Raw genomic sequence first — 55,736 nt, forward strand, 5'->3', positions numbered from 1 at the left:
AAATCACGCAGCTTACTGTCCATCCGGACTAGTAAGTGCGAAGTGATGTTTCGCGGACGACGGTATGAGTAGTCGGTGATCAAACCATCTGGTGGAGCCAGACGGGATCGAACCGACGACCTCATGCTTGCAAAGCACGCGCTCTCCCAGCTGAGCTATGGCCCCGTAACCAGAAGACGAATGCTCACTCGATGAGTGTGGTGGGCCTGGGAAGACTTGAACTTCCGACCTCACGCTTATCAAGCGCGCGCTCTAACCAACTGAGCTACAAGCCCCTAACGCATATCCAGTCAAGGACCAGGGATTCTGCAAGGTTGCAGCCCCAGCGCGTGTTCGTCCGCGAAGAAAGAGAAACGAAGACGGCGAAATCCCGCCAATGCAGCTCAACGATCCTGACGACCGTTGGCCACTGATGTTTCTAAAACGGTTCGATAGAAGCAAGCTTCTGAAGAACCATCCTTAGAAAGGAGGTGATCCAGCCGCAGGTTCCCCTACGGCTACCTTGTTACGACTTCACCCCAGTCGCTGACCCTACCGTGGCCGGCTGCCTCCCTTGCGGGTTAGCGCACCGTCTTCAGGTAAAACCAACTCCCATGGTGTGACGGGCGGTGTGTACAAGGCCCGGGAACGTATTCACCGTGGCGTGCTGATCCACGATTACTAGCGATTCCAACTTCATGGGCTCGAGTTGCAGAGCCCAATCCGAACTGAGACGGCTTTTTGAGATTTGCGAAGGGTTGCCCCTTAGCGTCCCATTGTCACCGCCATTGTAGCACGTGTGTAGCCCAGCCCGTAAGGGCCATGAGGACTTGACGTCATCCCCACCTTCCTCGCGGCTTATCACCGGCAGTCTCCTTAGAGTGCTCAACTAAATGGTAGCAACTAAGGACGGGGGTTGCGCTCGTTGCGGGACTTAACCCAACATCTCACGACACGAGCTGACGACAGCCATGCAGCACCTGTGTTCCAGGCTCCGAAGAGAAGGTCACATCTCTGCGACCGGTCCTGGACATGTCAAGGGCTGGTAAGGTTCTGCGCGTTGCGTCGAATTAAACCACATGCTCCACCGCTTGTGCGGGCCCCCGTCAATTCCTTTGAGTTTTAATCTTGCGACCGTACTCCCCAGGCGGAATGCTTAAAGCGTTAGCTGCGCCACTAGTGAGTAAACCCACTAACGGCTGGCATTCATCGTTTACGGCGTGGACTACCAGGGTATCTAATCCTGTTTGCTCCCCACGCTTTCGTGCCTCAGCGTCAGTATCGGGCCAGTGAGCCGCCTTCGCCACTGGTGTTCTTGCGAATATCTACGAATTTCACCTCTACACTCGCAGTTCCACTCACCTCTCCCGAACTCAAGATCCTCAGTATCAAAGGCAGTTCTGGAGTTGAGCTCCAGGATTTCACCCCTGACTTAAAGACCCGCCTACGCACCCTTTACGCCCAGTGATTCCGAGCAACGCTAGCCCCCTTCGTATTACCGCGGCTGCTGGCACGAAGTTAGCCGGGGCTTATTCTTGCGGTACCGTCATTATCTTCCCGCACAAAAGAGCTTTACAACCCTAGGGCCTTCATCACTCACGCGGCATGGCTGGATCAGGCTTGCGCCCATTGTCCAATATTCCCCACTGCTGCCTCCCGTAGGAGTTTGGGCCGTGTCTCAGTCCCAATGTGGCTGATCATCCTCTCAGACCAGCTACTGATCGTCGCCTTGGTGAGCCATTACCTCACCAACTAGCTAATCAGACGCGGGCCAATCTTTCGGCGATAAATCTTTCCCCGTAAGGGCTTATCCGGTATTAGCACAAGTTTCCCTGTGTTGTTCCGAACCAAAAGGTATGTTCCCACGCGTTACTCACCCGTCTGCCGCTGACGTATTGCTACGCCCGCTCGACTTGCATGTGTTAAGCCTGCCGCCAGCGTTCGCTCTGAGCCAGGATCAAACTCTCAAGTTGGACTTGAACTTTGAACCGGCTGATCACAACGTTTTGACGAGGTCCCACCATTTTTCATCGACCGAAGTCGATGAGCTGCCCGCGATTCACATCGCTGGCAACGATGGTGTAACCTTAAAACGTGTACCGCCGAAGTCTTTCGTCCCCTCTCAGAACTCAAAAGCCGAAGCTCTTCAGTATCCGAGAGGCGCAAGGACTCCGCCGTCCACGTTTCTCTTTCTTCATCTTCACTTGTCAAACAGCCCGGGACCAGGAGGCCCCAACCTTCCAGAGAGGAAGGGTTCCGACACCCTTACCGACGATGGATGAACTCCAATCGACTTACGTCGACTGTTGTGTCACTCAACAAGGTGAGGAGCATCAGTGGCGCGTTCGCTCGCCTTGGTCAGTGACCCGGCGGCGCCGCGCTCAGTGGTCGGGTTATAGGCCCCACCCATCGGGGTTGTCAACGACCATTGTCAGAAAATCGTCGCACGGTGGATTGTTCGAAAAATCCACGCAATTACAGCAGGTTAGAAAGTCGCCGAGCGGCTGGATCGGGCCGGCGCGGAGAAAAAACCCAAAAAAAGTTTGGGCCCCAGGGGGCTCCGGAGGCGGCGCGGAGGCGCCTTGAACGCGGCTTGGACGTGACTTGGAGCGCCCGCCCCTGGAAGGCCCCTGGCGCCCAGCCGTTTCCGGAAACTTTTCCATATTAGGCGCCGTACTTGAGCCACAATCCCCCGGCGTTCTGGTACAGACAAAGCTAGAATCGCAGGGATGCCAGTGGGGGCTGCCGGCGGTTTGTGTGGGGTCAGAGGAAGGCGATCATCCGATGAAGCGGCCTTCTTCAGACATTCGAGACACATCGAGAGATCTTTTTCCGCTTAGCTGTTCGTAATTTCGGCCGGTCCGTCATATGGGCCTTCTGACCGCGGACGCCTATGCGGCTTGCCTTTTCCAGAGACGCCCCGAAGGGGGCGGCGTAAGGAGGGGCTCAAAACAGGGTTGCTCGGAACGGGACTGCTCGACATCGGGCTCTCGGGTCGTTGATTGGGGGACTTGGGTTGAACCACAGGACGTCACGCGGCGCTTACGGGCGTGAGACCGGGATCATCGATCTCGGCCACGAGCCGCCGCTGTCCGTCGATGGTTCCGAAGCCGCCGTCATCGATCGCCGCCGTGTCTCGGTGCAATGGTTCAGCGGGACGATTCTAACCGGACTTTGCGGCGCAGCCCTGATCGGCGGCGCCGTTTTCGCTTCGCTCGACGGTGAGATGACTTTCGCCAAGGTGCCGGAGCGCGTCGAAGGCGCGCTGCGCGGCGCATTCGGCGCAGCCGACCGCGCCGCCACGCTGCACAAGAGCGACCGCCTGCCGCCGCCGAACGAATCCACGGCCTCGCGTAACATCGTGCGCGTATCGACCGTCGCCCGCGTCGGCAACCGCGACGTGATGCGGGTGCGTCCCTTCATCCGGATTGCCGGCAATCTGTCGATGACGACGAGCGACCTGTCGGCGAAGATCCCGCCATTCAACGCCCAGCGCCTTCTCACCGATGTCGGGTCCGATCCGAAGGCGGCATCCGAGGATCCCAACAATCCGGAAGCCGTCGAACCCGACGCCGAGGTCTCCTTCGTCACCAAGGACCTCTCCCAGGTGCTGCCGAAAGCCAAGATTTCCGCAGTGGTGGCGCTCGACGACATCCTGATGCGGGTCCGCGATGCCGCCAACTGGCGCGGCAATGGCGGGGTGCGCTACGCCGCGCTCTCCAATGCTGCGGCCGACGTCTCCGGCGCGACCGGCCCGTCCGACATCAGAAGCGCCTACGCCACCGAAGTGTCGCCGTCCGACCCCTATGCCGGCTTCGAGACGCGCGTGGTGCCGGAAAACGTCACGCTGCTGCCGAAGACCAAGGAACAGATCACCGGCGGCAATCCCAACGGCGAACGCGTTCACGTGGTCAAGAAGGGCGACAGCGTCGCCGGCGTGCTGCGCGATCTCGGCGCCACGGCCGAGGAGATCAAGGCGATCACCGCGACGCTCGGGCCGCGCGGCCGCGACGGCGGCCTGAAGGAAGGCGAGAAGCTGCGCATCCTGATGGCGCCCGCAAGCCCCGGCGCCCGTCTGCAGCCCTACCGCGTCGTCATCGCCAACGAGACCATGGTCGAGGCAATCGCGGCGCTGTCCGATCTCGGCAAATACGTCGCGGTCGACGTCTCCAGCATGAATACCGTCGCCGACGCGGCGGCGAACGCCAACAGCGACGACGATGACGACGATGACGGCACCGGCGTGCGGCTCTACCAGAGCATTTACGAGACCGCGATGCGCAACAAAGTGCCGATGCCCGTCATCGACGACATGATCAAGATCTACTCCTATGACGTCGATTTCCAGCGCAAGGTCGCGCCGGGCGATTCATTCGACGTGTTCTATGCCGGTGAGGACGAAGGCGTGACGGCGAGCGAAAAGAACGACGTGCTGTTCGCTTCGCTCACGCTCGGCGGCGAGACCAAGAAATACTACCGCTACCAGAGCCCCGACGACGGCGTCGTCGACTACTATGACGAGACCGGCAAGAGCGCGAAGAAGTTCCTGGTGCGCAAGCCCGTCAACAACGCCATCATGCGCTCCGGCTTCGGCGGCCGCCGTCACCCCATCCTCGGCTTTGTGAAGATGCATACCGGGGTCGACTGGGCCACCTCCTACGGCACGCCGATCTTCGCCTCCGGCAACGGCGTGATCGAGAAGGCCGGCCCCGAGGGCGGCTACGGCAAATACATCCGCATCAAGCACAACAACGGCTACGAGACCGCCTATGGCCATATGTCGGCCTTCGCCAAGGGCATGGAGCCCGGCAAGAAGGTGCGGCAGGGCCAGGTGATCGGCTTCGTCGGTTCGACCGGCGCGTCGACCGGCCCGCACGTCCACTACGAAATCCTGGTCAACGGCCGCTTCGTCGATCCGCTCCGTGTGAAACTGCCGCGCGGCCGCTCGCTGGAAGGCCCGATGCTGGCCGGCTTCGAGAAGGAGCGCGACCGGCTCGACGGCATGATGAGCGGCCGCGCCGGCGCCATCGCCCGGATGTCGGACGCAACCGGCGGTCCGTTGCAGGTCACCAACAGGTAAAAGCCGGCGACCGGCCGAGATCGGCCGATCATCTTCAAACACGATCCGGGTTTGACGTCGTCGCACGAGGCCGCTTGGCCGCATCACAACGTCAAGTTTCGTTTGCCAAAGCGGCATGAGGAGCGAATACTTTCCAAAAAACGGGAGGTCTCGCCATGAAGAACAGGCTCGCCTGCGCAGCCTTCGTTGCTGCGGTCGTCTCCGCCACCAGCGTTTCGGCCGAAAACTGGGAGGTCACCAAGCTTGTCCCGGGCTCGGCGTTCCACGGCGTGCACGGCCTTGCGATCGACAAGGCCGACCATCTGTTTGCCGGCAGCGTCGCGGGCGCGGCGCTCTACGAGGTCGACATCGCCGGCGGAACCGCCAAGGTTGCAATCCCCGCTCCGGTCGGAATGGCCGACGACATCGCATTCGCCCCCGACGGCACCATGGCCTGGACCGGATTCCTGGCCGGCGATCTCTATTCGCGCAAGGGCGACGGCCCGATCAAGAAGCTCGCCAGCGGCCTTCCCGGCATCAACTCGCTCGCTTACCGCAAGGACGGCAGACTCTACGCCACCACCGTCTTCCTCGGCGACGCGCTCTATGAGATCGATGTCGAGGGCGTCAAACCGCCGCGCCAGATCATGGAGAAGATGGGCGGCCTCAACGGCTTCGAGTTCGGCCCTGACGACAAGCTCTACGGTCCGCTCTGGTTCAAGGGACAGGTCGCAAAGGTCGACATCGACAAGGCCGAGCTGACCGTCGTCGCGGACGGCTTCAAGGTCCCGGCCGCGGTGAACTTCGATTCCAGGGGCAATCTCTGGGTGGTCGACACCGCGCTCGGGCAACTCGTTAGCGTTGATCCCAAATCGGGCGCCAAGACCATGGTCGCGCAATTGAAGCCGTCGCTGGACAATCTCGCGATCGACGACAAGGACCGCATCTACGTCTCCAACATGGCCGACAACGGCATCCAGGAGGTCGATCCGGCGACCGGCCAGGCGCGGCAGGTCATCATCGGCAAGCTCGCTTTGCCCGGCGGCATCGGCGTCACATCAGAGAACGGCAAGGATACGATCCACGTCGCCGACGTGTTCGCCTATCGCACGGTGGACGGCGCGACCGGCGAGGTCACCGAGAAGGCCCGCATGCACGCCGCCGGCGTCACGCTCGAATATCCGATGAGCGCGACGGCGAAGGGCAACGACGTGGTCCTGTCGAGCTGGTTCACCGGCACGGTGCAGGTGATCGATGGCAAGACCGGCGCCACCCGCGACATGCTGCACGGCTTCAAGGCGCCGCACGACGCGCTCGTGCTCGCGGACGGCAGCATTCTGGTCGCCGAGCTCGGCACCAAATCGCTGGTCCGCATCAGCGGCGAGCACGGCAAGGACCGCACGGCGATGATCGGCGGCCTCGAGGGCCCGGTCGGGCTGGTCGCCGGACCGCGTGGCGAGGTCTATCTGACCGAAGCCTTTGCCGGCGTCGTCTCGATGATCGAGAGCAACGGTGAAAAGACGGTCATCGCCAAGGACCTGAAAATGCCCGAAGGCATCGCACGCGCCAGCGACGGCAAGCTGATCGTGGCGGAGGTGGGCGCCAAACGGTTGATCGAGATCGCGCCGGAGAATGGCACGATCACCGAGATCGCGGCCAATCTCCCGATCGGCCTCGTGGGTGCGCCCGGAGGGCTGCCCAGCAATATCCCGACGGGTGTGGGGGTTGGCGCGAGCGGCGTGATCTATTTCAGTTCAGACATCGAGAACGCGATCTACAAGGTGGTGAGGAAGTAGCGGCGGCCAGCGGAATCTGGCTGCGAGGGAGCCGGTCCGCCGGCTCCCGATCAGAGGCTAACGGGACCGACCACCACGAGGATCGCTCCATGACGCGCCTCTCACGCGACGATGGCGACGGGTGCGCGAGCTGGTGGATATTCCTTCGGAGCTTGAGGCGGCGGAGGACGAAGATGAGGCTACGAGCGTTCCTCCCGTCGAGTAGGTCGACCATCGCCAATTCAGTGCCAAGCACAGACTTTCGCACGGCGATTGGACCAGCAGGCCCCTTTTCGTCTCAATGGGCCCAGGTCCGAATGCGCATGACTTTCAGCAGCGACCCCATTCCAATAACCATGCGCCGTCAAGGGCGTGCCCTCAAGGCTCACATACGCAAAATATTTCGAGCTTGATTGATCGGCCACGCCGACGGTGAAGCTGCCGCCAGGATGAATCTCGATATTGCATCGCCCCTTGAGGAAGGTCCGACCGTCCATCACGATCAGGCATCTTCCTTCAACCGCCTGGCTCGACACAGTTGATTCGGCAAGGGCTACACCCAGGCAAACGATTGTAAGTGCCATTGTGCTCCAGCGCCGAGCCGGCATTGCGACTATCCTTCGAGCCGTTAGTGGACCTCTCCGCTAGAAGCGAGCGCTGTGAACATGCCACAAGATCTCGAAAGATTGCTACGCTGTGACCGCAAAATGAATGTGATTACCGTGGTCACTTATTGTCCCCGGCGAGAACGGATGCGGGTGCCCTTCATTGAAATTGAACTTGTTCGGATCATTGTGCGGGTTGATAATGCGGGCGTCGAAGATCAGCTCGTCAATTCGGAGCTCGGTGACCATCTGTTGTGTCGCAATCTGCGGCAACAGCGCGCCGGCAATTTCCTGGTTCCCGATATCGACAGCTCGACCGATGTTGTGAAAACTTCCTCCCCCTGATCGCACCAGAGAACTGATTTGGATGTGCGGAGTCAAATCGCACAATCGCAGGACCAACGCCTGCAGCTTTGGGGTCACTTTCGTTCCAGTATTGAGCCCGAGTAGTTGCTCCCTCAGAATCGGCGAGTCGAAAGTAATCCGTCCATCGCTGATCAACTGTTGCAGGCTATTGGCCTGCGTTCCGGGAGTTCCTGCCCCCCTGAACGCGCCCAGCGCGCGGCGCGCCCACATGATCCGATCATCCATCGCGACGACGCCGGCGACTTCGAACTCCAGCTCGAAGATCTCGGTCGCCTTTTCCAGAGTCGCCGTTGATTTCAGGTGAGGCACGACGCTCTTCTTAGACGTCTCCAGCTCAAGCTTCAGAAATCCGTAGTTGGCTTTGTCGCTCTCTCGAACGAGGTTGTTGTCGCTGCAGAACTTCTCAAAGAGCACGCGGCGATCACCCGTCCATTGACACCAACCAAATCCGCCCGGAGGCACTCTCGGGTGACGTTCCTGGAATAGCGTGAAACCTCCGGTTTCGCGGCCCATATTCCCGAGAATTCCGGCGGCCTGAAAATCGGTGAACTCGAAATCCCTGATCAGGTCGCGCATGATGCCCGGGGCCTTTTCGGTGAATGTCGTACCGCCACCACTGGATTCGGGCACGCTGACGAGCGGAACGGCCTCGGGAATGAATTCCTTGATGTCGTCGAACGCCTGATTCAGCGTCTTGTCGAGAAGACTTTCTATCTCGGTGACGACATCATTCAGAGATTTCTGCCCTTTGGTTTTATCGGCCTCGGGGCTCGCGCCATCCGACTTCGGGGCTTCCTTGCCGAAAAACTTGTCGCCACGGGCCTGGTGCAAAGCCGTGACCTCGGCGTCGGACAGGGTATCGCGCAGGAATTTGGTGAACGGCAGATTGTGATTGGCGCTGGTCGCATGCGCGTCCCGGATCGCGAGCGCGGCGGCGGGACTGTCGGTCAGGTAGGCGAAAAGAATGTCGAGGAGCTGCGGCACAAAGGGATCGGTCGAACCGGGCGGCGTACGCAATTGGCTCAACGCCTTTCGGTCCGAATGCATCCGGAATGCCGCCGCTGGGATTTGAAAGATCGGGTGATCGCGATCCGAATCTTCGGCATCTACCGCGAGTGCGCCCCCGTTCTGCGTAAAGCTCTTCCATTCCTTGGTTGAGACCTGCATCGGGCCAACGCCGTCGGACCCAGGAACTAGCAGGCCGGCGTTAGTAACGTCAGTCTCAATAATCGCGCGCGCCAGGAGAAAATCCGCAAGGACGAAAAACGGTCTGATCGTCACGGAATCATTGAACGTCACTTCCGCAAAAACGCATTTTTGCACCACGCCTGCACGCTCGACCGGCGGTCTATCGCCATCAACGCTCTCCACGCATGATGCCTTGAGCACAAACCCCTTATCCGCTTGCAGCGGACCAACATCGACCGTGAGCCACTTCCCGTCTTCGCTAACCGGACACTCGCCAAGGTCCTGGCGTGGCTCGAGTGATCTCTTCGCCTTCGACGTCTCCGATTGCTTTGCCCGCAAGATGGCAAAATCGTCACCAACTCTGAATTTCATCAGCAGCTCCCAACTCGCCCAAGTGACGACAAGCTCATAACCCCTGCAACACGTCGGCAATATCCCTGGTCCATTGCCTGGCCATCGAAAACGGACGATCCTTCAATTTGCCGGCATTGGCCTGCTTTCCGGCGAGCGACTGCCGCACCAGCGCGATCCTGTCGCGCGCGTCGTTGAGTGACGTCGTCAGCGGAAGGTCGTTAAGCCCCGGCAATTTCTCCGTGTTCAAGAGTTTGATGATGGCGCTGACGTCGGTGAGCGTGCCGTTCTTCGTCAGCCGCCGCTCGAAATAATTCTGCGCCGCGCTCTTGTTGCAAGGCGCTTCACCGATCAGGAGATCCCGTTCCTTTGTATCGATCTTTCCGTCTGCGGTTATCTTCTTCGCGTCCGCCACCCGTTCGGTACTGGTTTCCTCGAATATCGCGATATGAGACGACGTGGTCGATTGGACCCCGGGCGGCTGGCCAACCTCTTCCTTGGGCACGCACATCACGTTCTGAAGCAGCGTGATGGTGCTGATCGGAAATTGTGCGGGGACGTAGTCCTTGAACCACACCGCGAATTCTGGATGCGGGACTTTCAGGCCACCACGATCTGGAGGGGTTGTCGGCGCAGGATCGCGAGCCCTAAACGGCGTCAGCGTGGGGAGCACGGGACCGGCACCTGGAGCTGTCCCGGTTTGCTTGAACACGGTCACCGTTGAATTAATGTTTGCCGAGATCGTCATCGGCATGCAGATCGACAGATAGGTTCGCAGCGTGTGGACGGCGAACGGCTTGTTGTCGATCGACGACGAGACCTTGAGCAGATCCTCCCGAAAGACCTGGCGGTTTCCGACAACAACAGTCTGCACCGTGGTGTGGTCGACCTGTAGCAGCAACGAATTGAAATTGCCGACCGTGTTGGTGGCCAATCCGAAGGCTGCCGAAACCGCAGCCAACCCGACCGCACTGACACCCGTCACGTTGGGGTTCGTGAGCGCGTCAACCGCGAAGCGCACCGCACTGATTTCGGTCAGTATCGCGGCATTCTCCCGCCTTTTTTGATCGAGCCACGCCAAATAGGAATCGCAACGCGCATCGATGTCGTTCAGGCCTGCCTGAACAATCAAGGGCCAAACGTTGGACGGCACGACGTGATCAGCGCAGCTAGGCACGTTAGGGCCGATTCGGGATTCGGATTGCCGACAGAGATAGTCCAGATAGACATTCAGAAACTCGGTGGCCGCCGCGGTATCCGCCGTGTAGAGCTCCGTACCGATGCCCTGGCGGAAATACTCCCTTTCGTTCGGGTTACACGCCGCCACGGTCAGTGCGATCCCCAAGCACGCAACGATCGCCCAAACGCTACGCATCGATGCAATCCCGCGATTTAAATGGAGTATTTGACGACCCTCGATCAAATTGCTCAAAAGCATTCACATGTCCCCAACCATCGAAGAATCGTCTGAACGGCGGCTGGTGATTCATTGCGTCGTCGATATTGCGCACGACTCGTTCCTCAATGTTCAGACGTCGGCGGTTCAACGGTCCAAGTCGCCTGCTCTTCATGCGCGCCCTCTGCGACATTCAGATTGGCGGTGACGATCGCGAACGCGCGTTGCACGTCATCCACCACGTCGCGCCGTCGCGTATTGATGTTGCGGACGAGAACCCGCCAACGGCCGTCTCCGCCGGCACCGGCGGTTTCCCGCCAGAATCGCAGAATGAAAACCTGATCCGAGAGCGGCTGTTGTGAGCTCATGGGCCAAGCGTGGCATGCCGCGAACTCGTGGAGATCGCGCGATCGTTCCGGCATGCTGGCCCTCCGGTCACGGCGGCTTGCGGTAGCAATTCCGCAGCGATCACGGCAGAATCACGGTGCGGCCGGGCAAGGCAATGCCTTGCCCGGCCGCACCGTGGCCAGGTTCGCGATATCAGACGGATTCGGGGACTGCGGCGGCTAGTTTGTAGCTCGCCGCCTCTCGTCTCGGCTCATCAGCCGCACACGCAAATGCTGGGCATCATCGGCGTTATGGAGATTCTTGATCTCGTCAATGATAACACGCGTCGCTGGAAGCGGAGAAATTCCCAGCTCCTGCTGGATCATGCCGATCCATTGATCGTAGTACCTGATGGCATCGATTCGCCTCTCATCGAGCGCGAGCAAAGTCAGGAGATGCCGAACCAGCTCCTCGCGATACGGATCGAAGCGCAGCGCGTGACGGGCGAGCAGAATCGCATCATGATACTGGCCACAGAGCCCCAGATGACGAACGAGGATCATTGCCGACTGCACAAATAGGGAATGCAACCGCTCGCGTTCGTCCAAGATCCAGTCGGCATCCTCGCCGTCCAGGAATGGCCCCTCGTAGCGGTATAGGACGGTGAGAATCTGCTTCATCCTGGAGGGATCCACGTGCGCCTCAACGCCGCTGAGAGCCGACTGTGCCGCTTCGAGTAGAGCCCAGGTGTCGACGTCCAGCCAAGACGTTCTCTCGAGAACGGTCTCCGAGCCAACTGTCCTGAGGCCATAACCCTCTCTGTACTCCGGAGCGGATGCGAGCAGCCTTCGCAAGCGCCAGATCGCAGAGTTCACGGCTCGGCGTCCCCTGTCGGTATCGTACTCCGGCCAAAACAAATCGATAAGTCGCTCGCGACGGTGCGGGCGGTCCGGAAAGGTGAGGAGAAAGCCGGCCAATCTCCGTCCTGCCGGACCGAGATCCAACCAAATCTGCTCGTTACCGCGCGTAACCCGGCTTGCCCCCAGCAAACTAACGGTCAACACCGCCGCCCCTCCACGCAAAACACAACAAAAAACAGCCTGTGGCGTTCAGCCATCGCAGCTCGAAATTGCGAGCTCAGTCTAAAATTTTCAGTTGCCAAGAACTCGCGCGAATTCCCTGAGTTCGTGGCCGCAGGACACGCTTGACATTGGAATTATGACAAGGAAGCCTTTGGTTGTTCAACACCAATTTACATCCCAAGCGAATAACCGCAATGCGTGTGTCTTTCGAACGACACAACACTACACGGATACCCCGCTTCTCCGGAAAGGCGAAAGGCCTCTCCGCGCAGGCGGAGAGAGCTTTCCAATCCGAGTGCCCGATCGCGCTCAGTTCAGCTTCCGCTTTGACGCCGGCGCCTCGAACTGGGCGATCTCCGCGGTCTGCGGCGCCTTGCCGTTGAAGGTCAGCACGTTGCCCTCGGAGGAGATCGCAACGTTGTCGCCGTCCTTGACGTCGCCGGCCAGGATCATCTCGGCGAGCGGATCCTGGACGTGACGCTGGATCACGCGCTTGAGCGGCCGTGCGCCGTAGGCGGGATCCCAGCCCTTGGCGGCGAGCCAGTCGCGGCCCGCAGCGTCGAGCGTCAGCACGATCTTGCGATCGGTGAGGAGCTTCTGCAGCCGCGCGAACTGGATCTCGACGATCCGGCCCATCTCGCTCCTCTGCAAGCGGTGGAACAGGATGATCTCGTCGACGCGGTTCAAGAACTCTGGCCTGAAGTGCGCCCGCACCATTCCCATCACCTGCTCGCGCACGGCAGAAGTGTCCTCGCCCTCCGGCTGGTTCACCAGAAACTCCGAACCGAGGTTCGAGGTCATGATGATCAGCGTGTTGCGGAAGTCGACGGTGCGGCCCTGGCCGTCGGTGAGGCGGCCGTCGTCGAGCACCTGCAACAGGACGTTGAAGACGTCAGGATGCGCCTTCTCGATCTCGTCGAACAGCACGACCTGGTAGGGCCGGCGCCGCACCGCTTCGGTCAGCGCACCGCCCTCGTCATAGCCGACATAGCCCGGAGGCGCGCCGATCAGCCGCGAGACCGAGTGCTTCTCCATGTACTCGGACATGTCGAGGCGGACCATCGCGGTCTCGTCGTTGAACAGATACTCGGCGAGCGCTTTCGTCAGCTCGGTCTTGCCGACGCCGGTCGGCCCCAGGAACATGAACGAGCCGGTCGGCCGGTTCGGATCCTGCAGCCCCGCGCGCGAACGGCGCACGGCGGTCGCGACCGCACGCACGGCCTCGGCCTGACCGACGACGCGCTTGCCGAGCGAGTCCTCCATCCGCAGGAGCTTGTCCTTCTCGCCTTCCAGCATCTTGTCGACGGGCACGCCGGTCCAGCGGGAGACCACCTGCGCGATGTGGTTGGCGGTGACCGCCTCCTCCATCATCTCGCCGGAGTTCTCCTTGGCCTCGATGTCTGCAAGCTGCTTTTCGAGCTCGGGGATCCGGCCATAGGCCAGCTCGCCGGCCTTCTGGAATTCACCGCGGCGCTGCGCGTTGGCAAGCTCGACCCGCAAGCCGTCGAGCTCGGCCTTCAGCTTCTGGGCGTCGGAGAGCTTGTTCTTCTCCGCGCTCCAGCGTGCGGTGAGCGCCGCGGACTTCTCCTCGAGATCAGCCAGCTCCTTCTCAAGCGTCTGCAGGCGGCTCTTCGAACCGGCATCGCTCTCCTTCTTCAATGCTTCCTGTTCGATTTTCAGCCGGATGATTTCCCGATCCATCGAATCCAGCTCTTCCGGCTTGGAGTCGACCTGCATCTTGAGCCGCGCGGCCGCCTCGTCCATGAGGTCGATAGCCTTGTCCGGCAGGAAGCGGTCGGTGATGTAGCGGTTGGACAGCGTCGTGGCGGCGACCAGCGCGGAATCGGTGATCCGCACGCCATGGTGCTGCTCGTACTTGTCCTTCAGCCCGCGCAGGATCGAGATCGTGTCCTCGACCGAGGGCTCGCTGACGAAGATTGGCTGGAAACGCCGCGCTAGCGCCGCGTCCTTTTCGACGTGCTTCTGGTACTCGTCGAGCGTGGTGGCGCCGATGCAGTGCAGCTCGCCGCGGGCGAGCGCAGGCTTGAGCAGGTTGGACGCGTCCATCGCGCCATCGCCCTTGCCGGCGCCGATCAGCGTGTGCATCTCGTCGATGAACAGGACGAAATTGCCCTCGCTCCCGGTCACCTCCTGGAGCACGGCCTTCAGCCGTTCCTCGAACTCGCCGCGATATTTTGCACCTGCAATCAGCGAGCCGAGGTCGAGCGACAGCAACTTCTTGTCCTTCAGGCTCTCCGGCACGTCGCCGTTGACGATGCGCAGCGCCAGGCCCTCGGCGATGGCGGTCTTGCCGACGCCGGGTTCGCCGATCAGGACGGGGTTGTTCTTGGTCCGGCGCGACAGCACCTGGATCGTGCGGCGGATCTCCTCGTCGCGGCCGATGACCGGATCGAGCTTGCCGTCGCGCGCCGCCTGGGTCAGGTCGCGGGCATATTTCTTTAGCGCGTCATACGCGTTCTCGGCCGTCGCGGAGTCCGCGGTTCGGCCCTTGCGCAGCGCTTCGATCGCCGCGTTGAGGTTTTGCGGGGTGACGCCGCCCTTGGCCAGGATCGCGCCGGCTTCGCTGGTCTTCTCCAGCGCAAGGCCGAGCAGCAGCCGCTCGACCGTGACAAAGCTGTCGCCGGCCTTCTCGCCGGCCTTTTCGGCGACGTCGAAAGTGCGGGCGAGCTCGGGCGCCAGGTAGATCTGGCCGGCGCCGCCGCCAGAGACCTTCGGCACCTTGTTCAGGGCGTCCTCGGTCGCCTTCAGGATTGCGCGGGAATTGCCGCCGGCGCGGTCGATCAGGCCGGCAGCGAGGCCTTCATTGTCGTCCAGCAGCACCTTCAGGACGTGCAGGGTCGAAAACTGCTGGTGCCCTTCGCGCACCGCAAGCGACTGCGCGGATTGGACGAAGCCCCTGGAGCGTTCGGTATATTTTTCGATGTTCATATCGTGGTCTTTCCCTCGGCCTGCCCCTGGAGCCCTCTAAGGCACTCCAAACGGCATCTTCATTGGGTTTCCGATGACCGCATTGACGTTTCTCAAGCGGCAACAGTCGTTATCAGCCGACGCTGGCGCCGGCCTGCCCCAGATGTGGGAAGCGAGGCCTCGGACCGGAAGAGGCGAGTTCACAATTTCGTGCGCGGGTCCGCCCGCTTGGCGCCGGTGGGCCGAATCCCCTAAGTAGCGGCATGACCCCTAGCGCAATGACAGCCAGCCAAACCGCCGAGATCACCGGGCTCTACCGTTATCCGATCAAGGGCCTGACGCCGGAGCCCCTGCCCCGCGTCTCCCTGCGGACCGGCCAGACCCTACCGGCCGACCGCCGCTACGCCATCGAGAACGGTCCCAGCGGCTTCGATCCGGAACAGCCGCAGTGGAAGCCGAAGATCCAGTTCCTGATGCTGGCGCGCAATGAGCGGCTGGCTTCGCTCGACAGCCGCTTCGAGGACGCGACCAACCGGCTGACCATCCGCAAGGACGGCCAGATCGTCGCCAGCGGCGATCTCGAGACCGCCGCCGGGCGCGCCGCCATCGAGGACTACTTCAGGGACAACTTTCAGCCGGAGCTGAAGGGCCCGCCCAAGATCCTGTCCGGCCGCGACCACAGCTTTTCCGACGTCGCCCGCAAGGTCGTGTCCATCATCAATCTCGACAGCGTCCGCGCGCTCGAGACCATGCTCGGCGGCGCCGCCGTCCACCCGCTGCGCTTCCGCGCCAATCTCTACGTGAAGGGCTGGCCGGCCTGGTCCGAGCTCGACCTCGTCGGTCAGACGCTCGCGATCGGACAGGCCCGGCTGCAAGTGGTCAAGCGCATCAAGCGCTGCCCGGCCACCAACGTCGACCCAGATACCGCCAGGCGCGATCTCGAAATCCCGGCCACGCTCTCGAGCAATCTCGGCCACATGGACTGCGGCATCTATGCCGAGGTGATCGCCGATGGCGACATCGGCGTGGGCGACGCGGTTGCATTGGAAGAACCGAGGCTGGTGTGACGCGGCGCGCTGGCCCGGCCCCGTCATTGCGAGCGCGGCGAAGCAATCCAGGAATGCGCCCGCGGAGACGGTCTGGATTGCTTCGTCGCTTCGCTCCTCGCAATGACGGCCGTCAGTTCGGCATCACATACGCATAGATCCGGCCGCGCGAGATCGGCGCTTCGCGGACGCGGTTGCCGTTGTTGCCGGAGATCATGATCGGATTACCCTGCGCGTCGATGCCGGTGATGATGCCGACATGGCCACCCCGACCACCGCGCGACATCACTGCGATGGCGCCGACCTGCGGACCGGAGACGCGCGCGCCGTAATGCGCGAACGAATTCGCCATGTCGGAGCCGGTGCCACGGTGACCGGTCTTCTCAAGCACCATGTTCATGAACCGTGCGCACCACAGGCTGCCGCGGCCGGTCGGATTACCGCCGACATAGCGGCGTGCCTCGGACACGAGGCCCGATCCGCCGCCGAAGCCGCCGCTGCTCGTGGCGCTATTGGCCCCACGACCGACATTCGCGTCAGTGGCCATTCCAGCGCCACGCCTCGCGGCGATTCGACGGCTGGCGCGCGTGGTCATCCCGCCGCTATCGCTGGTAACCATTCCGGCGTTGCCGCTCATAGCCATTACACCGGTGCCGCTCATAGCCATTCCACCGCTCATGGCGATGCCGCCGCTATTGGCGTTCGGGTCATAGCTGGCGAAGGTGTTGCCGAAACCGTTCGCCTGCAATTGCGCCGCGCCGCGCTCGAAACGCGAGCTGCGTGCATGATACCGGGAATGATGATGTCTGCTGGCGAGATGCGCGTAAGCGTGGCGCTCTGCGCTATGACGATGAGGTCGTGCTGACGCCGGAGAGGTGAGCGCGGCGACCGCCGCGAAGAAAACAGCCAGCGCGACGACACAGCGCGACAGGCGAGACGCAAACAACTCGAACATTCTTCATCCTTCGTTGACACCCCACTTCCCAATCGGCCCGTGCGGTGGCCGACATCCGCGGGCTGTATCAGTATCCTGATGTGGCGAGAACAAGACGCGGTCGCGGAGATTTTGGACGATGATTAAGATGATTAATAAGTGTTAGGATCGTATGCGCTGACCGCAGGACGGCATTCCAAAGCCGCAGCCACCTCTGGGAGAAAACCGGATGCCTCACGCCCTCACGAAGGACAATTGTCGCCTCTATTTCGAAGACGCAGGCACTGGCACGCCGATACTTTTTCTGCACGAGTTCGCGGCCGACTACACCAATTGGGAGCCGCAGATGCGTTACTTTTCGCGCGGCCATCGCTGCATCACCTATTCCGCGCGCGGCTACACGCCATCTGACGTGCCTGATGGCGAGGTCTACGGCTACACGCATTTCTATACCGATGCGCTCGCGGTGCTCGATCATCTGAAGATCGATCGCGCGCACTTCGTCGGTCTCTCGATGGGGGCCTATTCGTCGCTCCAGATCGGGCTCAACGCGCCCCAACGTGCGCTGTCGATGACGCTCGCCGGCGTCGGCTCAGGCTCGGAGATCGAGAACCTCGACGCCTGGCGCAAGCAGTGCCGCGCCAACGCGGAGCAATTCGAGATGCTCGGCTCAGCCGAAGTCGCAAAAGTCACGCGCGAGACGCCGAGCCGGATTCCCTTTCTGGTGAAGGACCCGCGCGGCCACGCCGATTTCTATGCCGCCCTGGCGCGGCACGACGCCAAGGGATCGGCGCGGACGATGCGCGGCTTCCAGGCCGGCCGCCCCTCGATCTTTACGATGACGGACGCGATCAGGGCGGCCACGACGCCGGCACTCATCATCTGCGGCGACGAGGACGATCCGTGCGTGGGCGCAAGCCTGTTCCTGAAGAAGCATCTGCCTGCGGCAGGGCTCGCCATGTTTCCGAAGTCCGGCCACGTGCTCAATCTCGAAGAGCCCGCGCTGTTCAACGAAACCGTGGAACGGTTCGTCACGCTGGTGGAAGCGGGAAGATGGCCGGTGCGCGACCCGAGGTCACTGGCGGCGCATTAGCGCTGCGCTCGCAATGACGAAGAACTACTTCCTGCCGCCCCGCGTCAGCAGAAACACCCCCTGCTCGCCGAACAGATTCCACACCCACCAGGGCATCCGCAGCCGCAGCGGGCGGCCGTAGAGGTCGAGCGCCTCGGCACGTTCCATCTTGACGTCGATCGCATCGCATAGCTCAACGAAATCCTTGATGGTGCAGAAATGGATGTTGGCGGTGTCATACCAGCTTGCCGGCAGATTCTCCGTGCGTGGCATGTGGCCGCCGATCAGGAGCTGGAGCCGCATCTTCCAGAAGCCGAAATTCGGGAACGACACGATGGCGCGGCGGCCGATGCGCAGCAAATTCTCCAGCACAACTTTCGGCTGCCGCGTCGCCTGCAAGGTCTGCGACAGGATCACGTAGTCGAAGGCGTCATCGGGATAATTCACGAGGTCGGTGTCGGCATCGCCCTGCACCACCGCAAGACCCTTGGCGACGCAACGGTTGACACCCTCGCGCGATAGCTCGATGCCGCGGCCGTCGACGCCGCGGGTTTCCAGCAGCTGGAGCAGGTCGCCCTCGCCACAGCCGACGTCGAGCACTTTCGAGCCCGGCTTGACCATCTCGGCCACCAACACATGGTCGGCGCGAAAATCGCCGGGCTGCCCGGTCGCAAGGCCGCCCAGCGGCAGCGCTTCCTGTACAGACATGACTAGCCGTCCTTTAAGCTTTCTTGGCGGTGAGCCCGCGCGCCTTGCCTGCCGACTGCAGGAACGCACGGGCGATGTCGAAGAACTCGGGCACGTCGAGGAGGAACGCGTCGTGACCGCGATCGGTCTCGATCTCGGCGAACGACACCCGCGCGCTCGACGCATTCAGCGCGTGCACCAGCGCCCGCGATTCCGAGGTCGGGAACAGCCAGTCGCTGGTGAAGGAGACCACGCAGAACCGGGTCTGGATTCCCGCGAACGCCTTCGCCAGCACGCCGCCATGGTCGCCGGCGATGTCGAAATAGTCCATCGCGCGGGTCAGATAGAGATAGGAGTTGGCGTCGAAGCGCTCGACAAAGGACGAGCCCTGGTAGCGCAGGTACGACTCGACCTGGAAGTCGGCGTCGAACGAGAAGGTCGGCAACTCGCGGTCCTGCATGCGCCGTCCGAATTTGCGATGCAACGCGGCGTCCGAAAGATAGGTGATGTGCGCCGCCATCCGTGCGACAGCGAGCCCACGATGCGGATGGATACCTTGATCGGCATAGCCGCCATGGTGCCAGTCGGGATCGGCCATCACCGCCTGGCGGCCAAGCTCGTGGAACGCGATGTTCTGCGCCGAATGTCGTGTCGAGCAAGCAATCGCCAGCGCGGAGAATACCCGGCTCGGATACGCCGCCGTCCATTGCAGCACTTGCATGCCGCCCATCGAGCCGCCGACGACTGCGAACAGCGTGTCGATGCCGAGCCGGTCGATCAGCATCGCCTGCGCGCGCACCATGTCGGGGATGGTGATGACGGGGAAATCGAGGCCCCAAACCTTGCCGGTCGCCGGATTGATCGAAGCCGGACCGGTCGAGCCCATGCAGCCGCCGATCACGTTGGAGCAGATGATAAAATACTCGCTGGGATCGAGCGGTCGGCCCGAGCCTACCAAAGTCTCCCACCAGCCGGGCTTGCCGGTGACAGGGTGCACATTGGCGACGTGCTGGTCGCCGGTCAGCGCATGGCAGATCAGGATCGCGTTGGAGCGATCGGCATTCAGCTCGCCATAGGTCTGGTAGGCGATCTGGAATGGGCTAAGATCGACACCGCAATCGAGCCGCAGCGGCTGTTCCAAGCCAAACTGCGCGACGTGCGAACTCGGATGATCCACCTCGTGCGACCGCTCGTCGGCGGTGATCGCGGGACTCGGAATTGACTGGACGCCAACCATCTGACCATCGACCTCGTTTGCGGTCGTCGTGGTGACCGCACTGACATCAGGCCATAAAAAACCCGGCCTGAACGATAGGTTCGGCCGGGATCGAAAGCGTCCCCGGCCTGTTTAGCGAGTTTTTTAACGTGGCTGCAAGCCGGCCGGCTCAAATGACCACGGAACGGCTAAAAACTACCGTCTTGGATGGTTTTCGTCAAGTCGCGGCCCGGATCAGCCAAATTCGCCGGTCGCGCCGCCAGCGGAAGGGCCCGATTTCCCTTTGCATTTCTCTTTGCTTTCGCAGCCCCGACTGCCTAATCAGGATATCCATCACAGCGGTGACGGCTCGACTGAGCCGCATTGGAACGCTCAACAGCACCTGTCAGACATGTCCCAACGTCCGCCCGCGCCACCATCGCTCCAGGAATTGCGCAAGGAGATCGACGCGATCGACGAGGGCATGCATCGCCTGCTGATGCAACGCGGCGACATCATCGACCGCCTGATCCAGGTGAAGCAGACCCAGGAGGTCGGCTCGGCGTTCCGCCCGGCACGCGAGGCCTCCATGATGCGCGACCTCGTGCAGCGTCATCGCGGCATCCTGCCGCTCGACACCGTCGAGAGCATCTGGCGCGTCATCATCGCGACCTTCACCTATGTCCAGGCGCCGTTCTCGGTGCACGCCGACATCTCGGCAAGCGAGCCGGCCATGCGCGATTCCGCGCGATTCCATTTCGGCTTCACCGTACCTTATGTCGCGCATTTCAGCGCGCAGGCGGCGGTCGAGGCCGTCGCGAAGTCCAAGGGCGATCTGGCGCTGGTCTCGGCGACATCGAGCCGCACGCCGTGGTGGCTGTCGCTGGAAGAAGCCGGCGCGCCAAAGATCATCGCGCGGCTGCCCTTTGTCGAGCGCGCCGACCATCCGGCGGCGTTGCCCGTGTTCGCGGTTTCGCGCGTCGCCGACAGCGCCCTGGTGACGGAGGTCGAGACCTTCAGCGTCCGCGTCTCTGGGTGGAACGCCGAAGTTGCGCGCGCCCTGTCGCCGCTCGCCGAGATCGTGGCGGTGCCCGACACCGCCTTCGACGGCGCCGCGCTGCTGGTCTCGGTCACCGCGACGAGCAGCATCGACAGGATCAAGGCAGCCCTGATCGAAGCGGGGGGCTCGGTGCGCTCCACGGCCCTCGTCGGCAGCCACGCAACGCGCTATACGGTGCCCCCGATCGGGTCGAAATCGTAAGTCGCGAACCGCTTAAGCCAGTCCGGAGTTGAAGATGTCCCGCCCCGTGCCGAACCCCGGCATTCTCGATATTGCGCCCTACACGCCCGGCAAGACTCCGGTGGCGGAGCCCGGCCGCAAGGTGTTCAAGCTCTCGGCCAACGAGACGCCGTTCGGGCCTTCGCCGAAGGCGATCGAGGCATTCAAGCAGGTGGCGGATCATCTGGAAGACTATCCGGAAGGGACCTCGCGCGTGCTGCGCGAAGCGATCGGGCGCACCTTCGGGCTCGATCCCAACCGCATCATCTGCGGCGCCGGCTCGGACGAGATCCTCAACCTGCTCGCCCACACCTATCTCAGCCACGGTGACGAGGCGATCTCGACCACGCACGGCTTTCTGGTCTACCCGATCGCAACCATGGCGGTCGGCGCGAAGAACGTGGTTGCCGCCGAGAAGGACCTGACCGCGGATGTCGACACGATCCTGAAGGCCGTCACGCCGCGCACAAAACTGGTCTGGCTCGCCAACCCCAACAACCCGACCGGCACCTATCTGCCGTTCGACGAGGTCAAGCGCCTGCGCGCCGGCCTGCCCTCGCACGTGCTGCTGGTGCTGGACGCAGCCTATTGCGACTACGTCTCGCGCAACGATTACGAGATGGGGATCGAGCTGGTGGCGACCACCGAAAACACGGTCGTGACCCACACCTTCTCCAAGATCCATGGTCTTGCCGCGCTGCGCATCGGCTGGATGTTCGGCCCCGAGCGCATCATCGACGCGGTCAACCGCATCCGCGGTCCCTTCAACGTCTCGACGCCGGCGATGTACGCCGCCGTTGCCGCGATCGAGGACACCGCGCATCAGGCCATGTCGAAGCAGTTCACCGAGACCTGGCGCAACTGGCTCGCCGAGGAGATCGGCAAGCTCGGGCTGAAGGTGACGCCGAGCGTCGCCAATTTCGTGCTGATCCACTTCCCGACCGAGGGCAAGACCTCGGACGCAGCCGACGCCTTCCTCACCAAGCGCGGGCTGGTGCTGCGCGGCTTGAAGAACTACGGCCTGCCGCATTCGCTGCGCATGACCATTGGCACCGAGGAGGCCAACCGCCTCGTCATCGAGGGCCTGCGCGACTTCATGGCCGGACGATGAGCGCGACCCCGCACTTCCAGCGCGTCGCGCTGATCGGCTTCGGCCTGATCGGCGGCTCGATCGCGCGCGCCGCGAAGCTCCAGGGCCTGGCTGGCGAGATCGTCACCACCGCGCGCTCGGAGAAAACGCGCGCACGCGTGATGGAGCTCGGCATCGTCGATCAGGTCGTGGCGACCAATGCAGATGCCGTGAAGGACGCCGATCTCGTCATCCTCTGCATTCCCGTCGGCGCCTGCGGGCCGGTGGCGCAGGAGATCGCCGCGCATCTCAAACCCGGGGCGATCATCTCCGACGTCGGCTCGGTCAAGGGCGCCATCGTCAGGGATATGGCGCCGCATCTGCCGAAAGGCATCCATTTCGTGCCGGCGCATCCCGTCGCAGGCACCGAGCATTCGGGCCCCGATTCCGGCTTCGCCGAGCTCTTCATCAACCGCTGGTGCATCCTCACTCCGCCGGAGGGCGTCGATGCGGCGGCCACCGATCGCCTGCGTGCGTTCTGGGCGGCGATGGGCGCCAAGGTCGAAATCATGACGCCGGATCATCATGATCTCGTGCTCGCGATCACCAGCCATCTGCCGCATCTGATCGCCTACACCATCGTCGGCACCGCCGACGAGCTGGCGCAGGTGACGGAGTCCGAGGTCATCAAGTTCTCCGCCGGCGGCTTTCGCGATTTCACCCGCATCGCCGCCTCCGACCCCACGATGTGGCGCGACGTCTTCCTCGCCAACAAGGAAGCCGTGCTGGAGATGCTCGGTACCTTCACCGAGGATCTGGCCAAGCTCACCCGCGCGATCCGCCGCGGCGACGGCGAGGCGCTGTTCGACCACTTCACCCGCACCCGCGCCATCCGCCGCGGCATTGTCGAAATCGGCCAGGACTCGGCCGCGCCCGACTTCGGCCGGCCGCACGCGCAGCTCGGGAACAAGCCCTAGCGCTGAAGCAGCCCGGATGGAGCGCAAGCGTAATCCGGGACCTCCGTGGCTTGAGGCAAGATTCCCGGATTGCGCTTCGCACCATCCAGGCAACGAGCCCGCGTGGCTCCGCGACTAGAACGGATAGTAGCGGATCTGCGTCATGACGACGTTGTCGTCCGTCCTCGGAGCGCCGCCGACGCCGGCGAACGCGAAGCGTTGCGTGTAGGAATATTGCAGGCCGGCTTTCAGCGTACCGAAACTGCCCTGGTAGATGGTGTCGTAGATCCCGGCCGTGATCTGCCGGACCTCCCTGGTGTTGCCGTTGCAGGTCGCGGCTGCCGAGTTTTCGGTGAAGCAGCCGGTGTTGTTGTAGAGCGGATTGCCGTAGCCGAACGGCACCGTTCCAACATTGGCGAAATTCGCCTTGGCCTTTTCTAGGCCTGCATAGGAGTAGACATCGAGGCTGGGCGTCGCGTGCCAGATCAGGCCGACGGCGGCCGCCGTGATCGTCAGCGGGAGGATGGTGCCGTCCTGCGCCACCGCCGCGTCGGGGAACGGTGTTGCCGTGAAGCGGCCCAGCACGCCGTGCGAGCCATAGAGCTGAAGATCAAGCGTTTTCGGAATCAGCTCGGCGAAGATGTGACCGCCGAAGCTTCCGGTGTCGTAGGTGTGATTGGCGTTGTTGAAGCGGTCGAACAGCTGGCGGTAGAGCGCCCACGCCTCGACATGCAACTTATAGGGCCCGAGCCGTGGGTCCCAGGCTGCCTTGACGGTAAAGTCGGGCACCTGATTCAGACTGACATTGTTGAGGTTGTTGAAGAAGCTGCCGCCGGGACCGGTCAGATTGACCTGAAGGTTCGGGTTCAGCACGCCCTGCGGTCCGATGGCGGGTGTGCCGACGGCCGGGACGTTGCCGCCGAAGAACGCTGTCTGGGCATTCTCGACCGAGGCAGCCAGCTTGAACTCCGGTCCGATGTCCTGCCAGACGCGCAGCCCGGGCTGGCGTGCCGCAAGAAATCCCGGAACGGATTCGAAGTCGATCACGCCGGGCGCGTCGACGCCACGAGGATCGATGCCGGACTTGGTCGGCGCGTTGAGCGACCAGGATTGCCCGGCGAGGAAGTGAAGACCGAGATCACTGCGGTCCAGTTCCAGGCTAAGCTGCCGCATGCGCGGATTGAACGAGTTGGTCGCAACCGAGCTCGCCGTCTGAGCCGCACCTTCGAAATCGATCTCGCCATAACCCGCGAGGTGCGAGTCGGCATCGGCATTGCCCTCGGCGAGCACCGAGAACCTGCTCTGCCGCGCGGAGAAGCGCGTTTCCGGAATGTTGAAGTTGCGGCTCTGCTGATAGGGGATGAAGTTGTAGACCGAGCCGGTATCGGAGGCCAGATTGCGCGAGCGGTAGATGCCGGTGAGATCGACCCAGCCACCGAAGGTCAACGTCACGCCCTTGTAGCAGACCTTGCCGGCCGCACATGGATCGGCGGCGAGCGCCTTGTAACTTCCCGGCAACTGAACGGCCTTCGCCTGCGCTTCAACCTGCCGCGTCTTGCGCGCCTCCGAGTCTACGCGCTGCTGGAGCTCCTTCAGCTTGGCCTTCAGCGACTGGATTTCGGTTGTGACATTGTCGTCGGCACGCGCCTGCCCGGAACAGGCAGCGAGAATGCCCAGCATCAGCCCGCAATTGATGATCCGCACTTGAAGCTTCCTCCATTTGGGAAGCGGATTGGATTCCGCGCGCCGGCTCCGGCGCATGCATGCTTCCCTGGTGTGCAGTGATTTGAATGCGGCTGCGGTTATTCGCGGCGCCGTGCATCTTCTGCATCACGTTTTCCTGACGATCCTGTTCGGAATATTTTCGTTGGCTGCCGATCCGCACGCGCGATCGTTCAAGGCACAGTTCAAGGCAATGCGCATTGGGCCCGGCCGGGACATGACCGGGCCCACTTCGCGACGGGCAAGTGGTGGGACGGCGGCTATTTGCCCTTGGTCGCGCGCATCACCGTGGGGCGCGGTGATTTCGGCGTGGGGACGAATGCCATCGTCTCCCGCGTCGTGGGATTCGAGATGTTGCGATCACCGTTCGGATACATCGAGGCGTATGCGGCCGGCTCCTGCGACTGCCATTGCCACTGCGCGAAGGCGGGCGTCGCGATCGCGGCCGAGATGGCGACGACGGCAACGAACAGTTTGGACTTGGTCATGATATCTCTCCTGCCTGAGCGGACCGCATCATCGTGCGGCCGACATGGAGAGAGAGCGGAGTTTGCGGCTCCCCATTCCCGGCGGGTCATCACGATCCGGCGAAGCGGCCGTGAGTTCAGCTCACAACCCGCATGGAGAGTTACGACAGCTGAGGGCGATGAATGGAGAGAGGCGACTCTGATGTCGTCCTACTGCTTCGCGCTGCGACCAATCTTTCCCGGCTTGAACAGATCGAGGTCGATGGCCTGTCCCATCGCCAGATATCCGGTGCGGTTGGGATGAAGCTTGTCGCCGGCGCCGCCAGTCGTGCTTTCGGGAACGAACTCCGGCTTGAGGCCACCCGAGGCCGGATCGAGCGTCGCACGATCAAAATCGATCACGCCGTCGAATGTCCCCGAGCTACGGATGAATGCATTGAGCGCCTTGCGCTTGTCATCCTGCTCGGGAAAACCATGTGCTGCGCTTGTGCTGCCCAGTGCCGAAACGACGGTGGCGCCAATGATCCGGGCTTGCGGCCATTTTGCACGTAGCCTCGCGACGCCATCCTTCATCGCGGCGATGACCTGGTCGGCGGTAAAATTGCCGTTCTTGCTGAAATCGTTGATGCCTTCCAGCCAGATCAGGCTCGATATGCCGGACAGCGACAGCACGTCGCGATCGAGCCGCTGGCCCGAAGCGGGGCCGCCCGCGTACGGTTTGTCGGGACCATATTCGGCGGGGCCTGCGATTTGGTTGCCACCAATGCCGCCATTCACGACGGCGACCTTGTTGCCGTAGACCGCCTTCAGGCGACGCGACAGCACGTTGGGCCAACGATCGTCGCCATTCATGGTTGAGGCGGTCCCGTCGGTAATCGAATCCCCAAACGCCATGATGGCGAAGGCATCGGCAGGCGCAGTCATCTCGATCGCATCGAGAAAGAACCACGACGCAGTCGCATAGGGGAAGGAAGCCTCGTCTTCGAGGGCGCCCTTCGCACCGGCGCCGGGCGTACTGACATAGGAGGTGGTCAGCGCTTTGGCGTGCCAGGTCATCGGACCGCTCTGGCCGGCGACATGAAAACTGACCGCAAGCCGGCGGCCGGCGAGGTCATCGGGCCGCTTTGCAAACGGCAGCGCGATCGCATCGCTCCAGACCGAATTCCCCGGCGACACCGTAACGGAAGCCGCGCCGGCGAACGTGACCGGAATGTTGGAGCCACGGATCAACGCGGCACTGCCCGATTGCAAGCCGACGTAAACGCCGTCAAACGTGACGGGTTTGGTGCCGAAGGCGTTGCTGAGCCGGACGCGGGCCTGACGGCCCCAGATATCCGGCCGCACGATCAGGCGAAAGGTCTGGTCCCGCGCACCGGCCGCAGGCTCGGGAAACGCGAATTTCTGTTCGGGCTGGGCAGACGGATTGCCGACGGGGTATGGGCCCTGAACCGCGCCCGTCCAGGACACCACCCAATGTTCGTTATCCTTGGCGGTTGCGGTCTGAAGCGAGCCGACGAGCAGCGATGCTGCCACGAGACAATTCAACGCGCGCATTGTTTCCCCCGAACCCCAGGTAATTTGGGCACGACCTTAGAGCCGTCCGTTGGCCTTCAATAGGGCGGCAGAACGCTACCTGTCCAGACGCGCTGACGCACTCCTCGCCCGACGCAGGAGAGGACCTCGCAGGTTGCGTCGCCGGCGCCGACAAGACGCCCTTCGGAGCGACCGTTCACAGCTTCGAACGCATCAGGCGGACCAAGCTGTCGCCCGACAGATTTATGAATTCACGACCTAATACAGCGGTGGGATCTGGCCGACCTTGACCGGGCCGAGCAGCACGGCGCCATCCACGAACTTCAGCGGGAAGCTGCGAGCCTTCTTGCCTTCCAGCGTGCTCTCGGTGCCGATCGAATTGATGCCGGCGGCCACACCGGCATTGGCGTTCTGCTTGATGACCTTGCCGAGGCCGGGAACGGCGCGGTCGAGCGCACCGAACAGATTGTTCAGATCCTGCGACTTCACGCCGGGCGCGACGCGATCGAGGGTTGCCTGCGGCACCCCCTCTTCCAGCATCTTCTCGATGCCGAGTGCTGGGATCACGCGCTCGAGGCCCGTCACCGTCATCTGCAATTCGCCGTCGAGACGGCCGTTTACCGAGAGCCCGAGCGTGCCGGCCGCAACCGCGATCATCTCGCCCTGCTGGATCCGGGACTGCACGATCTCGATATGGCCGCCGGCGGCCTGGATCTCGCGGAAGCGCTGCGGCCACGGCTTTGGCGTGAGGTCGGACAGTCCGGTGATCTTCGCCCGGGTGTCGGCCTCGAATGGCTCGGCGAGCAGCGGATGAACGCCCTGGATGCTGCCCTGCGCGATCTGGAGCACGGTCTCGATCACGGGATGATCGGACGGCGATCCATCCGCGAGGCGTCCATGCAGCTCGACCTGTTTCGCGCGCGCGAGCGGCACCTGCACGCTGCCGTCGACACGATTGACGGTCGGCTCCTCGAACACGATGGAGGCGCGCTCCGGCACGGCGGGCAGGCCGAACACGCTGCTGCGACCCTTGCTCCAGTTCACGACGAAGGTGCTTTGCGTGACGCCGTCAGTGAGCGTCGCGGGTGCGGTGAATTCGGCGATGACGCGCTTGGGATCGTAGACCTGGGCGACGACCAGGATGTTGTCGAGCTTCGCCGTGAACGGCGTCTTGCTGGCGTTCTGCGACACCAGGGCGACGCTGGCGCCGGAACACTGGACCTCGAAGCGGAAGGGGAAGCCCGCGATCGAGCGCTTGGCGCAATCATAGACGCGGCCGGATTTGGCCTCCTGCGCGCGCCAAGCGTCGGCGGCGATTTCGGCCTGCGAGGCCGCATAGAACCAGAAGCAGCTCCACGCCACCGCGAGGATCAGGAGGATGACAGGGGCGATAAAAAGGCCCCAGCGGGAGCGCCGGCGTGCGGCAACGGTCATATCGGACATGCGGCGATCCTTTGACCCCTGATTTTGTCAAATGTAAGCGAGGTTGGCTTGCTCCGAAAGGCGGAGAATTCGCTTCGCTTGGGAGCGCGGTTCTGGTAGCCGTGCCCGAAATGTCGGAAATCACCCTCCCCTCCGTCACCACTGCCAAAGGCGACCTCTGGGTGTTCGGCTACGGCTCGCTGATGTGGCGGCCGGGCTTCGAATTCGAGGAGCGCGTCCCGGCGCGGCTGGTCGGCGAGCATCGCGCGCTCTGTGTCTATTCCTTCGTGCACCGTGGCACGCCGGAGAAGCCGGGTCTGGTGCTCGGCCTCGACCGCGGCGGCGCCTGCCGCGGCATCGCCTTCCGCGTCGCCGAAAATAACCGCGCCGACGTCGTGGCCTATTTGCGCGGGCGCGAGCAGGTGACGTCGGTCTATCGCGAAGTCATGCGTTCGGTCTGGCTGGAGAACGACGCGCGGCAGCGCGTCTCCGCGCTCGCCTATGTCGTCGACCGCGGCCATGTGCAATATGCCGGCCGGCTGTCGCTCACCGACCAGCATCGCCACGTGCTCCAGGGCCACGGCCAGTCCGGCGCCAACCGCGACTACGTGACCGCGACGGTGAAGGCGATCGAGGCCGAAGGTTTTCGCGATGCGCCGCTGCATCAGCTTGCCATGATGCTGCATGGTGATGCGCATTCTCCGCACGCGCCGGCTCCGGTGGACGATCGGGAAAACCGCTAGCTCTCCGACGGCGCATAGCTCGGCGCCGAGCCGATCAGCTGCTCCTGCTCCTTGCGGCCGGCTTCGACGAGGCGGCCGGTCGCGTCTTCGATCGCCGTTTGCACACGGGAGAGAAACTCATCCTTGGGCAAGCCCGGCGGCAGCGGATCGAGGAACTCCACCACCAGCGTGCCGGGATAGCGCATGAAGGTGCGGCGCGGCCAGAACAGGCCGGAATTGAGCGCGATCGGCAGGCACTGCGCGCCGCAGGACGAATAGATCTGCGCGAAGCCGCTCTTGTAGTCCGGTGGCGCGCCCGGAGCGCGGCGCGTGCCTTCGGGAAAGATCACGAGCTGCCCGCCGCTGCGCACCGCCTCCCGCGCCCGGCGCGTCATGTCCAGCAGCGCCTTGACGCCGGCGTTGCGGTCGATCGCGATCATCCCGGTCTTGACCAGGAACTGACCGAACACCGGGATCTGCATGAGCTGACGCTTGAGGATAAAAATCGGACGGTCGAAAAAGCCCGGCAGGACGAACGTCTCCCAGAACGACTGGTGCTTCGCCACGACGACCAATGGTCCCGTCGGAATCTTTTCGAGGCCGCGGAATTCCACCTTGATATTGCAGACCGCCCGCATCAGGAATAGCGTCGCCTTCGCCCACCATTGCGCGACAGTCAGCATAGCGCGCGGCGGCAATGCGAAGGTCGGCAGCGCCACGATCGCGAGGCACACCAGTACGGTGTAGAACAGCACGTTGAACACGAGCGATCGCAGGAAAATCAAGAACATCGAGGATCCGATCAATTGCCGATCAGTTGCCGATCAATTGGCCTGTGCGGTGGCGGGCCGCTTTGGCTGCAGCCCGGAAGGCTGCTCCGACATCTCGGGCGAAAGGTCAATCCCGAAATCCTCCAGCCGTACCCTGAGCTCGGCCGCGATGTACTTGACATATTCCGACAGCAGCAGCCGCAAGGTGGACGCCGAGGTCCACCACGGCTCCTCGCGCCATTTGTCGCCGACCACCACGAACGGGATCAGTGTCGTCTCCGGCATCGCATGCGAGAATTCCACCAGCGCGCGCGGCATGTGATAGTTCGAGGTGACCACGATCAGCGATTTGAAGCCGCGTCCCGCGGCCCAGCGCCGCGCTTCCGCGGCATTGCCCCGGGTCGAGACCGCGGTGCGGTCGAGATCGACGCAGCAACGCATGAAGGACTGGTTCTCCGGCAATGTCCGGGAGATGTCGCTCGCCGTCGAGGTCGGATGCACGCCGGAGATCAGGAGCCTCCTGCCGTAGCCGGCAGCGAGCAGCTCCATCGCATCCGACACCCGCGAGGAGCCGCCGGTCAGCACCACGATGCCGTCCGCCTTGCGGTCCGGCGCGATCTCGGCGCCGCGCAATTGCGACAGAAACGCGATGAAGCCCGCCGCCGCGCCGACGAAGGCGAGCGCAATCGTCGACATCACGGCCGCGCGCAGCCAGCCGCGCGGCAGTTTCGGCGATCGATCGTCGGTCGGCGCGGTCATGTGATGTCGGTGATCCCTTCCCAGAGATGATTTTAGGACGTTTTGAGGCGAAGTGGAGTCCGGTTTGTCGGTCTCAATCGACATCATTCAGCGTCGCGAACAGCGTCTGGCGCGAGGCGACCGCGGTGATGGCGCCGATCAGCACGGCCTGCACCGCGAGCACGATGTAGCCGGACGGCCGCAGCGAGAAGGTGCCGAGCAGCGCGGCGAACTGGTCGCCGACGGGGGTGCCGGAAAACCAGCCTGCAATCGACTCGGAGAAGCCGAACACCAGCATGGCGGCGCCGCCGCCGATCACGCCGCCCTCCAGCCCCAGCCTGAGGAAATGACGCAGGAAGCGGTTGGCGATGTAGCGGTCGCCGGCGCCGACGAAATGCAGCACCTCGACGATCGGACGGTTCGCCGCCATGGCGCCCCGGGTCGCGAACGACACCGAGATGATGGTGGCGACGATGACGAGCGCGAGGATGCCGAGGCCGGCGAGCACGGTGGCATTGGTCATCGAGCGCATGCGCTCGATCCAGGCGCGGTGATCGTCGACGCTGGCGCTTGGCGCCACCTGGGTCACGCGGGCGCGCAGAGCGCCGAGATCGAGCGCCGTGCCGGGCTGCACGCGCGCGATGATCATGCGCGGCACCGGCAGATCGTCCATCGACAGCCCGGTGCCGAGCCAGGGCTCGAGCAGCTTGCCGCTCTCGTCCTTAGTGAACGGCTTGACCTCGACGATGCCGGCTTGCGCGCGCATGGCCTCGGTCACCGCCGCGGTGTCGCGTTCGAGATCGCGGCCCGTCTGCGGGCGGACCTGGATGGTGATCTCGCTCGCGACATCCGACTGCCATTCGGCGGCGGAGGCGCTCACCAGCAGCACCGTGCCGGTCGTCATCGACGCCAGGAAGGTCATGATGGCGACGACGGCGACCAGCGCGCGGCCGTGGATCGAGGCGCGCGGCACGATCGGCGACATGTTGCGCGCCCTGGCCGGAAGCGGCGGCCCTTCCTGTCCGAGATCGACCAGCACGCCGCGTTCGTCGGGCCTACTCATAGACGTGCAGCCGTCCCTGGTGCAGCACGAAGCGTCGCGCCTCGTACTGGTCCATCAGGGCGATATCGTGGGTGGCGATGATGACGGCGGTGCCTGACTTGTTGAGCTCGATGAACAGCCGCAGCAGGCGGCGGCCGAGCGTCGGATCGACGCTGCCGGTCGGCTCGTCGGCCAGCAGCAGCTGCGGCCGGGAGATCACGGCGCGCGCGATCGCCGCGCGCTGCTTCTCGCCGCCAGACAGGATCGGCGGCAGCGCGTCCATGCGTTCGCCGAGCCCTACCCATTTCAGGAGGTCGATGACCTCCTTGCGGTAGCTCGATTCGCTGCGGCCCATGACGCGGAACGGCAGCGCGACGTTCTCATAGGTGGTCATGTGGTCGAGCAGGCGGAAATCCTGGAGCACGATGCCGATGCGTTTGCGCAGGTCTGCGATCTCGTCCTTGCCGAGCTGCGAGATGTCGTGACCGAACAAATTGACGAGCCCCCGCGTCGGGCGATGCGACAGGAACAGCAGGCGCAGCAACGAGGTCTTGCCGGCGCCGGACGGGCCGGTGAGAAACTGGAAGGAATGCGCCGGGATCTGGAAGTTGAGGTCACGCAGGACCTCGGGCCCCAGGCCGTAACGCAATCCGACATTTTCGAACCGAACCAAGCTCAGCTCCGTTCGAGAGAGGCCGCGGGCCGCACGGCTGTGCTCCGCCACACGCGATCAGCGGGTTTTGCGGCCGTTATGGTTTCCGGTTCGTTAACGGTCGTCCTGTAGCATAATTGGTAGCATCTTTCCGTCTCGGTTCTCCGCGACCGTGTCACCGTCAAGACTTGTCCATGCATCAAGGCTCGTCCATGCATATCGTCTGCCCTCATTGTACGACATCCTACGCCATCAAGCCCGCGAGCCTTGGGGCGAACGGCCGGACCGTGCGCTGTTCCCGTTGCAAGGAAACCTGGGTCGCCCATGCCGAGGATGCCATCGAGGAGGCATCTGTCCCGGCCATGGCCGCGGCCAGCCGGGGCGACGACCAGTCCGATCTCGCCGAGCAGTGGAACTCCTATGCCCAGGACGACGGCGCCGCTGACGCACCTGTCGTTGACAGCCCCTCGATCGCCAGCGACTGGCCGGACCAGGAAGCCACCGACGCCGAAGACGAATGGTCGGCGGCCGCCCGGTCCGCCGAGGAGGAAGTCGTCGGCGAGCAGCATCAATCCTGGTTCCGCGGCCTGTTCGGCCGCCGCGGCGCCCGGGTGCGCCGTCCGGTCGCCACGGCGGCCCCGCGAAAATCTCATTTCGGCCTGCCAACTGCCTGCGCCGCCATGGGCGCGCTGGTGCTGGCGCTGGTGATCTGGCGCGGCGACATGGTGCGGCTGCTGCCGCAGACGGCAGCCTTCTACAGGATGGTCGGCCTCGAAGTGAACCTGCGCGCACTGGCCTTCAAGGACGTCAAGCTCTCCAGCGAGACCGTGGACGGTAAGCAGGTGCTGGTGATCGAGGGCGTGATCGTGGGCCAGGGCAAGAAGCCGCTCGACATTCCCCGGTTGCGCTTCGCGGTGCGCGACGCGCAAGGCGCGGAAATCTACGCCTGGAACGCCGTTCTGGAACAGACCGTGCTACAGCCCGGCGAGCGCGCCTTTTTCCGCTCGCGCCTGGCCTCGCCGCCGCCGGAGGGCCGCAATATCGACGTTCGCTTCTTCAACCGGCGCGACATCGCCGGCGGCAGCGTATAATCGATTTCGCAGGTCTCGCAGGCAAAGTTGGTCGCGAGATTGATCCCGAGGTTCGTCTCATGTCCAAGGTCCTGATCGCCGACGACGAGGATTCGATGCGCCAGCTGGTGGCGCGCGCCATCGCCATGGACGGCCACGAGATCGTCACCGCGCAAGACGGCGCCGAGGCGCTCGAGATCCTCACGCGCGCGGATGGCGGGTTCGACCTGTTGCTCACCGATATCCAAATGCCGGTGATGGACGGCATCGCGCTGGCGCTTTCCGTCGCACGCGATTTCCCCGATTTGACCATTCTGCTGATGACCGGCTTTGCCGACCAGCGCGAGCGCGCCTCGAACCTCAATGCACTGGTGCATGACGTCGTGACCAAGCCGTTCTCGGTCGCCGACATCCGCACCGCAGTGGCGGATGCGCTGGCGGCGAAGAAGGGATAGCGGCGTCGAGGCGCCACGTATTCCGCTGTCATGCCCCGGCTTGACCGGGGCGTCCAGTACGCCGCGGCCTCTCGATTGAATCACAACCGTCTCGGAGTACTGGATCGCCCGGTCAAGCCGGGCGATGACAGAGAACTCAAAAATCCTTCAGCAGCCGCTCGATGTAGTCGAGCTCAATCTGCGGGCGCGAGCTGTCCCCCAAGCGGCGACGGAGCTCCTCGAGGATGCGGCGGACGCGCTGGGCGTCGATCTCGCCGGGGATCTTGACCGTGTAGTCGTCGCTCAGATCGCGGCCGTGAAGGGGGCGACCGAGCGGATCGGTCTGATTGCCGCCGCTCTGCTGACGGCCGGGCCGGTTGCCGGGACCATCGCCCTGCCCGTCGCCATCGCCCTGCTGCATCGCCTCGGCCATCTTCTGCGCGCCCTTGCGCAAGGCCTCAAGCGCTTTCCCTTGCGCGTCCACGGCACCGTCCGAATTGCCTTCGCCGAGCTGCGAGCCGGCATCGCCCATGGCCCCGTCGGCGGCGTCGAGACTGCCGTCGTCATCGCCCTGGTCGCCGTCCTGATCGCCATCCTGGCCCGGCTGTCCCTGCTCGCCCTGCTGACCCTTTTGCCCTTTTTGGCCCTGGCTCTTCTGGCCCTTTTGCCCCTTCTGCGTGAGGCCGCGCTTGGCGAGTTCGTCCTGCAGCTTCTTTAGACGATCCCGCAGCGACTGCTGATCCTGCTGGAGGTCCGACATCGACTGGTCGCCCTGCTGCTTGCCGCGCGAGCGCTCACGCCGGGAATCCTGGCCCTGCTTGAAAGTCTTGTCGCGCAATTGCTGCTGCTTGCGGATCATGTCGCTGAGCTCGTTGAGCGCCTGCTCCATGTCGCTGTCGCCGGATTGCCCGGGCTGCGCCATCTGGAGATTTTCCATGATCTGCGCGAGCTGCTCGAGCATGCGCTGGGCCGCTTCTTTATTGCCTTCGCGCGCCGCCTTCTCGATTTGCTTCAGCAATTCGTCCAGGTCGCGCTGCGTGATGACGGAACGGTCGCGATTGGAGGATTGGCTCTTTTCCGTCGCGCGTTTGTAGTCCTCGAGCTTCTGAATCGCATCGGATTGATTGTTCAGGCTCTTGCCGGATTCCTTCTGCCTGAGACTGTCGCCGGAATCCTGCATCGCCTTTTCAGCGCCATCGAGCAGGGCATCGACATCCTGATCCTGCTGGGCAGCCGCGGGCGAGACGCCTCCCAACAGGAAGGCGAGGCAGGCGATCGAGATCGCCTTCAAGACTGGCACGCGTGCTAGCTTCCGCATTTACGGTCTCGCGTCGACTGGTTGGCCCCGTCGTTGCCCGGCTTCGCCCGGTTGTTCGCCGACTTGCGATAGGCCTGAAGCTGCTCGCGCAATGCGTCCTGCTGCTTCGCCAGCTCTTCGAGCTGCTCGGGCGTGGCGTTCTGGGTCTTTTGTTTCAGCTCGACGGACTTGTCGAGGATGAGCTGAACCTCTGCCGGGAAAGGCTGCCGGGGTCCAAGCGGATTCTGCTCGGCGCGCCGGGCGAGATCGCGCACCTTGCCGGCCATCGCCTCGCGAAGCTTTTGCGTCAGCGCCTTGATCTCGTCCTCGCTGGCGCCGCGTTCCAGCGCCCGCTTGAGCGCGTCCTGCGCCGAACGCAGCGCGGCGTTGACGCTGCCGGCGACACCGTCGTCCTCGATGGTGACCGCGAACGCCCACATGCTTTTCACCACATCGCGCATCGCGTCGTCGGTGCGGGCGGCTTCCAGCTGCAGCGCCAGGCTGCGCAGGCCGAGATAGCAGCCCGCATCCGGTGTGAACAATTCGGGTGCGATCATCAGCGCGTCGAGCGCGGCGTAGACATCCGAGTTCTTGTTGGCGTCGAGCGCGAGGATGCGGCGCTGCTCGACCAGCGCGCGCGCGAGCGAGTTGGTGAACAGCCGCTCGGGCAGGCGCATGTTGAAGGGCTCGCTCCTGGCCTCGTTGCCCGCCTCGTCCTTGGCGGTGAGGGTCAGCGTGACGTCGGCGCCGGCATAGGGATCCTCGCTGAGGTCCTTCACCGTCTGGCCGACGCCGTTGCGGGTGCGCGCATTCGGCAGCACGAGCGGGAATTGCGGCGGCTGGAATAGCGGCCGCGCGGCGGACTTGGTATCGGCCTCCTTGCTGCCATCCTTGATGCCATCCTTGGCATCGGCAGGACGCAGGCCGATTTGCGCGTCGGCGCCGGTGACGCCGTAATCGTCCTCGACCTTGTAAGTGAGCTGGAGTCCGCCACGGGCCTGGCGCTCGGGATCCTTGGCCAGCGCGATCGTCGGCGCGCGGTCCGGCGTTGCCGCAAACGCCCATTGCGGCTGGCCGGAGGGTGCGCGGACATGCGCGGTGCCGTCGCCGCTGATGGCAAAATGCTTCTCGTTGGTGCCCTTGGGTGCGGCTTCGGTGGGCGCGACTTCCTTGAGGCCGCCGGAGACGACAACATCTAGGCTGCCGCCGGAGGAACGAACGATCAGGGTCGAGCCTGCGGGAACGGCAAGCGGCCCGCTGGCCGGCAGCGCCGCGGCCTCCTTGTTCGCGGCCGACAGGATGATTGGCGGCTTGCCGGTGTAAAGCGGTGGCGTGACCCAGGCATCGACACGAACATTCGTCGGCGCCAGCACGCCGTTCCAGTGGAAGGCAGCCCCGAGCCGCATCGCACGCTCGTCGCCCGCGGCGAAGAAGGTCGCAACCAGCATCACCATGACCAGCGCGCGTAGCGCCCAGGGGTCATGCAGAGCGAGCCGGGGCTTCGGCAGACCGGCCCGGATGCGCTTGATCGAAGCCAGCGTGCGCTCGCGCTGCGCCCGCCACAAGGCCTGCGCAACCGGGTCCTGCGAGCTCAGCGTGTCCGTCAGCGTGGTGGCCGGCCGGTGACGGATGCCGGAGCCGCGGTCGAGCCGGGCCAGCGCCTCCTCGCGGCTCGGCCAGCGGAAGCGACTCAACGGGAACAGGACGGCAATCGCAACGCCGGCGAAAACGACAAGACCGATGGCGCGGGCAATGGACGGCAGCGCCAGCCAGAGGCCGGCCCAGGACACCACCAGGAACAGACCGACGACGGTAAGAAGCCGCGCCAAATTTGGCCAGGCACGCTCCCACGCGATGGCATAAGTGGCCCGTTGCAGGGCTTGCGCCAGCTTCAGCCGCGACAGAGCGTCGCCATCGCGGATCGGGTCTGACGGGTCGGGGGTGACGCCGTTCAATCAACTCTCCAGGTTGCCCGGTAGAGAAGCGTACCACAACGGCAGCACTGAGGCATCCGTTCCTGTACGGGAGACACCCCTTTTCCCGCATAACACGAGGACGTGACTGGCCCGCCGCAACCCCGTAATTTCCGCGCCGCCATCCAAGGAAAAAGAAGGAAACGCCATGGACAAGAAGATGCACGACAAGGGCCTGGAAGTCCGCAAAGCGGTGCTCGGCGAGGCCTATGTCAACAACGCTCTGAAGAGCGTCGACGATTTCAACCGTCCGTTCCAGGAGATGCTCAACGAATATTGCTGGGGCACGGTGTGGGGCCGCGAGGAGCTGCCGCGCAAGACCCGCAGCATGCTCAACATCGCGATGATCGCGATCCTCAATCGTCAGCACGAATTCCGCGCGCATCTGAAGGGCGCACTCACCAACGGCGTCAGCCGCGACGAGATCCGCGAGATCCTGATGCAGGTCGCAATCTATGGTGGCATGCCGGCCGCGGTCGACAGTTTTCGGATCGCACGCGAGGTGTTCGCGGAGATCGACGGCAAGGCGTGAGACGACAACGCTCTCTCCCACGTCGTCCCGGCGAAGGCCGGGACCCATAACCACAGGCAGCCCTTTGGCGATGACTATGCGTTACCTGACCTTGGTCGGTACGTGCGCTATCCGCCAAACAGAGATCACGCGGTATGGGTCCCGGCCTTCGCCGGGAGGACACCGAATGTAGGGGCGCACCGCTCGCCAACAACGAAGAACACAAGGAAACACCATGGACATCGGATTCATCGGCCTCGGAAATATGGGTTTCCCGATGGCGCGGCGGCTGATCGAGGCCGGCAACCGGCTCGTCGTGTTCGACACGCGCCAGGAGGTCGTCGACAAGCTGGTGGCGCGCGGCGCCAATGCGGCGACGTCGCCAAAGGACGTCGCCGACCAGGTCGAGACGGTCATGGCGAGCTTGCCTTCGCTGCAGGCTTCGCTCGCGGTTGCGACGGGGCCGAATGGCGTGATCAAGGGGAGCCGCGTCAAACGCTTCATCGACCTCTCCACGGTCGGCTCCGCGATGGCGGTGAAGATTCACGGCCTGCTCGCCAAGCATGACATCGTGCAGATAGACTGCCCCGTCTCCGGCGGCGTCGGCGGCGCGGAGAAGGGCACGCTGGCGGTGATGGTCTCGGGGCCAAAGACCGAGTTCGAGCTGCTCAAGCCCGCGCTCGACATCATCGGAAAAGTGTTCTTCATCGGCGAGAAGCCCGGCGCGGCGCAGACCATGAAGCTCGCAAACAACTTCTTGTCGGCCACCGCGATCGTGGCGACCTCGGAAGCGGTGGTGATGGGCGTCAAAGCCGGGCTCGATCCCGCCGTGATGATCGACGTCATCAATGCCGGCTCCGGCATGAACACCGCGAGCCGCGACAAGTTTCCGCGCTCGGTGCTGCCGCGCAGCTTCGACTTCGGCTTCGCCACCGGACTGATGGTGAAGGACGTGCGGCTGGCGCTGGAGGAGATGAAGCAGCTCGGCCTGTCGATGGAGGTCGCGGATGCGGTCGGGCGGTTGTGGGAGACGGTCATCAGCGCGGAAGGCGCCGAGTCCGATTTCACCGCGGCGATCAAGCCGATCGAGAAGAAGGCGGGTGTTGTGGTTGGCGGCCGGCCACCCAGCTAGCGCCAACACGAGAACGCAGCGCCGATGACCGGCGCTGCGCTGTCCTCCTTGGATCGATCTGCTACGAGCGGCGTCTGCCAAGTTCCAGAAGGTCGATCGGCTGTTCCAGTTGAAGGGAGGCCGAGCCCCCGCTGCATTTGATATACTTCTCGTCGCACCTGCGCATGCACCGTCTCTCGCTCGAGCATTTCGCAGAGGTATTGTTGCAGCTGACCCACGTAATGTCGCACCGTGTGACCCGGGCCGACGCGACGCCGGAAAGTCCGAGCAGGAAGGCCACGCTGCAAGCTACGAAAAGCATGCGAAGCAGGCCGGCGCCGGCGAGTGAATCGTTCATTCCAATCTCCTGTGTTGGCCGGGCAGGTCTGCGCCTGCGCGCCGAGTTTTTGACGAAGACGCAGTTCAAGCCTTGGCGAGATAGGGGATCGTGCCGGCCAAGTCGGTATCATCGATCAACTGGAAGCGGCTCTCGCTGCCGCCCCTGCGCGCTGCCGCGAAGCGGCTGTAGGCGGGATCAGCGACGAAGGACTCTGCTGCCTTCACCGTTGGAAACGACATGATCGCGATCAGGGAGGTGTCGAGAGGCGCACCTTCCAGCGTCTTCACATTGCCGCTGCGCGAGAGGTACTTGCCGCCGTGCTTGTGCACGAGGTCGTGAACGGAGGCCGCATAGTCCGGCACCCATTTTCCGTCGGTCACTTTGATGTCTGCGATCAGATAGGCTGTCATGCCGCGTCTCCTGGCTCGATGTCTGCCCGGGCCTCGATGGCGCGGGAACGACGTCGGTGTGCCAGAACACAGCGGCCACGAACCAGTACGGGAACTGTAGCGGGGCGATACAAATACTGAATTGCGCCGCCCTGGATCAGCTCGCCAGCTTGCGTTCCTTGGCGAACGGGCTGAGGCCCAGCCAGCTTTGCATGGCCGCGGCAAGGTGCCGATCGCCGGTGAGCAGCATCCGCCGGCTTGCGACGGCCGCGCGCACGGTATCGAGTCCCATCCAGATCGCCGTCATGGTGCGCAGATCAACCGACACGTAAAGGTCAACATCGAAACCGGGATCGATCGAGCAGAGGTCGACACTGTCGTCGGGATCGACGATCAGCCACCACAATCGCTGCGTCGAAGGCAATTCCGGATACGCGAACTGCAGCACACTGCGGCGGGTCGGCATCGGCGTCGTGTTCAAATTCCGCCGCATGTCCCACATCAACAGCTGGACATCGAGATGCTGAAGCGACAGATCCGACTCGATGCGGCGCTGGCCCCAGATGCCGAACGCCTCCACGATTGGGCCGAGTTCGCGTCCGGCTGTGGTCAGCAGATATTCGGTGATACCTCGCTCGGAAGCCGATGCCCGGCGCGTAACGATGCCGGCGGCTTCGAGCTCCTTGAGACGTTGCGAGAGCAAGGCAGGCGACATCCGCGGAACGCCGCGGCGCAGCTCGTTGAAGCGCGTCGAGCCGGCAATGAGTTCGCGAAGGAGCACGACGGTCCAGCGCGTGCATAATATCTCGGCCGCCATCGCGACCGGACAGAACTGCCTGTAGCTGCCAATGGTCATGCGGGCCTCCGTGACAAGCGAAGGTGCAACCTTAGGGCCGCGGCGCGCGGCTTCCTAGTTCAGTTTCTGTATCAGCAGCGATTCATTCTCTGAACTGGCCGAGGACCGTGGTGAGCGTCTATTCGACCGGCATTGGCAAGCCGGCCGCCGCAATCACGGCCCGCCGGATACAGGAGATTACCATGAAGAAATACGATTCAGCGGCATCCAGATTGCTCGTTTCGGTTCGCAGCGCCGCGATTTGCACCCTCGGCCTGGGCGTCGGCGTCATGCCGGCGTCCGCAGCCAATCTGACGAGGAGCATCGAGGTCAGCAGTGCTGCGGCCGAGGTGTGGTCCGTCATCGGGCCGTTCTGCGCGATCAAGGATTGGCTGCCCCCGGTGGGGCAGTGCATTGTGGACGGCAAGTCGCCGCCAACCCGGACGCTCGTCACCAGGGACGGCAAGGCCTCGTTCGTGGAGACGCAGACTGCGCGGAACGACAAAGACTACAGCTATTCCTACGCGTTCCTGTCGAGCCCACTGCCGGTGAGCCAGTACAAGTCGACCATCAAGGTCACGGCAAAGGGTGAAGGCGCGTCGGTGGTGACATGGACCGGCATCTACACGCCCGACCCGGGGCGGGAGAAGGAAGCGGTCGATGCCCTCGGCGGCGTCTATGATTCCGGCCTCGCCGCGATCAAGGACCGGTTCAAGAAGTAGGTGTCAATGCAGCGATGGGCGCAGCGGTAGCTGCGCTCATCGTGGACAATCACAGCCTCACAGCCACGGCGCCGGCGTATCCATCGCGATCAATTGCTCGACCTCGATGCGCGGACGCACGACGGCGTACTGGTCGCCCTTCACCAGCACCTCGGGCACCAGCGGCCTCGTATTGTAGGTGCCGGCCTGCACTGCGCCATAGGCGCCGGCGGTCATGATGGCGATGAGGTCGCCGGGCTTTGGCGTCGGCAGCGTGCGATCCAGCGCGAGGTAGTCGCCGGTCTCGCAGACCGGGCCGACGACGTCGGCCATCATGGTCGCGGCTCCCTTCGCAGGCTGCGTCACCGGCAGAATGTCGTGATGGGCCTCATATAGCGTCGGACGGATCAGATCGTTCATGGCGGCGTCGATGATGACGAAATTCTTGCCGTCAGCGTGCTTCACATAGATCACCTTGGCGACCAGGATGCCGGCATTGCCGACGATCATGCGCCCCGGCTCGAACATCAGCGCGCAGCCGAGATTGTGGCTGACGCGCTTGACCATCGCGGCATACGCATCGGGCGCCGGCGGCGCTTCGCGGTCCATGTAATAGGGAATGCCGAGGCCGCCACCGAAATCCACATGCGAGATGTTGTGGCCGTCGGCACGCAGCGTCTGCACGAATTCGGAGAGGATGCGGAACGCGATCTCCATCTTGGAGAGGTCGGTGATCTGGCTGCCGATATGAACGTCGGTGCCTGTGACCTCGATGCCCGGCAGCTTCGCGGCGCGGGCATAGACCTCGCGGGCATGCGCGATCGGGATGCCGAACTTGTTCTCGGACTTGCCGGTCGAGATCTTTGCGTGGGTGCCGGCATCGACGTCGGGATTGACACGGATCGAGATGCGCGCGGTCTTGCCCGTCTCGGTCGCAACGCGCGACAGCAGCTCGAGCTCGGGCTCGGATTCGACGTTGAGGCAGAGGATGTCGGCGGCCAGTGCGGCGCGCAGCTCGTCTTCCGTCTTGCCGACGCCGGAGAACAGGATCTTGCTTGCCGGAATGCCGGCGGCCAGCGCGCGTTTCAATTCGCCGCCGGAGACCACGTCCGCGCCGGCCCCGAGCCTGGCCAGCGTGCGCAGCACCGACTGGTTGGAATTCGCCTTCATGGCGTAGCAGACCAGCACCTTCTCCCCGGCGAAAGCGTCGGTGAAAACGCGATAGTGCCGCTCGAGCGTTGCGGTCGAATAGCAATAGAACGGCGTGCCGACGGTTGCAGCCAGCTCGGACAGGTTCACTGCCTCGGCGTGCAGCACGCCGTTGCGATAGTCAAAATGGTTCATGGCGTTGGCTCAGTTGCCCCGGCCTATCGGCTGGGTCTTTCGTCCAGGAGCGGGTCGAGGATAAACGGTTTCTTCCTGCCCTTGGTCGCCGCCGGTGCGGCGTCCGCGCCATAGGTGGGATTGAACACGCTCGGCGTTCTCTGGGCTTCGGTCTCGGTATCGGTCGGCGGCGCAACGTTGGCCGTGGACGCGCTGGAGGCGGTCGGCGGCAGATCCAGCGGGCCCTTGCGGCCACAGCCGGCGAGCGCGAGCGCCGTCAGGCTCAAGACAATGATGGCCCACCCCGAGCCGGCCGGGCGAAACTTTGACGTCACGACGAAATCCCCACTACGCGCGGCGCACCATACAGAGATTGGCGCGTTCTGGCGAGACCCGGATGATCATGAAACATAAGCGAAATTTTGCCCTCAGCCCAATTTTCGCTCTTTTTCCAGCCGCCTCAGCCAGCCCTTGGCCTGCGACGCCACGTTCTTCGGCGCAGTGCCGCCGAAGCTGGTCCGGCTCTTGACCGACGATTCGACCGAGAGCACGCCAAGCACGTCCTTCGTGATTTTCGCTTCGATCGCCTGCATCTCCCTCAGCGGCAGCTCGTGCAGCGCCACGCCGCCCTCGGCGGCTTTGGCGACGATGCGGCCGGTGACGTGATGGGCCTCGCGGAACGGCATCTTCAACGTCCGCACCAGCCAGTCGGCAAGATCGGTCGCGGTGGCGTAGCCCTCGCCTGCAGCAAGCTTCATCTTCGCTTCATCAGGCACGAGATCCCGGACCATGCCGGTCATGGCGCGGATCGCGAGCGACAGCGCGGCGAAGCCTTCCATGGCGCCCTGCTTGTCCTCCTGCATGTCCTTTTGATAGGCGAGCGGCAGGCCCTTCATCACGATCAGCAGCCCATTGAGCGCGCCGATCACGCGGCCGGTCTTGGCGCGCACCAGCTCGGCGGCGTCAGGATTGCGCTTCTGCGGCATGATCGAGGATCCCGTGGTGAACTTGTCGCTGAGGCGGATCATGCCGACCAACGGCGAGGTCCAGATCACGATCTCCTCGGCGAAGCGCGACATGTGCACCGCGCAGATCGAGGCCGCCGACAGCGTCTCCAGCACGAAGTCGCGATCGGAGACCGCATCGAGCGAGTTCGCCATCGGACGATCGAAACCGAGCGCCTTCGCCGTGGCGTGACGGTCGATCGGAAACGAGGTTCCGGCGAGCGCCGCAGCTCCGAGCGGGGACTCGTTCAGCCGCTTGCGCGCGTCCTGGAAACGGCCGCGATCGCGCGCGGCCATCTCGACATAGGCGAGCAAATGGTGGCCGAAGGTCACCGGCTGCGCGGTCTGCAGGTGCGTGAAGCCGGGCATGACTGTTCCGGCATGCTCCAGGGCGCGCTGCACCAGCGCCTGCTGGAACGCGGCGAGCGCGGCGTCGGTCTCATCGAGGACATCGCGGACATAGAGACGGAAATCGGTCGCGACCTGGTCGTTGCGCGAGCGCGCGGTGTGCAGGCGACCGGCGGCAGGGCCGATCAGCTCGGACAGGCGGCTCTCGACATTCATGTGAATGTCCTCGAGCGCGCGCTTGAATTCGAAGCCGCCCTTGCCGATCTCTGACAAAATCGTGTCTAGACCCTTGCCGATATTTTTCGCATCAGAGGCCGTGATGATGCCCTGTGCGGCCAGCATCGCGGCGTGGGCCTTGGACGCGGCAATGTCCTGGGCAAAGAGGTGACGATCGACGTCGATGGAGACGTTGATCTCTTCCATGATCTCGTCGGGACGTTCCGAGAACCGGCCGCCCCACATCTTGTTGCTCATGATCCCCTGCTCACGCCTTGCCTGTCGCCGCCGCCCGTTTGCCGACGGCTGCCAGCCGTATTAAGAGGCCTCTGATAGCCATATCTGCGACCGGATGACAAACGATATGCTCGACCCCAACGACAGGCTCGACCAAAGGAAAGCGCGGTCGGCCACGCGCCGTATCCCCGTCGTCATCGCCACCGTGGTGGTCGGGGGCCTGGCTGGCTTTGCCGCGCTGTACGGGCTCGGCCTGGGTCGGGCCCCATCCGGCGATCCCGCCTGCCGGGCGGCGGTGAACACCGCACAGAAGATCGCCCCGCTCGCCCATGGCGAGGTGGCGGCGCTGACCATGGCGACCGCACCGCTGAAGCTGCCGGACCTGGCCTTCGAAGACGCCGAGGGCAGGCCGAAGAAGCTGTCGGATTTCCGCGGCAAGACGCTGCTGGTGAACCTCTGGGCCACCTGGTGCGTGCCCTGCCGCAAGGAAATGCCGGCGCTGGACGAGCTCCAGGGCAAGCTTTCGGGCCCGAATTTCGAGGTGGTGGCGATCAATATCGACACCCGCGACCCCGAAAAGCCCAAGACGTTCCTGAAAGAGGCCAATCTTACCCGGCTCGGCTATTTCAACGATCAAAAAGCCAAGGTTTTTCAGGATCTTAAGGCGATAGGCCGGGCTTTGGGCATGCCCACCTCGGTGCTGGTCGATCCTCAAGGCTGCGAGATCGCGACGATCGCGGGGCCGGCGGAATGGGCGAGCGAAGATGCCCTCAAGCTGATCCGGGCTGCGACGGGCAAAGCCGCCGCGTCGTTCTAAGCGATGATGTTAGGCGGTGACGTTGAGATTGCTGCCGACGCCGGCGCCGACATTGGCAAGCGAGGGCTGTCCGGCGCCGAGCAGCGTCAGGACGGTGGATTTCTCCGCATCCGCGTTCTGCTTCATCAGCGTCGCCGAGATATTCGACTGCAGCGCGCCTTGCTGAGAGGCCAGCATGCTGCTGACCATCGCCATCATGTCCATTACGCAAACCCTCGTACCGCGCGTAACCTAGAGGCGAGCGGTTAACGGGACATGAATTGTCACGAAACGCCGTAGGGTAGGCTTTGTCCGTGTTCCGGACGCGGCGGGCACGAAGTGACGAGCCGGGAGACGAGACCGGCTTATCTCGTCGGAACCGGCTTGGCGCCGCGGTAGTCGTAAAAACCGCGCTGGGTCTTGCGACCGAGCCAGCCCGCCTCGACGTATTTCACCAGCAGCGGGCACGGGCGGTACTTGGAGTCGGCGAGGCCCTCATGCAGCACCTGCATGATCGACAGGCAGGTATCGAGGCCGATGAAATCGGCGAGCTCCAGCGGGCCCATCGGATGGTGCGCCCCGAGCTTCATCGCCGCGTCGATCGCCTCGACGTTGCCCACGCCTTCGTACAGCGTGTAAATCGCCTCGTTGATCATCGGCAGCAGGATGCGGTTGACGATGAAGGCCGGGAAATCCTCGGAGACCGCGACCTGCTTGCCGAGCTTGCCGACGAATTCCTTTGACGCCTCGAAGGTCTGGTCGTCGGTGGCGATGCCGCGGATCAGCTCCACCAGCTCCATCAGCGGCACCGGATTCATGAAGTGAATGCCGATGAAGCGTTCGGGCCGGTCGGTGGCGGCGGCGAGCCGCGTGATCGAGATCGAGGAGGTATCGGAGGCAACGATCGCCTCCGGCTTCAACACCGCGCAGAGATCGTGGAAAATCTTGCGCTTGACCTCTTCCTTCTCGACCGCGGTCTCGATCACGAGATCGCAGTCCGCGAGGTCGTCCAGCTTCTCGCCGGCCACGATACGCGCCATCGCCTTGGCTTTGTCGTCCTCGCTGACGGCCTTCTTGGAGACCTGGCGCGTCAAATTGCCGTTGATCGTAGCCATGCCTGACTTGAGGCGGTCGGTCGAAATGTCGTTGAGCACCACGTCGAAGCCGGCCAGCGCAGCGACATGCGCGATGCCATTGCCCATCTGCCCCGCGCCGATCACGCCGACCTTCTTGATTACTGCCGCCATAATGTCATCCACCGGAACGGCGCGCTATCAACCGCGCCTGCCTATCCCCCGAGCCGGGAGGTCTGATTTAATCAGAACCCGGCCTCGAAACCTAGATTGGATCGCTTCGAAGGCGTGTCCCGCGCCAAAGAAAACGCCTCAAAAAGCAACACCGGCCGGAGTTTATAGCTCCGGCCGGTGTTTTAGCGCGTTTTACTTGCCGAGCTTGCCGAGTTCGGCGGTCAGCTCCGGAACCGCTTGGTAGAGGTCGGCGACCAGGCCGTAATCGGCAACCTGGAAGATCGGCGCGTCCTCGTCCTTGTTGATCGCGACGATCACCTTGGAGTCCTTCATGCCGGCCAGATGCTGGATCGCGCCGGAAATGCCGACCGCAACATAGAGCTCGGGGGCTACGACCTTGCCGGTCTGGCCGACCTGCCAGTCGTTCGGGGCATAGCCCGCATCCACCGCCGCGCGCGAAGCGCCGACGCCGGCGCCGAGCTTGTCGGCGAGCGGCTCGATGTACTTTGCGAAGTTCTCGCGGCTCTGCATGGCGCGGCCTCCGGAGACGATGATCTTGGCCGAGGTCAGTTCGGGACGGTCGCTCTTTGCGACTTCCTCGCCGACAAAGGACGACAGGCCCGGATCGGCCGCCGCCGCGACGCTCTCGACCGACGCGCTGCCGCCTTCACCTGCTGCGGCGAAGGTGGAGGTGCGCACCGTGATGACCTTCTTGGCGTCCTTCGACTTCACCGTCTGGATGGCGTTGCCGGCGTAGATCGGACGCTCATAGGTGTCGGGGGCGACCACCTTGGTGATTTCCGAGACCTGCATGACGTCGAGCAGGGCCGCGACGCGCGGCATCACGTTCTTGAAGCGCGAGGTCGCGGGCGCGACGATGGCGTCATAGGACGGCGCCAGCGAGACGATCAGCGCGGCCAGTGGCTCGGCCAGATCGTGCGCGTAGAGCGCGCCGTCGGCGAGCAGCACCTTCTTTACACCGGCAAGCTTGGCGGCCGCGTCCGCTGCAGCCTTGGCATTCTCGCCAGCCACCAGCACCTCGACGTCCGCGCCGAGCGCGGCCGCCGCGGTCAGGGCCTTGTTGGTCGCATCCTTGAGCGACGCATTGTCGTGTTCGGCAATCAGAAGCGTCGTCATCAGAGCACCCCGGCTTCGTTCTTGAGTTTCGACACCAACTCGGCGACGTCCTTGACCTTGACGCCCGCCTTGCGGCCGGCCGGCTCCGTCGTCTTGAGAACCTCGAGGCGCGCGGTGAGATCGACGCCGTAATCGGCGGCGGTCTTGTCCGCGATCGGCTTCTTTTTGGCCTTCATGATGTTCGGCAGCGAGGCATAGCGTGGCTCGTTGAGACGGAGATCGGTGGTGACGATCGCCGGTCCCTTCAGCTTCACGGTCTGCAAGCCGCCGTCGACTTCGCGGGTGACCTTGAAGTCGCTGCCTTCAACCTCGAGCTTCGAGGCGAAGGTCGCCTGCGACCAGCCGAGCAGCGCGGCCAGCATCTGGCCGGTCTGATTGCTGTCGTCGTCGATCGCCTGCTTGCCGAGAATGATCAGGCCCGGCTGCTCTTCGTCGGCAATCTTCTTCAGGATCTTGGCGACGGCGAGCGGCTCGACCGCGCCTTCCGCCTTCACCAGGATGCCGCGATCGGCGCCCATGGCGAGACCGGTGCGGATCGTTTCCGACGCCTGCGCCGGTCCGATGGAGACCACCACGACTTCGGTCGCCTTGCCGGCTTCCTTCAAGCGCAGCGCTTCTTCGACCGCAATTTCGTCGAACGGGTTCATCGACATTTTGACGTTGGCGAGTTCAACACCCGATCCATCGCTCTTGACGCGGACCTTGACGTTGTAATCGACCACCCGCTTTACCGGCACCAAGACCTTCATCGATCCTCTTTCACTCAATCTGGGAGGGGGTTTATCAACTGGCGCGGAACCTAAAGGCCTGATCCGGCCCGGTCAACGCGCGATGGGGTGTAATTTTGGCGCCCAGAAATGCGCCGCCTGATCGGTCAGCGATTCTGGCCCGGAACCCAGAGCACGTCGCCGGCGCCGTCATTGTTGGCGGCGCGGCTGGCCACGAACAGGAAGTCCGACAGGCGATTCATATACTGGATGCCAGCGGCACCCACAGGCTCTTCCGGCCGGGCCGCCAGTTCCACCATCACGCGTTCCGCCCTGCGGCAAATCGTACGGGCGACATGGAGGTAGGCGGCGGCCGGCGTGCCGCCCGGCAGTACGAAGGAGGTCAGGGGTGCCAGCTTGTCGTTGAGCGCGTCGATGTCGCGCTCGAGCCGCTCGACCTGGCTCGCCACCACCCGCAGCCGCTCCGCCTTGCCCTCACGTTCGGGCACCGCGAGGTCCGCGCCGAGGTCGAACAGATCGTTCTGGATGCGGCCAAGCATCGCGTCGAGCTCGGGCGCATCCCTGGTGTGAAGCCGGACCACGCCGATCGCAGCATTGGTCTCGTCGACCGTGCCATAGGCCTCGATGCGCAGATCATATTTCGGCCGGCGTTCGCCCGAGCCGAGCGCTGTCGTGCCGTCGTCACCGGTTTTCGTATAGATGCGGTTGAGCACGACCATGTTAACGCCCCATCGCCCACACGGCGACCATCGCGATGACGATCGCCACGAACTGAAGCAGCACGCGCCAGCGCATCAGCTTCTGCGAGGTGTTGGGCGAGCCACCGCGCATCATGTTGATCAGACCAAGCAGCAGCACCAACGCCACGGCGCCGACCGCGATTGGCAGAATGAAAGTACTCAGGAGAGATGCCATTCGAGGGTAGATAACACCCTGCGCGCCGGTCCGCCATGGCGTTCCCGATCTGGCTTTCAAGCCAATAATATCAGAAGCTAGCTAGATGAATCTGGATCTCCGCGAACTGCCCATCCTCTTCGCCTCTCCCCGGGAAGAGGACAGAATGCGCTTCCCGCGCGCGGGAAGAGGACGTGGCAACAGCAGTGCAGGTGGCGCGTGAAGGCAATCCGCACCATCTACCTTGTCGTAATGGACGCGTTCTACACGTTCCTGGCCGACGATGGCTGGGCGATCGCGAGCCACATCGCGCTGTCGACGCTGATGGCGCTGTTCCCGTTCCTGATCGTGCTGACCTCCCTCGCCGGCTTCTTCGGCTCCAAGGAACTCGCCGATCAGGCCGCCAGCCTGATGCTTCAGGTCTGGCCCAAGCAGGTCGCGGATTCGATCTCGGGGGAAGTCCACGACGTGCTGACCACGACCCGCACCGGCCTATTCACCATCGGTGCGGTGCTGTCGGTCTACTTCGCCTCCAACGGCGTCGAGGCACTGCGGGTCGCGCTCAACCGCGCCTATGCGGTCGTGGAGATGCGGCCCTGGTACTGGCTACGGCTGGAATCGATCGCATACACGCTGATTGCGGCCTTCACCGCGCTCGCCATGGCATTCCTGATCGTGCTCGGACCGCTGCTCATCGAGGCCGCGCGTGCGCACATTCCGCTGTTCGTTGAATCCAACGAGAGGATTCTCACCTGGCTGCGCTACGGCATCACCGTCGCCGCGTTGGTGGTGGCGCTGATGATCCTGCATACCTGGCTGCCGGCGGGACGGCGCCGGTTCCTCCAGATCCTGCCCGGCATCGTCTTCACCATCGTGGCGTCGCTGATCTCGGGCATCGTGTTCGGGCAATATCTGGCGCGCTTCGCCAACAATTACGTGACGATGTATGCCGGGCTCGCCTCGGTGATCATCGCGCTGGTGTTCCTGTACTTCATCGCCGCGATCTTCGTCTACGGCGGCGAGCTCAATGCCGCGATCATCAAGTCGCGGCTTCCTCACGGCGTGTCGCTGCAAGCAGCGCAGTCGCTAGCGCCCGCGGAGACACAGGCTTGACCAGAAAGGCGTCGGCGCCGGCCTCGCGTGAGGCGACTTCGTCTTCGCCGCGACCGGACACCCCGATGATGGGGATCTGAGCCAACGGCGTCGCCATGGTGCGGATCCGCCTGATCGCCTCGACGCCATTGATGCCCGGCAGCACCATATCCATCAGCACCGCGTCGAAGGCGCCCTGCGCGAGCCGGTTCACCGCGTCCTCGCCGCGCCCGATGAACTCGGCATGATGGCCGAGCTCGGTCAGGATGGTGTTGAGCACGACGCGGCCGAACGGATTGTCCTCGACGCTGAGCAAGCGCAGCGCCGGGACCGCATCCATCTCGGCTTCGCCCTTCGACTTGCTGGACTTGCCCGATCCCGTGGCATCTACCGACACCGTCAACGTAAAGGTGGCGCCGCCGCCGGGCCGAGGGGCGACCGTGATGTCGCCGCCCATCGCGCGCGCCAGTTGCTTCACTGACGACAGGCCCAGGCCGGCGCCGCCGAAGCGCGAGGCAATGGTCACATTGGCTTGGGTAAACGGCCGGAACAGCCGCTTGATCTCGGCCATGGTGAGGCCAATGCCGCTGTCGGACACCGCGAAAGCGATTCCGACGCTGCCTTTGCTCTTTGTTTGGCCTTTGCTCTTGGTGTTGCTCTTGGCGGAACGCCAAGGCGCGACCGTGAGCGCCACGCCGCCGTGCTCGGTGAACTTCACGGCATTGTCGATCAGGTTCTCGAGCGCGGCGCGCAGGCGCACGGGATCACCGACCACCAGCCCGGGCAGCTTCTCCGAGATATCGACCTCGGCCTGGAGGCCCTTGGCCGCGGCGCGACCGGCCAGCGAATCGCCAGCGTTGCGGGCGAGCGTCCGCAGGTCGAACAAATCCTGCCGCAGCGAGCTTCCACCCCCGACCGTCTTCCCGGTCCCCTTGCCACTTCGGGCGGCATCGACGAACAGGGTAGCAAGGTTCGCCAGATGCTCGGCACCGGCCTTGATCGTGTCGGCCCAGCGTCTTTCCCGCTCACCGAGATCCGAAGTCGCGAGCAGGTCGCTGATCGCGAGAATGCCGGTCAGGGGAGTGCGGACCTCATGGGCAAAGGCGGCAAGCGCGGCCTGGACGACGTCCGGCTCGCCCCGCTTGGTGCTGCGCTTGCGCAACCGGGCAGTCGGCCCGGAGCGCTTCCGAGCCACTCGCTTGGACGTCCCCGTAGTGCGCGCTGCGCGCGTTTTCGCCGCCATAACTCCCCTTCGAAGTATCCCCTTCGAACCCCGGGCCGTCAGGTGAGCATGGCACGGCGGAACACCCGGAGTCACGGCGGCGTTTGGCTAACCCCCAGAGAAACTTAATCTAATCCCACCAGCTGGCGGATACCGGCCGGCGTGGCGCCGGCAGCGCGCAGTTCACGAAGGCCGGTCGAGCTGGTTGATTTCGACAGCTTCCGGCCGCCCTCGTCGCGAACTAGCCCATGGTGGCGGTAGACGGGTTCGGGCAGGCGGAGCAGAACCTGAAGGAGACGGTGGACAGAAGTGGCGTGGAATAGGTCCTGGCCGCGCACGATTTCGCCGATGTCCTGGAGCGCATCGTCGACAACGACGGACAGATGGTAACTGGTCGGAGTCTCCTTGCGGGCCACAATGACATCGCCCCAGGCTTCTGGCCGCGCCGGAACGACACCACGCTCACCATCGGGCCCCTCGCCCAGTTCGTTCCAGCTCAGGTCGGCGGCGCGGCGGCAGGCGGCCGCCATGTCGAGCCGAAGCGCATAGGGCGCACCGGTGTCGATGAGGCGGTCGCACTCGTCGGCGGACAGCGATCTGGCGTCGCCGGGATAGAGCGGCGCGCCGTCGGGATCGCGCGGCCACGGCCCAGCCGCTTCACGCGCCGCAACCAGCCTTGTGATCTCGGCGCGGCTTTCGAAGGCGGGATAGACCAGGCCAAGCGCCGAGAGCCTGTCCAGTGCCGCGCGATACGCGTCGAAATGCTCCGACTGCCGCCGCACCGGCGTCTCCCAGGCGACACCGAGCCAGGCGAGGTCCCCGTAGATCGCTGTCTCATACTCTGGCCGGCAACGCGTCGCGTCGATGTCCTCCATCCGCAACAAAAACCGCCCGCCGGTCTCGCGCGCGCGATCGAAATTGAGCAGCGCGGAATAGGCGTGACCGAGATGCAGGTAGCCGTTCGGACTGGGGGCAAATCGGAAAACGGGTGGCATCAGACAAGCGGGAACGGGACAACGGCGCCGCTCTCCCGCTCGAGGCGCTCCACCACGCTGCGATAAAATTCTTCCGCCCGAAGGATCATCGCTTCCGACGCACTTGGTGCACTACCCTCGAAGAGATCGCGAGCAAGCTCGAACTCCGCATCTAGGAAGTCGGCCACGATCGGCGGCAGAGGTGCCGAACCGAGCTCGTGCGTAATCGACTTCCGGGCCATGAGTTCCATGACCTCCAACTTCAGTTCACTCGGCGGGTCGCATTCCTCCATGAGGGTCGGGAAATGCATCGGCGCCACCGCTTCGGCAGGACGCATGCGCAACCATCGCAAAGCGGCAGCGGGTCGAAGGGCATAGAAGATTTTCTTTTGCGCAACGCTGGTCCCGTCGCCGAAATAGACTCGCCGCTGCCGCTCACCAAGATGAAGATAATGACGGCAGACGGCTTCGCGGCTAGCGACCCCTCTGGCAAACGCCAGGAAGTCATCACGAAACCAGGCCTGTCCCCGGTAAACGACGGGCGAGCATAGCCACTCCAAGATCGCCGCATTACCCTTCAACAGGAGCTGGAGCGCCTTGCGCAAGTCCCAACCATTCGCATCGAGATCTCCTTCGAACGGAAGCTCGATGACGTCACGGCTAACCCACGGCGTAATGTGATCGAAAGCGCGGCGCACATAGACAAAGCGGCAGTCATAGTCGCTGTCAGGCGAGGCGAATCCCCAGGCTCGACTTCCGCTTTCGATCGCGAGCGGAAGGAAGACGCGATGTTCGTCAACGACGCGGTCCAGCATGGCATCGATCAGTGCGACTTTGCCGCCGTCCATCTCCACGGGAATACTTCTCAAATTCATCGAACGCTTCCGGATTCCGATAGTATGGTCTTAATCTTATCGTCCCAAGCCGTCCACAGGACGAACAATCCGCATCGCGGCGAGTCGATAACGTCATGACCATCCACCTCGAAACCCAATCCGATCTCGAAGAGGCCGTCCACGTGCTGGTCAAGCGTGATCCGCGCCTGAAGCCCGTACTAGCGACGGCCGGCATGCCGGCGTTGCGGCGGCGCGAGCCGGGCTTTGCGGGGCTTGCCCACATTGTCTGCGGGCAACAGCTCTCGACCGCGAGCGCCGCGGCGATCTGGGGGCGGTTGTCGGCAGCTTTCGATCCGTTCGACCACGAGGCGGTCCGCCGCGCCCGCACTGACCGGCTGGGGCGGCTCGGCCTGTCGGCCGCCAAGATCAAGACGCTGAAACATCTCGCGCGCGAGATCACCGCACAGCGGCTGAACCTGGACGTGCTCGCGGAAGAAGACGCCGATGCCGCGCACCACACGCTGATCGCACTGCCCGGCATCGGACCGTGGACCGCAGACGTCTATCTGCTGTTTTGCCTGGGCCATGGCGACGCTTGGCCGGCCGGCGACCTCGCCGTGCAGGAAGGCATCCGCATTGGGCTCGGCTTGCAGGCGCGGCCGACGGAGAAGCAGATGGCGCCGCTCGCCGAACCCTGGCGCCCCCTGCGCGGCGCGGCGGCGCATCTGTGGTGGAGCTATTATCGCGCGGTAAAAAAACGCGAAGGCGTCATCGCGGGACCCGCTTAGCCCCGCAGCCTAACGCGATCGGTCCGGGCGCAATCGGCGACGAAGTCGATGACGGCCCGCACCGCCGGCAGTTCGACAAGGTCGGGATGGGCGAGCAGCCACAGGTCCGCCACGCTGGCGAGCTTCTGCGGCGCGACACGCACGAGATCGGGATAGGTTTCGGCGACAAAGCACGACAGGGCGGAGATTCCGAGTCCGGCGCGGACTGCCGCCAGCATGTCGCCCTGCGACGAGCAGCGCATCACCACCCTGGCCTGACGCGTGACGACGTCGCTCCACCGCGCAAGCTGGACGTTGGAGGTCTGATCGGCGAAACCGATGACGCTGTGCCCCTTCCACTCGCCGCGCCGTTCCGGCAAGGACCGCCCGCCGGCATAGTCCCGCGAGGCGTAGAACCCGGTGCCGAGACGGCCGATCTTGCGGCCGACCAGATTTTCCTCGCCGCTGTCGAAGGGCCGCAGCACCACGTCCGCCTCGCGCCGGCGCACGCTCGCCGGAAACGGGTGGGTGATGATCTCGAGCTGGACGTGATCATGCGCGCGCAGGAAAGCAGGCAGGCACGGCATCAGCCAATGTGAGGCCAGCGTCGCGCCGATCGACAGCTTGACGGTCCCGCGCGCCTTGTGCCCTCCGGCCGAGACTGCCGTCTCCGCCCGCAGCGCGGCCGCCGCCATCACCTCGGCGTGCTCGCGCAGCGTCCGTCCATCCGCGGTCAGCGCCAGGCCGTCGGCGGCGCGCGCCACCAGCCGGGTGCCGAGCTGAGCTTCCAGCGCCGCAATCTTGCGGCTGACGGTGGGATGGCTGCTGTGCAGCCGGCGCGCCGCGCCGGTGAAGCTGCCGGTATCGGCGACCGCGACGAAGGTCTTGCAAAGGTCCCAGTCCATGAGTGTCCTCTGTTCAAATCTGAATAGTCGCCCGTTCAATATTGAACGATGGGAGGCCGCACTCCAACCCCTATAATGGCGTGAAATGAAACATGGGCGGCAACTCGCCCGCGACAATCAACAGGGAAATGCCTCGTCATCCGCCTGCCGGCGGACTGCGTTTCCGGGAGGACATCATGGCGCTGCCCGCTCTCTTGAAGGATTCGCTCGAGCTGCCCGTGGTCGGCTCGCCGCTCTTCCTAGTGTCGGGCCCGGAGCTGGTGATCGCCCAGTGCAAGGCCGGTATCGTTGGCTCGTTTCCGGCGCTCAATGCCCGTCCGGTGGAAAAGCTCGACGAGTGGCTGAGCCGCATCGAGGACGAACTCGGCGAATACAAGTCGCTCAATCCCGGCAAGAAGGTCGCACCCTACGCCGTCAACCAGATCTGCCACGCCTCCAACGACCGACTGATGAAGGACATGGAGATCTGTGTGAAGCACAGGGCGCCCATCATCATCACCTCGCTGCGACCGCCCGCCGAGCTCGTCGAGGCCGCACATTCCTACGGCGGCCTCGTGTTCCACGACGTCATCAACGTCAAGCACGCGCGCAAGGCCGCCGAGCAAGGTGTCGACGGCCTGATCCTGGTCTGCGCCGGCGCTGGCGGACATGCAGGAACGCTCTCGCCTTTCGCACTGGTACGCGAGGTCAAGCAATGGTTCGACGGCGCAATCCTGCTGTCGGGCGCAATCAGCGACGGCTTCGCAATCGCCTCCGCGCTGACGCTGGGCGCCGACCTCGCCTATATCGGCACGCGCTTCATCGCGACGAAGGAAGCCAATGCTGACGAAGCCTACAAGTCCGCCCTGACACAGCACGCCGCCCACGACATCGTCTACACCAACCTCTTCACCGGCGTGCACGGCAACTATCTCGGGCCTTCGATCGCCGCGGCCGGGCTCGATCCGGACAATCTGCCGGCGGCCGACAAGACGAAGATGAATTTCG

The 55,736-nt window shown here is 63.8% G+C and carries 51 protein-coding genes, 2 tRNA genes, 1 rRNA gene and 1 riboswitch (1 of these 55 only partly in view); of the genes, 17 read left to right on the forward strand and 37 right to left on the reverse strand.

The features are described from left to right. Positions 1-89: 89 nt before the first annotated feature. The 3 genes from BRA1417_RS0100510 to BRA1417_RS0100520 all read right to left on the reverse strand — a co-directional run bounded on the left by BRA1417_RS0100510 (position 90) and on the right by BRA1417_RS0100520 (position 1,952). Positions 90-165, reverse strand: a tRNA-Ala gene (locus BRA1417_RS0100510). Positions 166-198: 33 nt separating this feature from the next. Continuing rightward, positions 199-275 (reverse strand) — tRNA-Ile (locus tag BRA1417_RS0100515). Between the two features lie 188 nt (positions 276-463). Then, positions 464-1,952: ribosomal RNA gene (locus BRA1417_RS0100520) — 16S ribosomal RNA — on the reverse strand. A 1,043-nt stretch (positions 1,953-2,995) separates the two neighbouring features. On the opposite strand from BRA1417_RS0100520, the gene BRA1417_RS0100525 reads away from it, so the two are divergent. Next, positions 2,996-5,059 (forward strand): M23 family metallopeptidase, encoded by a 2,064-nt coding sequence (locus BRA1417_RS0100525; protein WP_027514124.1) that lies wholly within the window; start codon positions 2,996-2,998, stop codon positions 5,057-5,059. Between the two features lie 155 nt (positions 5,060-5,214). Next, on the forward strand, positions 5,215-6,834 hold the full coding sequence (locus BRA1417_RS0100530) for a hypothetical protein (RefSeq protein ID WP_027514125.1): 1,620 nt from the start codon (positions 5,215-5,217) through the stop codon (positions 6,832-6,834). A 221-nt stretch (positions 6,835-7,055) separates the two neighbouring features. Here the strand turns inward: BRA1417_RS0100530 and BRA1417_RS43520 are convergent, their stop codons facing one another. The 6 genes from BRA1417_RS43520 to clpB all read right to left on the reverse strand — a co-directional run bounded on the left by BRA1417_RS43520 (position 7,056) and on the right by clpB (position 15,077). Next, a complete protein-coding gene (locus BRA1417_RS43520; RefSeq protein ID WP_156948504.1) occupies positions 7,056-7,397 on the reverse strand; it encodes a hypothetical protein in 342 nt (113 codons plus the stop codon). Positions 7,398-7,502: 105 nt separating this feature from the next. Continuing rightward, entirely contained in the window at positions 7,503-9,344 is a 1,842-nt protein-coding gene (locus BRA1417_RS41595; protein ID WP_051448260.1) for a phage tail tip lysozyme, read from the reverse strand. 34 nt (positions 9,345-9,378) lie between these two features. Next, entirely contained in the window at positions 9,379-10,698 is a 1,320-nt protein-coding gene (locus BRA1417_RS0100540) for a hypothetical protein (RefSeq protein WP_156948505.1), read from the reverse strand. A gap of 146 nt (positions 10,699-10,844) precedes the next feature. Further along, positions 10,845-11,141, reverse strand: coding sequence for a hypothetical protein (locus BRA1417_RS0100545; RefSeq protein WP_027514127.1), 297 nt, complete (start codon positions 11,139-11,141; stop codon positions 10,845-10,847). A 144-nt stretch (positions 11,142-11,285) separates the two neighbouring features. Then, complete coding sequence (locus BRA1417_RS45230) at positions 11,286-12,110, reverse strand: BTAD domain-containing putative transcriptional regulator (protein WP_371259968.1); 825 nt, start codon at positions 12,108-12,110, stop codon at positions 11,286-11,288. Between the two features lie 327 nt (positions 12,111-12,437). After that, on the reverse strand, positions 12,438-15,077 hold the full coding sequence (gene clpB / locus BRA1417_RS0100555; protein WP_027514129.1) for an ATP-dependent chaperone ClpB: 2,640 nt from the start codon (positions 15,075-15,077) through the stop codon (positions 12,438-12,440). Between the two features lie 257 nt (positions 15,078-15,334). Here clpB and BRA1417_RS0100560 point away from each other — a divergent pair, with 257 nt between their 5' ends. Beyond that, a complete protein-coding gene (locus tag BRA1417_RS0100560) occupies positions 15,335-16,123 on the forward strand; it encodes an MOSC domain-containing protein (RefSeq protein WP_027514130.1) in 789 nt (262 codons plus the stop codon). 112 nt (positions 16,124-16,235) lie between these two features. Here the strand turns inward: BRA1417_RS0100560 and BRA1417_RS0100565 are convergent, their stop codons facing one another. Next, on the reverse strand, positions 16,236-17,057 hold the full coding sequence (locus BRA1417_RS0100565) for a TIGR02594 family protein (RefSeq protein WP_027514131.1): 822 nt from the start codon (positions 17,055-17,057) through the stop codon (positions 16,236-16,238). A gap of 208 nt (positions 17,058-17,265) precedes the next feature. Between BRA1417_RS0100565 and BRA1417_RS0100570 the strand changes: the two genes are divergently transcribed. Next, positions 17,266-18,129 (forward strand): alpha/beta fold hydrolase, encoded by an 864-nt coding sequence (locus tag BRA1417_RS0100570; protein WP_027514132.1) that lies wholly within the window; start codon positions 17,266-17,268, stop codon positions 18,127-18,129. Between the two features lie 24 nt (positions 18,130-18,153). On the opposite strand, the gene metW is transcribed toward BRA1417_RS0100570, so the two are convergent. After that, entirely contained in the window at positions 18,154-18,816 is a 663-nt protein-coding gene (metW, locus tag BRA1417_RS0100575) for a methionine biosynthesis protein MetW (protein WP_027514133.1), read from the reverse strand. Positions 18,817-18,829: 13 nt separating this feature from the next. Further along, the gene (locus BRA1417_RS0100580) at positions 18,830-20,032 is read right to left on the reverse strand and encodes a homoserine O-acetyltransferase (RefSeq protein ID WP_027514134.1); all 1,203 of its coding nucleotides are present in this window, start codon (positions 20,030-20,032) and stop codon (positions 18,830-18,832) included. A gap of 90 nt (positions 20,033-20,122) precedes the next feature. Beyond that, positions 20,123-20,202, reverse strand: a riboswitch (SAM riboswitch). A 200-nt stretch (positions 20,203-20,402) separates the two neighbouring features. Between BRA1417_RS0100580 and BRA1417_RS0100585 the strand changes: the two genes are divergently transcribed. The 3 genes from BRA1417_RS0100585 to BRA1417_RS0100595 are packed head-to-tail and all read left to right on the forward strand — an operon-like array spanning position 20,403 to position 23,315. Beyond that, the gene (locus BRA1417_RS0100585; RefSeq protein ID WP_027514135.1) at positions 20,403-21,251 is read left to right on the forward strand and encodes a chorismate mutase; all 849 of its coding nucleotides are present in this window, start codon (positions 20,403-20,405) and stop codon (positions 21,249-21,251) included. 34 nt (positions 21,252-21,285) lie between these two features. After that, the gene (gene hisC, locus BRA1417_RS0100590; RefSeq protein WP_027514136.1) at positions 21,286-22,380 is read left to right on the forward strand and encodes a histidinol-phosphate transaminase; all 1,095 of its coding nucleotides are present in this window, start codon (positions 21,286-21,288) and stop codon (positions 22,378-22,380) included. Then, on the forward strand, positions 22,377-23,315 hold the full coding sequence (locus BRA1417_RS0100595; RefSeq protein ID WP_027514137.1) for a prephenate/arogenate dehydrogenase family protein: 939 nt from the start codon (positions 22,377-22,379) through the stop codon (positions 23,313-23,315). The genes hisC and BRA1417_RS0100595 overlap by 4 nt, the downstream gene beginning before the upstream one ends. A gap of 114 nt (positions 23,316-23,429) precedes the next feature. Here BRA1417_RS0100595 and BRA1417_RS0100600 read toward each other — a convergent pair whose 3' ends face one another. The 4 genes from BRA1417_RS0100600 to BRA1417_RS0100615 form a co-directional block, all read right to left on the reverse strand. Next, a complete protein-coding gene (locus BRA1417_RS0100600) occupies positions 23,430-24,998 on the reverse strand; it encodes a hypothetical protein (RefSeq protein ID WP_198034779.1) in 1,569 nt (522 codons plus the stop codon). Positions 24,999-25,276: 278 nt separating this feature from the next. Then, entirely contained in the window at positions 25,277-25,504 is a 228-nt protein-coding gene (locus BRA1417_RS0100605; RefSeq protein ID WP_027514139.1) for a hypothetical protein, read from the reverse strand. Positions 25,505-25,693: 189 nt separating this feature from the next. Further along, positions 25,694-27,037, reverse strand: coding sequence for a GDSL-type esterase/lipase family protein (locus BRA1417_RS0100610; protein WP_027514140.1), 1,344 nt, complete (start codon positions 27,035-27,037; stop codon positions 25,694-25,696). 237 nt (positions 27,038-27,274) lie between these two features. Next, a complete protein-coding gene (locus BRA1417_RS0100615; protein ID WP_027514141.1) occupies positions 27,275-28,459 on the reverse strand; it encodes a DUF2125 domain-containing protein in 1,185 nt (394 codons plus the stop codon). Between the two features lie 110 nt (positions 28,460-28,569). Here BRA1417_RS0100615 and BRA1417_RS0100620 point away from each other — a divergent pair, with 110 nt between their 5' ends. Continuing rightward, positions 28,570-29,181 (forward strand): gamma-glutamylcyclotransferase, encoded by a 612-nt coding sequence (locus BRA1417_RS0100620; protein ID WP_027514142.1) that lies wholly within the window; start codon positions 28,570-28,572, stop codon positions 29,179-29,181. On the opposite strand, the gene BRA1417_RS0100625 is transcribed toward BRA1417_RS0100620, so the two are convergent. From BRA1417_RS0100625 to ftsE, 4 genes are all read right to left on the reverse strand, one after another. After that, on the reverse strand, positions 29,178-29,951 hold the full coding sequence (locus tag BRA1417_RS0100625) for a 1-acyl-sn-glycerol-3-phosphate acyltransferase (protein WP_027514143.1): 774 nt from the start codon (positions 29,949-29,951) through the stop codon (positions 29,178-29,180). The genes BRA1417_RS0100620 and BRA1417_RS0100625 overlap by 4 nt on opposite strands. A gap of 33 nt (positions 29,952-29,984) precedes the next feature. Beyond that, positions 29,985-30,689 carry a YdcF family protein gene (locus BRA1417_RS0100630; protein WP_007597307.1) on the reverse strand — a complete coding sequence of 235 codons (705 nt, stop codon included), beginning with the start codon at positions 30,687-30,689 and terminating at the stop codon, positions 29,985-29,987. 73 nt (positions 30,690-30,762) lie between these two features. Beyond that, positions 30,763-31,731: an ABC transporter permease gene (locus BRA1417_RS0100635; RefSeq protein WP_027514144.1), complete on the reverse strand. Its 969-nt coding sequence runs from the start codon at positions 31,729-31,731 to the stop codon at positions 30,763-30,765. Further along, complete coding sequence (ftsE, locus tag BRA1417_RS0100640; protein ID WP_008135325.1) at positions 31,724-32,383, reverse strand: cell division ATP-binding protein FtsE; 660 nt, start codon at positions 32,381-32,383, stop codon at positions 31,724-31,726. The genes BRA1417_RS0100635 and ftsE overlap by 8 nt, the downstream gene beginning before the upstream one ends. Positions 32,384-32,574: 191 nt before the next feature. On the opposite strand from ftsE, the gene BRA1417_RS0100645 reads away from it, so the two are divergent. Both BRA1417_RS0100645 and BRA1417_RS0100650 read left to right on the forward strand, forming a co-directional pair. Next, positions 32,575-33,453 (forward strand): MJ0042-type zinc finger domain-containing protein, encoded by an 879-nt coding sequence (locus BRA1417_RS0100645; protein ID WP_027514145.1) that lies wholly within the window; start codon positions 32,575-32,577, stop codon positions 33,451-33,453. Between the two features lie 59 nt (positions 33,454-33,512). After that, entirely contained in the window at positions 33,513-33,887 is a 375-nt protein-coding gene (locus BRA1417_RS0100650; protein WP_027514146.1) for a response regulator, read from the forward strand. A 136-nt stretch (positions 33,888-34,023) separates the two neighbouring features. On the opposite strand, the gene BRA1417_RS0100655 is transcribed toward BRA1417_RS0100650, so the two are convergent. Both BRA1417_RS0100655 and BRA1417_RS0100660 read right to left on the reverse strand, forming a co-directional pair. Beyond that, positions 34,024-35,184 carry a DUF4175 family protein gene (locus BRA1417_RS0100655; protein ID WP_027514147.1) on the reverse strand — a complete coding sequence of 387 codons (1,161 nt, stop codon included), beginning with the start codon at positions 35,182-35,184 and terminating at the stop codon, positions 34,024-34,026. Then, positions 35,172-37,118 (reverse strand): TIGR02302 family protein, encoded by a 1,947-nt coding sequence (locus BRA1417_RS0100660; protein ID WP_027514148.1) that lies wholly within the window; start codon positions 37,116-37,118, stop codon positions 35,172-35,174. The genes BRA1417_RS0100655 and BRA1417_RS0100660 overlap by 13 nt, the downstream gene beginning before the upstream one ends. Before the next feature lie 166 nt (positions 37,119-37,284). On the opposite strand from BRA1417_RS0100660, the gene BRA1417_RS0100665 reads away from it, so the two are divergent. After that, on the forward strand, positions 37,285-37,668 hold the full coding sequence (locus tag BRA1417_RS0100665; RefSeq protein ID WP_027514149.1) for a carboxymuconolactone decarboxylase family protein: 384 nt from the start codon (positions 37,285-37,287) through the stop codon (positions 37,666-37,668). Between the two features lie 214 nt (positions 37,669-37,882). Further along, on the forward strand, positions 37,883-38,779 hold the full coding sequence (locus tag BRA1417_RS0100670) for an NAD(P)-dependent oxidoreductase (RefSeq protein WP_027514150.1): 897 nt from the start codon (positions 37,883-37,885) through the stop codon (positions 38,777-38,779). Positions 38,780-39,181: 402 nt separating this feature from the next. Here the strand turns inward: BRA1417_RS0100670 and BRA1417_RS0100680 are convergent, their stop codons facing one another. Together BRA1417_RS0100680 and BRA1417_RS0100685 are read right to left on the reverse strand one after the other, a co-directional pair. Further along, entirely contained in the window at positions 39,182-39,508 is a 327-nt protein-coding gene (locus BRA1417_RS0100680) for a DUF1330 domain-containing protein (protein WP_027514152.1), read from the reverse strand. A gap of 136 nt (positions 39,509-39,644) precedes the next feature. After that, on the reverse strand, positions 39,645-40,343 hold the full coding sequence (locus BRA1417_RS0100685) for a helix-turn-helix domain-containing protein (RefSeq protein ID WP_027514153.1): 699 nt from the start codon (positions 40,341-40,343) through the stop codon (positions 39,645-39,647). Positions 40,344-40,453: 110 nt separating this feature from the next. Between BRA1417_RS0100685 and BRA1417_RS0100690 the strand changes: the two genes are divergently transcribed. Next, complete coding sequence (locus tag BRA1417_RS0100690) at positions 40,454-41,044, forward strand: SRPBCC family protein (protein WP_245286126.1); 591 nt, start codon at positions 40,454-40,456, stop codon at positions 41,042-41,044. A gap of 57 nt (positions 41,045-41,101) precedes the next feature. Here the strand turns inward: BRA1417_RS0100690 and lysA are convergent, their stop codons facing one another. The 3 genes from lysA to argH form a co-directional block, all read right to left on the reverse strand. After that, positions 41,102-42,367, reverse strand: a complete 1,266-nt coding sequence (gene lysA / locus BRA1417_RS0100695) for a diaminopimelate decarboxylase (protein WP_027514155.1) — start codon at positions 42,365-42,367, stop codon at positions 41,102-41,104. Between the two features lie 23 nt (positions 42,368-42,390). After that, entirely contained in the window at positions 42,391-42,681 is a 291-nt protein-coding gene (locus BRA1417_RS0100700; protein ID WP_027514156.1) for a lipoprotein, read from the reverse strand. A gap of 93 nt (positions 42,682-42,774) precedes the next feature. Next, positions 42,775-44,172 carry an argininosuccinate lyase gene (gene argH, locus BRA1417_RS0100705; protein ID WP_027514157.1) on the reverse strand — a complete coding sequence of 466 codons (1,398 nt, stop codon included), beginning with the start codon at positions 44,170-44,172 and terminating at the stop codon, positions 42,775-42,777. Between the two features lie 106 nt (positions 44,173-44,278). Between argH and BRA1417_RS0100710 the strand changes: the two genes are divergently transcribed. Further along, positions 44,279-44,968 (forward strand): TlpA disulfide reductase family protein, encoded by a 690-nt coding sequence (locus BRA1417_RS0100710; RefSeq protein WP_027514158.1) that lies wholly within the window; start codon positions 44,279-44,281, stop codon positions 44,966-44,968. 9 nt (positions 44,969-44,977) lie between these two features. Here BRA1417_RS0100710 and BRA1417_RS0100715 read toward each other — a convergent pair whose 3' ends face one another. The 6 genes from BRA1417_RS0100715 to BRA1417_RS0100740 all read right to left on the reverse strand — a co-directional run bounded on the left by BRA1417_RS0100715 (position 44,978) and on the right by BRA1417_RS0100740 (position 48,974). Further along, on the reverse strand, positions 44,978-45,172 hold the full coding sequence (locus BRA1417_RS0100715) for a hypothetical protein (RefSeq protein WP_007615312.1): 195 nt from the start codon (positions 45,170-45,172) through the stop codon (positions 44,978-44,980). Positions 45,173-45,312: 140 nt separating this feature from the next. Beyond that, a complete protein-coding gene (locus tag BRA1417_RS0100720; protein WP_007597339.1) occupies positions 45,313-46,194 on the reverse strand; it encodes a 3-hydroxybutyryl-CoA dehydrogenase in 882 nt (293 codons plus the stop codon). Positions 46,195-46,386: 192 nt separating this feature from the next. Beyond that, positions 46,387-47,331 (reverse strand): electron transfer flavoprotein subunit alpha/FixB family protein, encoded by a 945-nt coding sequence (locus tag BRA1417_RS0100725; protein WP_027514159.1) that lies wholly within the window; start codon positions 47,329-47,331, stop codon positions 46,387-46,389. Further along, positions 47,331-48,080, reverse strand: coding sequence for an electron transfer flavoprotein subunit beta/FixA family protein (locus BRA1417_RS0100730; protein WP_018453239.1), 750 nt, complete (start codon positions 48,078-48,080; stop codon positions 47,331-47,333). Before BRA1417_RS0100730 ends, BRA1417_RS0100725 begins: the two co-directional genes overlap by 1 nt. A 125-nt stretch (positions 48,081-48,205) precedes the next feature. Then, entirely contained in the window at positions 48,206-48,778 is a 573-nt protein-coding gene (locus BRA1417_RS0100735; RefSeq protein ID WP_027514160.1) for a cob(I)yrinic acid a,c-diamide adenosyltransferase, read from the reverse strand. A gap of 1 nt (position 48,779) precedes the next feature. Further along, positions 48,780-48,974 (reverse strand): twin transmembrane helix small protein, encoded by a 195-nt coding sequence (locus BRA1417_RS0100740; protein WP_027514161.1) that lies wholly within the window; start codon positions 48,972-48,974, stop codon positions 48,780-48,782. Positions 48,975-49,172: 198 nt separating this feature from the next. Here BRA1417_RS0100740 and BRA1417_RS0100745 point away from each other — a divergent pair, with 198 nt between their 5' ends. Continuing rightward, entirely contained in the window at positions 49,173-50,066 is an 894-nt protein-coding gene (locus BRA1417_RS0100745) for a YihY/virulence factor BrkB family protein (protein WP_027514162.1), read from the forward strand. Here the strand turns inward: BRA1417_RS0100745 and BRA1417_RS0100750 are convergent. The 3 genes from BRA1417_RS0100750 to BRA1417_RS0100760 form a co-directional block, all read right to left on the reverse strand. Continuing rightward, positions 49,993-51,288 (reverse strand): ATP-binding protein, encoded by a 1,296-nt coding sequence (locus BRA1417_RS0100750; RefSeq protein ID WP_027514163.1) that lies wholly within the window; start codon positions 51,286-51,288, stop codon positions 49,993-49,995. The genes BRA1417_RS0100745 and BRA1417_RS0100750 overlap by 74 nt on opposite strands. A 104-nt stretch (positions 51,289-51,392) precedes the next feature. Further along, positions 51,393-52,262: a tRNA glutamyl-Q(34) synthetase GluQRS gene (gluQRS, locus tag BRA1417_RS0100755; RefSeq protein ID WP_035968309.1), complete on the reverse strand. Its 870-nt coding sequence runs from the start codon at positions 52,260-52,262 to the stop codon at positions 51,393-51,395. Next, positions 52,262-53,116: a nucleotidyltransferase domain-containing protein gene (locus BRA1417_RS0100760; RefSeq protein ID WP_027514165.1), complete on the reverse strand. Its 855-nt coding sequence runs from the start codon at positions 53,114-53,116 to the stop codon at positions 52,262-52,264. Before BRA1417_RS0100760 ends, gluQRS begins: the two co-directional genes overlap by 1 nt. A gap of 95 nt (positions 53,117-53,211) precedes the next feature. On the opposite strand from BRA1417_RS0100760, the gene BRA1417_RS0100765 reads away from it, so the two are divergent. Beyond that, the gene (locus tag BRA1417_RS0100765) at positions 53,212-53,865 is read left to right on the forward strand and encodes a DNA-3-methyladenine glycosylase (protein ID WP_027514166.1); all 654 of its coding nucleotides are present in this window, start codon (positions 53,212-53,214) and stop codon (positions 53,863-53,865) included. On the opposite strand, the gene BRA1417_RS0100770 is transcribed toward BRA1417_RS0100765, so the two are convergent. Next, on the reverse strand, positions 53,862-54,749 hold the full coding sequence (locus tag BRA1417_RS0100770; RefSeq protein WP_027514167.1) for a LysR family transcriptional regulator: 888 nt from the start codon (positions 54,747-54,749) through the stop codon (positions 53,862-53,864). The two genes, BRA1417_RS0100765 and BRA1417_RS0100770, sit on opposite strands and share 4 nt — an antisense overlap. 176 nt (positions 54,750-54,925) lie before the next feature. Between BRA1417_RS0100770 and BRA1417_RS0100775 the strand changes: the two genes are divergently transcribed. Beyond that, positions 54,926-55,736 carry the 5' portion of a nitronate monooxygenase family protein gene (locus tag BRA1417_RS0100775; protein WP_027514168.1) on the forward strand. The gene runs 164 nt beyond the window's last position, so 811 of the gene's 975 nt are visible here — the first part of the coding sequence; the start codon lies at positions 54,926-54,928; its stop codon lies beyond the right edge, outside the window.

Origin of the sequence: Bradyrhizobium sp. WSM1417 (assembly GCF_000515415.1) — a bacterium.
Lineage (GTDB): Bacteria > Pseudomonadota > Alphaproteobacteria > Rhizobiales > Xanthobacteraceae > Bradyrhizobium.

What these genes read in the sequence shown, in the direction of transcription:
- BRA1417_RS0100750 (WP_027514163.1), bottom strand. Translation starts at nt 51,288, where the DNA reads ATGGCGGCGAAAACGCGCGCAGCGCGCACTACGGGGACGTCCAAGCGA.
- BRA1417_RS0100710 (WP_027514158.1), top strand. Translation starts at nt 44,279, where the DNA reads ATGCTCGACCCCAACGACAGGCTCGACCAAAGGAAAGCGCGGTCGGCC.
- BRA1417_RS0100760 (WP_027514165.1), bottom strand. Translation starts at nt 53,116, where the DNA reads ATGAATTTGAGAAGTATTCCCGTGGAGATGGACGGCGGCAAAGTCGCA.
- BRA1417_RS0100635 (WP_027514144.1), bottom strand. Translation starts at nt 31,731, where the DNA reads ATGAGTAGGCCCGACGAACGCGGCGTGCTGGTCGATCTCGGACAGGAA.
- BRA1417_RS0100540 (WP_156948505.1), bottom strand. Translation starts at nt 10,698, where the DNA reads ATGCGTAGCGTTTGGGCGATCGTTGCGTGCTTGGGGATCGCACTGACC.
- gluQRS (WP_035968309.1), bottom strand. Translation starts at nt 52,262, where the DNA reads ATGCCACCCGTTTTCCGATTTGCCCCCAGTCCGAACGGCTACCTGCAT.
- BRA1417_RS0100565 (WP_027514131.1), bottom strand. Translation starts at nt 17,057, where the DNA reads ATGTTCGAGTTGTTTGCGTCTCGCCTGTCGCGCTGTGTCGTCGCGCTG.
- BRA1417_RS41595 (WP_051448260.1), bottom strand. Translation starts at nt 9,344, where the DNA reads ATGAAATTCAGAGTTGGTGACGATTTTGCCATCTTGCGGGCAAAGCAA.
- clpB (WP_027514129.1), bottom strand. Translation starts at nt 15,077, where the DNA reads ATGAACATCGAAAAATATACCGAACGCTCCAGGGGCTTCGTCCAATCC.
- BRA1417_RS0100645 (WP_027514145.1), top strand. Translation starts at nt 32,575, where the DNA reads ATGCATATCGTCTGCCCTCATTGTACGACATCCTACGCCATCAAGCCC.
- BRA1417_RS0100670 (WP_027514150.1), top strand. Translation starts at nt 37,883, where the DNA reads ATGGACATCGGATTCATCGGCCTCGGAAATATGGGTTTCCCGATGGCG.
- BRA1417_RS0100615 (WP_027514141.1), bottom strand. Translation starts at nt 28,459, where the DNA reads ATGTCCGATATGACCGTTGCCGCACGCCGGCGCTCCCGCTGGGGCCTT.
- BRA1417_RS0100570 (WP_027514132.1), top strand. Translation starts at nt 17,266, where the DNA reads ATGCCTCACGCCCTCACGAAGGACAATTGTCGCCTCTATTTCGAAGAC.
- BRA1417_RS0100725 (WP_027514159.1), bottom strand. Translation starts at nt 47,331, where the DNA reads ATGACGACGCTTCTGATTGCCGAACACGACAATGCGTCGCTCAAGGAT.
- BRA1417_RS0100560 (WP_027514130.1), top strand. Translation starts at nt 15,335, where the DNA reads ATGACAGCCAGCCAAACCGCCGAGATCACCGGGCTCTACCGTTATCCG.
- BRA1417_RS0100665 (WP_027514149.1), top strand. Translation starts at nt 37,285, where the DNA reads ATGGACAAGAAGATGCACGACAAGGGCCTGGAAGTCCGCAAAGCGGTG.
- BRA1417_RS0100765 (WP_027514166.1), top strand. Translation starts at nt 53,212, where the DNA reads ATGACCATCCACCTCGAAACCCAATCCGATCTCGAAGAGGCCGTCCAC.
- BRA1417_RS0100620 (WP_027514142.1), top strand. Translation starts at nt 28,570, where the DNA reads ATGTCGGAAATCACCCTCCCCTCCGTCACCACTGCCAAAGGCGACCTC.
- BRA1417_RS0100595 (WP_027514137.1), top strand. Translation starts at nt 22,377, where the DNA reads ATGAGCGCGACCCCGCACTTCCAGCGCGTCGCGCTGATCGGCTTCGGC.
- argH (WP_027514157.1), bottom strand. Translation starts at nt 44,172, where the DNA reads ATGAGCAACAAGATGTGGGGCGGCCGGTTCTCGGAACGTCCCGACGAG.
- lysA (WP_027514155.1), bottom strand. Translation starts at nt 42,367, where the DNA reads ATGAACCATTTTGACTATCGCAACGGCGTGCTGCACGCCGAGGCAGTG.
- BRA1417_RS0100735 (WP_027514160.1), bottom strand. Translation starts at nt 48,778, where the DNA reads ATGGTCGTGCTCAACCGCATCTATACGAAAACCGGTGACGACGGCACG.
- BRA1417_RS0100730 (WP_018453239.1), bottom strand. Translation starts at nt 48,080, where the DNA reads ATGAAGGTCTTGGTGCCGGTAAAGCGGGTGGTCGATTACAACGTCAAG.
- BRA1417_RS0100720 (WP_007597339.1), bottom strand. Translation starts at nt 46,194, where the DNA reads ATGGCGGCAGTAATCAAGAAGGTCGGCGTGATCGGCGCGGGGCAGATG.
- BRA1417_RS0100545 (WP_027514127.1), bottom strand. Translation starts at nt 11,141, where the DNA reads ATGCCGGAACGATCGCGCGATCTCCACGAGTTCGCGGCATGCCACGCT.
- BRA1417_RS0100685 (WP_027514153.1), bottom strand. Translation starts at nt 40,343, where the DNA reads ATGACCATTGGCAGCTACAGGCAGTTCTGTCCGGTCGCGATGGCGGCC.
- BRA1417_RS0100740 (WP_027514161.1), bottom strand. Translation starts at nt 48,974, where the DNA reads ATGGCATCTCTCCTGAGTACTTTCATTCTGCCAATCGCGGTCGGCGCC.
- BRA1417_RS0100655 (WP_027514147.1), bottom strand. Translation starts at nt 35,184, where the DNA reads ATGCGGAAGCTAGCACGCGTGCCAGTCTTGAAGGCGATCTCGATCGCC.
- BRA1417_RS0100530 (WP_027514125.1), top strand. Translation starts at nt 5,215, where the DNA reads ATGAAGAACAGGCTCGCCTGCGCAGCCTTCGTTGCTGCGGTCGTCTCC.
- BRA1417_RS0100580 (WP_027514134.1), bottom strand. Translation starts at nt 20,032, where the DNA reads ATGGTTGGCGTCCAGTCAATTCCGAGTCCCGCGATCACCGCCGACGAG.
- BRA1417_RS0100605 (WP_027514139.1), bottom strand. Translation starts at nt 25,504, where the DNA reads ATGACCAAGTCCAAACTGTTCGTTGCCGTCGTCGCCATCTCGGCCGCG.
- metW (WP_027514133.1), bottom strand. Translation starts at nt 18,816, where the DNA reads ATGTCTGTACAGGAAGCGCTGCCGCTGGGCGGCCTTGCGACCGGGCAG.
- BRA1417_RS0100625 (WP_027514143.1), bottom strand. Translation starts at nt 29,951, where the DNA reads ATGTTCTTGATTTTCCTGCGATCGCTCGTGTTCAACGTGCTGTTCTAC.
- BRA1417_RS0100770 (WP_027514167.1), bottom strand. Translation starts at nt 54,749, where the DNA reads ATGGACTGGGACCTTTGCAAGACCTTCGTCGCGGTCGCCGATACCGGC.
- BRA1417_RS0100610 (WP_027514140.1), bottom strand. Translation starts at nt 27,037, where the DNA reads ATGCGCGCGTTGAATTGTCTCGTGGCAGCATCGCTGCTCGTCGGCTCG.
- BRA1417_RS0100680 (WP_027514152.1), bottom strand. Translation starts at nt 39,508, where the DNA reads ATGACAGCCTATCTGATCGCAGACATCAAAGTGACCGACGGAAAATGG.
- BRA1417_RS43520 (WP_156948504.1), bottom strand. Translation starts at nt 7,397, where the DNA reads ATGGCACTTACAATCGTTTGCCTGGGTGTAGCCCTTGCCGAATCAACT.
- BRA1417_RS0100650 (WP_027514146.1), top strand. Translation starts at nt 33,513, where the DNA reads ATGTCCAAGGTCCTGATCGCCGACGACGAGGATTCGATGCGCCAGCTG.
- BRA1417_RS0100585 (WP_027514135.1), top strand. Translation starts at nt 20,403, where the DNA reads ATGTCCCAACGTCCGCCCGCGCCACCATCGCTCCAGGAATTGCGCAAG.
- BRA1417_RS0100715 (WP_007615312.1), bottom strand. Translation starts at nt 45,172, where the DNA reads ATGGACATGATGGCGATGGTCAGCAGCATGCTGGCCTCTCAGCAAGGC.
- BRA1417_RS0100630 (WP_007597307.1), bottom strand. Translation starts at nt 30,689, where the DNA reads ATGACCGCGCCGACCGACGATCGATCGCCGAAACTGCCGCGCGGCTGG.
- hisC (WP_027514136.1), top strand. Translation starts at nt 21,286, where the DNA reads ATGTCCCGCCCCGTGCCGAACCCCGGCATTCTCGATATTGCGCCCTAC.